The following is a 48,070-nucleotide window of genomic DNA, read 5'->3' on the forward strand; positions in this document are numbered from 1 at the left end:
TGACGAAAGTGACCGCGACTTTACCGGCAATCCTGCTCCTTGAGCAGCACAAGCAGCTTTCTCTGGATGATTCCGTTCAGAAGTATATACCCGATTTTCGGCACGGACTAATAACGATCAGGCAGTTACTGCAGCATAGCTCAGGTCTTCCAGCCGATCTGCCGCGAGTAGACAGGTATGAGCCGAGAGATGTCGTTAAGGACATTTTGCAGCAAGAGCTGGTTTATGAAACGGGCACGAAGGTTGTATACAGCGATCTCGGATTTATTCTGTTGGGAAGCGTTATCGAAGAGCTGACTCGCCAAAGGTTATCCGAATTCGTGACGAAACAAATATTCCAGCCACTGGGCATGAAGGATACGACATTCACACCTGATGAGTCTCTGAGGGAGCGTATCGCGGCCACAGAGGCCGATGGAAATGGCTATATTGTGGGAGAGGTTCACGATGAAAAGTGTTATCAAATGGGGGGCATATCGGGAAGTGCCGGGATGTTCACCACAGCCACCGATCTGCTTCAATATGCAAGGAGCTGGCTGACTTCAGAGGAATCCTTGCTCACTCCAGGTCAGCGCGAGCTATGTGTAACCAACCCTTTTCAAGGCAGAGGTCTTGGTTGGGAAGTATGGCAGGGGCAACCCGTAATTCCGAGCTGTGGGCAAACATGGCCTTTTGGCAGCTTTGGTCATACTGGCTTTACCGGAACAAGTCTATGGATAGAACCACATAGCGAGCTCATCGTCGTTTTTATGACGAATGCGGTTCATTATGGCAGAAGCAATCCGATCCGGGAGCTGCGTCCACTTGTACATGAAGCTATTTATTCCTCGCTTGTCGGGGATTGAATATAGGTAAACCATCACAGCACAGCGAAGGCTCATGATTAATCAGCTTCGCACATTCCAAGGAGGAGTCTACAAGATGAAACGTACGATGAAACTTTCCGTTATTATGGTTGCCGCTTTAACCTTGGTTATTACAGGCTGTAGCAGCACTGCCAGCCAACCAGGTGCGACACCCGCGCCCAAACCGGACACTAAGGTAGACAAAGTTAAGTTGACGATGGGTAGCTGGAGAACAGAAGATAAGGAAGCCTACGAAAAAATCATTAAAGAATTCCAGTCCAAAAATCCGAACATCGAAATTGAGTTCAAGCCTACCAAAAACACAGAGTACAATACATTGCTGAACACTTCACTGCAAACGGGCAGTGCTCCTGACATTATACATTTGCGTCCTTATGCGCCTGGTATTGCACTTGCAGATGGCGGATATCTGGAGCCTCTGGATTCCGTTAAAGGCATGGATGTATTCTCCAAATCAGCGTTATCAGCGGCAACGGGCAAAGACGGCAAGGTATATGGTGTGCCGACGGTATTTAGCTCCACGCAAATCTTCTATAATAAGAAGCTGTTCAAGAAATTCAATATTGAAGAGCCCAAGACTTGGGACGAATTGATCAAAGCGGCGGATACACTGAAGCAGAATAAAGTGACTCCATTTGCTTTTGGCTCCAAGGAAGGCTGGATTCTTTCACTTACACACGGCGCACTTGGACCTGCGATTTATGGCGGAACCGACTACGTGAACAAAGTGACAACAGGTCAAACGAATCTGAAGAGCAAGGAATTTACCGATTCGGTGCAAATGATGCAGGACCTCACCAAATATTTCCCTGAAAATTATGTAGGGCTGTCGATGGATGATATGCGTAACCTTTTCGTGACCGAGCAGGCTGGAATGATGGTTATGGGTGACTGGGAAGTAGCGGTCATGAAAAAAATGAATCCGGATCTCGATATGGATTTATTCGCTGTTCCGAATGCAGCCGCTGGTAAAGCTACGGTTACTACGTGGGTAGATGGATCTTTTGGAGTCAACAAGGAATCCAAAGGCAAGAAAGAAGCAATGAAATTCATTGAATTTATGACCTCCAAAGAATTCGGTACGCTGGTAGCGAACGAATTGAAGAAGCCGAGCACGATTCCGGGTGTTCAATCCAATGATCCGATCGTCACCAAAATTTCTACTTTGGCCAATACAGTTTCAACTCCGTACATGTTCGTTATCCATTTTAACGGCGGCAACCCGACCTCCAAATCGATCTTCGAGCAGCTGTTACAAGGTATGTATCTGGGTAAGGAAACACCGGCTAAGGTTACGGAAGAATTGCAAAAGAGCGTGGACAGCTGGTTCAAACCGGCAGCCAAATAAGTAAACAAATTCAGATTGACAAAGGCGGCGAGGCGTAATGAATGGGATCCATGCACAGGCTCATGAACCAAAGCACAAGCATAAGAAGTTCAACTGGAGTAAAGGGTTCATTCACTTATTCCCGATTCCAGCCCTCGCCGTATATACGTTATTCATCGTATATCCGATTCTCGCAGCGTTCAGTTACAGCTTATTTGACTGGACTGGACTCAAGAAGGGCGCTTTTATAGGAATTGCGAATTTCACAAAGCTATTTACAACAGAACCTTTTAAAGGGCTGTTCTGGAATGCATTCGCACACAATTGGTACTATTTCGCCATGGAAATGATTGTGCAGAATGGAATTGCGTTCGTGCTCGCCTATATCATTTTTACGAAGGTTAAGGGAGCCGAATTGTTCAAGATGGCTTATTTTTTACCCAGATTGCTCTCCGTCATCGTAGTCGGATTTCTGTGGAAGCTGATGCTTAATCCGAACTTCGGAGCGATTAATGTGATGCTTAAACAGGTAGGACTTGGAGAGTGGGCGAAGCCTTGGCTGGGAGATCCAGCATACGCGCTCACCTCGATCATTTTGGTCAACAGCTGGTTCGGAATCGGCTTCTCCATCTTGATTTTATTAGCAGGGTTGCAGTCCATTTCTCTAGAGGCTATTGAAGCGGCACGTTTGGACGGCGCCAAAGGCTTCCGACTCATTAAATCGATCATTTTCCCGATGATGTCGCAGTCGATTGTTATTGTTACGATTTTCACGTTTGTTCAGGCTTTTGAGGCGTTTGAGCTCGTGTATGCGATGCAGGGATCTCAAGGTGAGCCGTACCATTCGACCGATTTGCTGGCTGTATTTTTCTACCGGGTTGCGTTTGGAGGTTCAAGCGGAGATGGAGTGGCTATTGGACTTGGCTCTGCACTGGCAGTTACTTTGTTCTTTATTATTGCAGTGTTGTCAGCCCTTTTCATGGCATATGTGAGAAAACGGGATATGGCTTAAGCGGAATGCAGACTATGCTGTGCTCTCATACATTCATGAAAGGTGAGGAGTCTCGATGAAAGAACACAAAGGATTACGTATTGGACACTATGCGATTGCCATACTGTTCACGGTTGTCAGTCTATACCCGATCTTCCTGATGCTGCTGTCTTCGTTCAAGACCAACATTGAAATTTTTAAAAACCCGATGGCGTTCCCCAAGCTTTGGACCTTTGATGCGTATCGAAAATTACTCGATCAATTGCCTTATTTCGATTACTTTTGGAACAGTGTATTTGTTAGTGTTACTTCTGTGGCACTGATTCTCATATCGGGGGCATTGGTATCGTTTTATATTGCGAGATTTAATTTCAAGTGGAACCCGGCCTTGTTTTTCTTCTTCCTGTTGGGGATGATGATTCCGGTCAAGCTGGGTATTGTTCCCTTGTTTATCCTGATGAAAACTCTTGGTTTGATGAATACAAGCTTTTCCTTGATTTTCGTATATACGGCGATTGGCATTCCGATGTCCGTTCTGATTCTGGTCGGGTTTTTCCGAACCTTACCTAAGGAGCTGGAGGAATCCGGTAAAATTGACGGCTGTTCTGATTTGGGGATTTTGGTAAAAATCATTGCCCCATTGATGCGTCCTGCGCTCGGTACGGTTATGATTATGAATTTTATTACGGTATGGAATGATTTTTTCTTTCCGTTAATATTTATCCAGGATGAAGTCAAAAAGACAATTCCGGTCGGGATGCTTACCCTGTTCAGTGAATATTCGACCGATTGGAGCGTGCTGTTCGCCGGTCTGACCTTATCTTCGCTTCCGATGATCATCTTGTTCGCTGTCGCTTCCAAACAATTTATGGAAGGGATGACTGCCGGTGCCGTCAAGTAAAGATATCAGGTTTATAGGAATTGACGGTGGCGGTACGAAAACGGCCTGTATGATCGGTGATGGCTTGGGTAATGTGTTGGCTGTCTGTTATGGGGCATCCAGCAGTATCAAGTCCAACTCCAGGGAGGTTGTACAGGAAGTATTGCTGTCCTTGATTCAACAAGCTTTGGCGTTGTCCAACAGCACCGAGTCACAGCTAGAGGGAGTTTTTCTCGGCTTGGCAGGTGCAGATCGTCCAGAGGATAAGGTGCAAATTCTGTCTTTATTAGAAGGGAAGCTGCCGGCTTCGGTTGTCATTACGCTGCATAATGATGCGATTACGGCATTATCTGCCGGGACTTGGGGAGAAGCGGGAATTGTACTGATCTCGGGAACGGGATCGATAGCGTACGGCTTTGTGCCTGAGGCCTCCATTAGCGTTCGTGTCGGGGGCTGGGGATATATGTTAGGCGATGAGGGCAGCGGCTTCAATATGAGCCAGCAAGCGTTGATTGCTGTAATGAAGCAGCATGATGGCCGAGGTCCCCACACGAAGCTGACATCCTATATACTGGACCAATTGTCCCTAACCGATCCCAATCAGATCGTCACCTATGTGTATGGACAGGCGAATATACGAACCGCTATCGCGGTGCTCTCCAAGATCGTGCTTCAAGCGGCTAAGGAAGATGATGCAGTGGCTCTGGAGATCGTGGATCAAGCGGTCAAGGAATTGGCCCAGATCGCGATAACCGCCAAAGCACGACTGCAGCAATTACAACCGAACCAGGATATGTCGGACCTGCCGCTGTTACTCAGTGGAGGGCTATTCTCGGACAGCTGGTTTCAAACCTGCTTTGAGTCTCAGCAAGACATCATGAACAGCAAGCTCAAGGTAAGTAAGCTCGAGGTACCGCCTGTGACAGGTTGTTATGTGCTTGCACTCAAGCAGGCCGGTATAGCAATTACAGATGCATTGAAAACACAAATTCGTGCATGGGAGACAAGGAGGGAAACATAGTTGAAACACATCGAAAGTCAACCCATTACGGAACAAAGAAATGAGAAAACGAGCCAGTTGGATGAAATGAATGTGCAGGAAATTATTCAAATCATGAATGCTGAGGATCAGACAGTTGCACTTTCCGTACAGCATGCGCTCCCGCAAATCGGCAAGGCGATTGAAGCCATTGTTGAGGTGATGAGCAAAGGCGGCAGACTGTTTTATATAGGAGCAGGAACAAGCGGACGTCTCGGCATCCTGGATGCATCGGAATGTCCACCAACATTTGGTGTTAACCGTGAGTTGGTTACCGGGATCATCGCTGGCGGGGAAGCCGCGATCATGACAGCTATCGAAAATGCCGAAGACGATGCCGAAGCGGGTGCGAGAGAAATCGAAGCCCGTCTGACAGCAAATGATGCATTGGTAGGCATAGCCGCAAGCGGCAATACGCCTTATGTAATCGGGGCGATTAATCGCGCTCGGGCGATGGGGGCAGTAACGGCCAGTGTGTCCTGCAACGACAATGCACGACTCAGTGCAGCGGCTGAATATGCGATTGAGGTTCCAGTTGGCCCTGAGGTTGTGACCGGATCGACACGGCTTAAGGCAGGTACTGCAACGAAGCTGGTGCTCAACATGATCACGACCACCGTGATGATCAAGCTCGGCAAGGTTTACGGTAATTTGATGGTGAATGTGCAGGCAACGAACGAAAAGCTGCGTGATCGGGTTATCCGGATTGTCGGTGAAGCGACCGGAGCTGATTACGAGAAGGCTGCTTCGTATACCCAGCAGGCAGATGGAGATGCACGGGTAGCTATTTTGATGATCAAATTTGCCGTAGATTCGAATAGGGCTTTGGCTGTATTGGAGCAGTGCCGTGGTCATTTTGGTGACGCGGTCCGTATCCTGGAAAAAGAAGACTTGGCTTAACAGCACCTATACGATATACACAATGAGGGGTACCGGATTAATATTCGGTATCCTTTTTTGTGTCACAGCCTGAATTGGAGAGCAAACGAGACAGACATATATCGTCTTCCATCAGAATAGATTACATCTATGAACGGATGAGAAGACGGAGGTATCTGTGAATGCAATTTGATTACGGAGATAAAATGCCGCTGCGAATTCTCGATGAGGGAGAATTCTGGAAGCTGCAGGAAACTGAGCATACCGATGTAATAAGAGCGTTAGTGCCTGATTTGGAGCAGCCGTTTGTAGAAGCTTTGCAAGCATGGGAACAAGCATTGGCTCGAACACAAGCGATGTTTGTTCGTTATATTGAGTGGGTTGGGCGCATGGAGCATCAGGTGAGCAGTGAGGTTTACAAGCAAATTATGGAGCTGGTTTTGTTTGGTAGAAGGCAAAGTGAGCAATTTATACAATTATTAAACCAACTGGGTACCGAAAGCACAGCGTTGAAAAACAATCCGACCGCGATAACTGTGTTAAACCACATACGCCGCGAATCCGAATATTTTATTGGCATCGCCCAAGCGGTGCTCTCAGAGGTCGTAGTACCAACTCCATAAATGATAGATGAAGAGCCCGCGTTACTGAGGCTCTTTTTTACTGTTACAGGACCATAAGGCGTCATTAGTAAAAAGAGCTCTTCGCCTTGAACGGGAAGAGCTCTTTGCAGTCTACGATATAACGCTCTAACAAATGAACAGCATCATTTTCTACTTAATTTCGGTTATCCTGAAGACCCCTGTTCCTTTGTTTATACGATTTCCTTCGAGCCAGTCCACTTCTACCGATATCGGTGTGTCTATTGGCAAATTTAAATCGGATAACGTTAATTTTTCGTTTGGATCCAGTTTGGAAACCACAGTTTTTGAATCCGGTTTTACAATTGTACCTGAAAGCTTTTCTTTTATATCCACTCTATAATACACAGTCACACTTTGAACTGAAATGTCTCCCGAATTTTGGAATTCAAGATCATAATTCTGTTGTCCTGGAGCAAAGTATTTCGGTATTAAAGCTAATTTCCAATGCTCCAAACCGTTCTGTTTTGTCAATTCGGTATGAACTGAACGAATCTTGGAAGCCGCATCGTCAATAGTTGGTGAACATCCTGATAAAGTTGCTATGACACATGCGATGATAGACCATTTTCTCAATAGATTACCCTCCTAATGATGTTGGTTAAGCTGAGACAAATAAATAAACGTAAACACCTGCAAGGCCAACAAGGGTAAACATGACTCCACCAAACCGGGTTGACCAAAGGTACAAATCAGATGGTTCTGTTGCGTCGTTTGACTTCCAGCTTTCTGTAATTGTCCAAAGGATGGCTGGTTGTATTAACATCAATAGACCACAAAGCAACAGTAATACGGTAACAATAATCATTGGTGCCTCCGGAAGTTATGGATTTATTTTCAACATCCCCCATATTGGGCGCATACCGTGCGAGCTAGCTAATCGTTAATGGAGTGATATAATTTAATCAGAGTGATCTACCCAAGAAATCAAAGGCTGACGGAGGATACTTATGCTCATTTATAATACTTTGACCCATCGAACAACTACAGAAAAAGTAAGAAAGCCAGAGGACCATGAGATGGTCTGGATTCGTCTACGCAACCCGGAGTCATCAGAAACCAAGCATGTGTTATCCGACTTACTTGAGAGTCATCACCTTCTGGTAGAGGATTGTATCCAGCTGCATGGACGCCCAAAAATGGATAGATACAAAAACAATATTTTCATTTCATTTTTTGCTATCAATGAGCAGTATGATCCTATGGAAATTGCCTTGGTAATTGGGAAGAACTATGTCGTATCCGTATATGAAGCTGATATTCCACTGCTAGATAGTTTATATGAGGAATTTAAAGAAATTGAGGGAAGAATGACGTTTCCTGCTCAGATTCTGTACCATATTATGGACAGATGTGTGGATGAATACGTTCAAGTTATAGATCACATTGAAGATAAGGTGGAAACATGGGAAGAGGCTATTCATGATGATCCATACGCCCCAATATCCCGTGAAATTTTCCAATTAAAACGCATCACACATAACCTTCGCAGGGTTTTCGTTGAAGAAAGAACCGTGATAGGAACCATCAGTCATCAAAGCTTTCCGTATTCCCATCCCGATGCCGACGTTTATTTCGCAGATATTTTCGATCACATCTCACGGGTTGTGGATTCCATCGATATGTACCGTGAATCTCTGACGGGCTTGCTGGAAATGCAGGTGAGTATGAAATCCGATCGCATGAATGAAACGATGAAAACACTAACCGTCATCAGCACGATATTCCTTCCGTTAACTTTTGTCGCTGGGGTTTATGGCATGAATTTTAAAGATATCCCGGAATTAGATTGGAGCTTCGGGTATCTCTATGTGTGGATTCTAATGGCCGCGATTATGGTGGGAATGCTGTTTTTTTTCAAAAGTAAAAAGTGGATGTAGCCCTTAACAATTTGTTTATTTGTCTAATTGCTTCAATCTACGCTCTACTTGGATAAACATCATAATGATTAGCAAAAGCATCATACCCATTATTGAAAATATGGCAGCTACTTGATACTTGACTCCAAGCCCCATGCCAACCAAGCAACCAGCCACAATCATAACATAACCGTTATTTATCATTATTTTCGAGCTATATTGATTCGCTTCGTTCCATAAGTCCATATTTTTCATTGAGCGAGAGGTCCGATACCCATAAATGGCATTAATGTCCTTAGGGGGTTTACGCTTTAATAATTGCCCGGATAGAATGAAAATGATGCCGATTAACAAAGCGAAACCAATGCTTACAAATATCATGTTGAACACCTCCTTTGATGAACAACTTCCAGACTCTTAAATTGTCCATAATTTGACTTTCTTTCAACAGATGTATAGTTATTGTAACAAATTATGAGATCGAAAAACATAGATATTTAGGTGTAGCCTTAGATGAAGCGAACTTGTAATCTATGAAGAGGCTGAATACAATAAGAAGAATGAATCTCATACATATGCACACTGACCGAATATGTGCACAAAATGATGACATCAACAGCATACTAATTGCTTAAACGGAGGTAATTAATTATGAACGCAGCCATTAATAAAGATACTCAACTATGCATGTCTCTTGCAGGAAGGCCGGGTAATTTTGGTACCCGTTTTCACAATTTTTTGTACAACGAGTTGAATCTTAATTTCATTTACAAAGCATTTACCACGAATGATTTGCAAGCGACTATCGGTGGCATTCGATCAATGGGAATACGTGGTTGCGCTATCTCCATGCCTTACAAAGAAGCCTGTATCCCGTTTATTGATGAGATGGATGAATCTGCGACTGCGATTCAATCTGTTAACACTATTGTGAATGATCAGGGGCGATTAAAAGCCTATAATACCGATTATATAGCGGTTTCGCAATTGCTGAACCAGCACAACGTGCGGCGTGATAGTGTATTCGCTCTCCGTGGAAGCGGCGGTATGGCCAAAGCTGTCTTATGTGCGCTGCATGATGCAGGCTTTGGTTCAGGTTTTGTTGTTGCCAGGAACGAAGTGGCTGGTCGTGCATTGGCACAAGCTTATGGATATGAGTGGACGGATGATCTGGGAAGGATTCGTCCGGAGTTGTTGGTGAATGTGACACCTGTTGGGATGGCTGGTGGTTTAGAGGCTGACGATTTGTCATTTGAACCCGATTTTATCGAAAAGGCTGAGACCGTATTTGATGTGGTTGCGCTCCCTGCCGAGACTCCGCTGATCCGTCATGCAAGGTTAAAGAGTAAGAAAGTGATTACTGGTGCGGAGGTTTTTGCTATTCAGGCATTGGAGCAATTCATTCTATATACAGGTGTACGCCCAACTGACGAGCAGTTCAAAAGAGCGGCAGCATACGCCCGTGGCTGATATTCAGGCGAGACGCTTTGACCCATGTCTAAATAAAACTGTTCTGGACTTGGGTGCGTTGGAAACTCAAACGGATGGAGCTGCACGTTTGCGGAATGATAGCGACGTTATAGTCAGCTTTTAACGGATATGATATGTTAGGATAGATAAAGTTCAGAAGAAAAAAGGAGCTAAATTTATGGAGCAGAAGCGATTTGTCAAGGAGTCCCGTTCCTACAAAACAGCACGGGTATTTCCAGTTGATGTCAACAACAACAACACCTTGTTTGGTGGAAAACTAATGGCGTATATCGACGATATTGCCTCAATTGCAGCGTCAAAGCATTCACGATGTTCGGTTGTGACGGCTTCAACGGATTCGGTAGACTTCTTGCTGCCGATTAACCCAAGTGATGCCGTTTCATTGGAGTCTTTCGTTACCTGGACGGGAACGAGCTCGATGGAGGTTTTTGTGAAAGTAGTAACCGAGGATTTGAAGACGGGAGAGCGCAATATCGCGGCGACTTCGTTTTTGACCTTCGTTGCTTTTGATGAAAATAGAAAAACGGCTAAGGTTCCATCCGTTATTCCGGAGACCGAGGAAGAGAAGCAGCTGCACGAGACGGCTTTCAAACGGGCGGAGATGAGAAAAGCTCGCAGGGAAGAAAGTAAAAAGTTTGCCCATTACCTGATCACCAAGTTCCCTTGGGAGTAAAAAAGATACATAATACGAATCGTTTCTATTGTATAAAAATTCCAAAAGATGTAGACAAAACAAGACCAGATCGGCATGGCCAGTCTGGTCTTGTTTTGTCATGATCTGTTGTCTAGCTTGTTTGAACTGATTATATTCACTATTGTAAATTTTTCGGCCGTACCCGGCTGGTGGGCATCGCAACGAGCGGATCATCGGGCCAGTAATGCTTCGGATAACGACCCTTAAGATCTTTTTTGACCTCGAAATACGTATGACGCCAAAAGCTTGCCAAATCGCTCGTTACCTGAACTGGGCGTTGGGCAGGTGATAACAGCTGAAGCCGTATAGGGACTCGGTCGCCTCCAATTCGCGGAGTTTGCTCCAATCCGAATAGTTCCTGCAGCCGAACGGATAAGGTAGGGATATCGGGATCGCTGTAATCGACGGAGATCCGTGAACCGCTTGGGACGGTGATATGCGTTGGAGCCGATTCGTCCAATGCGCGGCGCTGCTCCCACGACAGCATGGACTCCAGTATGGAGAACATATTCAGCCGCTGAAGGTCGCTGCGGCTTTTGAACCCATGCAGATGCGGAGCCAGCCAATCGTGAATATTCATGATAAGTGCAGGGTCCGCCACGTCAGGCCAATCGGTATCATAATGATTCATAAACTGGAGACGCTCACGTAATTGAAGGGATGCTTTTGTCCAAGGCAGCAGGGCTAAACCTTCCTTGACAATTCCGCTGACCAAAGCACGGTGCACATCGTCCTGATCAGGTGTGTGGTTTGGGACATCCTTGATAAGAATAGCACCCATACGTATATAATGGCGGGAACGGACGGCCTGTACAGTTGGATCCCATACGGTAATGGTATCCCGTTCAATACTTTCGCTGAAATGCTGCTCCAGCTCTTCCCATTCAACCGGAGCAGCCAAATAAATCCGGCTGTCTGTACCTTGATCATCAAGCTCCACAGTTACAATATAAGGCGAGTTGGCTAGCGGCTGCATATGGGTAAACTGCGCTCCGCGTCCGCTGCTCAACAGAAAGCCGCCCTGTGATCTGCGCTGCCCAATTCGATCGGGAAATGCAAAGGCTAACAGCAGTCCACAGTGATGCACATCCTCTGGTTGGCTTGCATCCTGAATACGCAGCTCTCTTTTCCATTGGCCAGCTTCCATCCATATACGTTTGCAGGCGGCAGCATCTACGGTAAAGCCCTCATAGAATAAGGCTCCAGACGAGTAATCCTTTGACTTCATGGTCCTTCGAAGTGCTTCCACACGCAGCCGCAGGTCTGCATTCGGAGCTGCAGAATCACTTTTTAAGAAATCCCGTTCATTGAGCAGGGCAGCCAGCTCGCAAGCCAGCTCTCCATATCCAAGCGGAATCGCCTTAAGCAGCATATGTGCCAAGCGTGGATGAAGTCCAAGTCCTGCCATACGGCGACCCTCTGATGTAATCGATCCATCCGGGTTCATTGCTCCCAACTGGACAAGCAGCGAACGTGCCTGAACAAATGCAGCCCGTGGTGGAGAGTCAAGCCACGTCAGCTCAGCAGGCTCGGTTACACCCCAAGCCGCCAGCTCCAGAGCCAGGGGAGCCAGATCAGCCTCTGCTATTTCCGGCTTGCTAAGCGGTAGGAGCTGACGATGGTCGGCTTCCATCCAAAGGCGGTAGCAGGTACCTGGACCGAGGCGACCCGCCCGCCCCCTGCGCTGGTCGGCCGATGCCAGAGATACCGGAACGGTTTCCAGACGGGTCATCCCAGTGCGTGGTGAGAAGCGGGGGACACGGCTCAGGCCGCTGTCAATGACAATCCCGATTCCATCAACAGTAAGGCTCGACTCAGCGATGGATGTGGTAAGCACAATTTTACGTTCATTCGCTTGACCTCGGGAGATAGCTCTATCCTGACTTTCTTGTGGCAAGGAACCGTGCAGTGGGGTAATCTGAACCAGCGGATCGAGCTGCAGCTCGCGCAGTCTTGCTTCGATTCGTCTGATTTCTCCTGTTCCTGGCACAAACACAAGCATATTGCCATGCTCATGCTGCTCCAATGCATGGACTATTGCGCGCACAACCGTCTGCTCAATGCGTCCCTCAGGTTTTCGGTCCAAATAATGGGTAGCTACTTCAAAGCTTCGCCCTTCGCTAATCAGGATTGGCGCATTGTTCATCAGCCCGGCAACGGCTTGGGCGTCCAATGTTGCCGACATCACGATGATACGTAAATCGTCACGCAGTAATGCCTGTGCCTGCAAGCACAAGGCAAGTCCAAGATCTGCATGAAGGCTGCGCTCGTGAAATTCGTCGAAGATGACAGCACCTACACCTTCCAGGCTGGGGTCCTGCTGAATCATCCGGGTAAGGACACCTTCCGTAATGACTTCGATTCGTGTAGAGGGTCCTACGCGGGTATCCATCCGAACTCGATATCCAACGGTCTCACCGACCTGCTGATTAAGTGATGCAGCCATGTAGCGGGCTGCAGTGCGGGCAGCGAGTCGGCGCGGCTCGAGCATCAGGATTCGCTGCTTTGCGAATAGGGGCACATCCAGCAGCGCTAGTGGAACTCGCGTTGTTTTGCCTGCTCCGGGTGGGGCCACCAGTACGATGGCCGAGTGAGCCAGCAGGGTTTCTTTCAGTTGAGGAAGAATCGAATCTATGGGCAAAATGGTCATTCTATCACTCCAGCTGTTCTAATGTATGCAAGAATTATAACAGAATCCAATTCAATTCACCTGCGAAGGGAGAAGTGTATGTAATAAACAACAAAGAAGCCGCAGCAGCAGCTTCTTAATTTGTAATATGTATGGTTGGGTAACAGAGAAGGCTTTACCGTAGTTTAATAGAGCGATAAAGCCAGAGAGTCAGTTTCGTTGTAAGAATGAAGAATCGCTTCGCATCCGACAATTTCGATGCTGATTAAGGAGTCGAGACATTTTTTAATTGCTCTTTTTCCCTTTACTACTTTGGATTCAAGAGCAGAAACAAGAAGATTCAGTTTCTTTTTGTTCTTTTCATCGGAGTAAACAGGCACCTTTTTATTCTGTACTGTTATGAACAATTTCATTACGCTCACCCGCCTAATAATTGGATATAATACATAGTATATATGATCATCATTAAAATAACCTTAAAATCATTGTACAATTTTGCGATATTTTCATTAATTTTGTTCACCAAGTTGTTTCGATACAATTAATTACCCATCTTATAGCTTTTGAAACAGCAAAATATCAATTATTTTGTAAAAAGTATGGAACATCTGAAGTCATTGTAAAACCGTTTGGTTCTATTGTAATATAATGGCTAAGAGACTAACAGAACTCTGCAAAAAGAGAGTGAATGAGGGAGGTTACGCAGGTTGAGAGTAGACGCACATCAGCATTATTGGCAATTGGCACGTGGAGATTACGATTGGACCAAAGAGGATGGGGAAATATTGCATCGGGATTATTTTCCTGCCGATCTGTCAGAGCATTTGGCACGCACTCAGATTGACAAGACGATTGTTGTACAGGCAGCACCGACAATGAAGGATACGGAATTTATGCTTGAGCTGGCACAGCACAACGACTCTATTGCAGGTGTTGTCGGTTGGCTGGATCTGGAGCACAAGGATTTCCGCGAGCATTATGAATCGTTACGAAAACAGTCCAAATTGGTTGGAATTCGTATTATGATTCAAATCATGGAGGACGCTGATGCGGTTCTGCGCCCCGCAAGTTTACAAGCGCTGAAGTTTTTGGAGGCTGAGAATTTTCCGGTCGATCTGCTGATGCGTTCACACCAACTGCCAACTGTGCTGAAATTACTGCAGGAGGTACCTGATCTTCGTGGGGTTATTGACCATATCGCCAAGCCAGTTATTGCACAGGGACAATGGGAGCCTTGGGCTTCACAACTGGAGGAAATTTCCTCTTATCCGTCGATAACCTGCAAGCTGTCGGGGATGGTAACAGAAGCCGATCATCATACTTGGTCGACAGAGCATGTGACTCCTTATATCCATCATATAGTAAAAGCTTTTGGCACAGAGCGTGTGATGTTTGGCAGTGATTGGCCCGTCTGCCTGTTGGCAGCAAGCTATGAACGAGTTGTGGAGCTGTTGGAGGAAGCCTTGCCCGAAGGGATAACAGAGTCGGAAAAAACGGCGATATTCGGCCATAACGCCCTGCGTTTTTACAAGCTGGAGCATTGGATTCGTTAGGTTATCAAGTTCTGCCCGATGTATCATCAGATCATCAGAATCAAGAGGAGTGGTTGAGAATGTCCAAAAATGTTAAACTGCCGCGGGACAAAAAAATCAAGCTAAGTCAGTATGATCCCGATGATACGGGTTCTTTTTCCGGAAAGGATGAGGTTGCCGAGCATTACGAGAAGCTGAAAGAGGAATTGACAGAGCTGCAGGACAAGCTGTTTGCCGGGAAAAAGTATTCACTGCTCATTATTTTTCAGGGGATGGATTGCAGCGGCAAGGATGGCGTCATTAAAAAAGTGTTGTCCGGGGTCAATCCGCAGGGCTTCAAGGTGACTTCATTTAAACAACCGACAACCGAAGAATCCTCACATGACTTTCTGTGGAGAGCCCACAAGGAAACGCCGGGCAGAGGGTTCATTACGGCATTTAATCGCTCCTATTATGAGGATGTTTTGATCACGCGTGTACACAATCAGATTGAGGATGAAGAGGCTGAGCGGCGCTTCAAGCACATCAAGCAATTTGAGAAGCTGCTGGCTGATCATGATACAGTCGTATTGAAAATTTTCTTACATATTTCGAAAGACTTTCAAATTAAAAAAATCGAGGAACGGCTTCACGATCCATCAAAAAGATGGAAATTTGATCCGAGCGATCTGCTGGAGCGCAATTATTGGGACGCCTATCAAAAGGCATACGAGGGTGTGTTCACCAATTGCAACTCGAAGGACGCGCCTTGGCATCTGGTGCCCGGTAATAACCGCTGGTACAGAGATTATGTTGTGCTGTCGCTAATTGTGGATACATTGAAAAAGCTGCCGCTGTCCTATCCGCAGCCGGACATTGCGATGAAGGATTTAATCGAATTGCTGCCGCTTGGCGAACAGCCTGAATAGAAGATTCATTACTCACGCTACAATCGGTTCTCACCCTACAAGCATCCCTGACCGCTTATTATCAAGTGGGCTAGGGGTGTTTTTTGTATGGAAGGACTCTCTTTCATGGATGTGACATTTGTCAGGTGCAAGCGATGACATTCGTCGGTAGGGTGTAAAGTCAATCCAGACTATACTAAAAAGCATGAAGTTGAATAAATGAGGTGATTAGAATGAATTCAGTGATAGAGCTGCAGAACGTTACCAAAGATTTCAAGGGCAAGCGGGCGGTAGATGATATCTCGCTAACGATTCATGAAGGCAGTGTGGTTGCGCTGCTGGGGCCTAATGGAGCTGGCAAAACAACTACGGTTGCCATGACGCTTGGTCTAAGAAAACCGACAAGTGGAACGATTCGATTGTTGGGCGGTGACCCGCAGGATCGAGCTGTCAAAGACAGAATCGGAGCCATGCTGCAGGATGTTCATAGCATTGACGGTTTGAAGGTGGGGGAAACGATCGAGCTGTTCCGTCATTATTATTCCAAGCCCTTGCCCTTGGAACGATTGCTTAAAATATCAGGTCTCATGGAGGAGAAGGGGAAGCTCGGGACGGCGCTGTCCGGCGGACAAAAACGCAGATTGGGCTTCGCACTGGCTTTGGTGGGTGATCCATCCGTGCTGTTTCTCGATGAGCCTACAGTGGGTATGGATGTCAGCTCGCGGCAGCTGTTCTGGGAAACGGTCAAAGCCATGGCGGGACACGGACGGACGATTATTTTGACGACACATTATTTGGATGAGGCTGATGCCATCGCGGATCGAGTAGTTGTCATTAACAAGGGCAAGCTTGTTGCTGACGGAACCCCGGAGGAAATCAAAGCATCGACAAATAGCAAAATATTGTCCTTTACAGCGGGACACGGACTGACCGATGAACGGCTGCTCAGCCTTCCAGGCGTTATAGATACGGAGTGGAAGGGACGAAGAGTCAAGCTGTACAGCAGTGATACGGATCAGCTGATCGCTGCGATTGTGCGGCAGGAGCTGGATGCGACCGATATTGAAATCCAGAGTGTTGGTCTGGAGGAAGCTTTTCAGGCTTTGGTCAGGGAATAACGTTATATTCCTGCAGAAACGTTATCAATCGCAAGTGAAAGGAGATATATTATGAAAGCGATGCTGGCACAATGTAAAGCCGAGCTGCTGCGCACCCTGAGGAATCGGAAATTTATAATGTTTGCCTTGTTGATGCCTGCTGTGTTTTATTTTATTTTTACGAGTACGATAGATCCGAATACGGAGGTAGGCGGCATGGACTGGAAGGCCTACTATTTAATATCCATGACGGTATTTGGCGTGATTGGAGGAAGCATCAATACGCTGAGCTTGCGCTTTGCTCAGGAGCGAATGCAGGGCTGGGTGCAGTTGATTAAGCTCACTCCTCTACCTTCAGGTGCCTATGTCTTCTCCAAAATAGCAGCTCAATCCATCGTCAATCTGGGTACGATTGTACTGATGTTTATTATTGGCGCGGTGTTTCGCGATGTGCATTTAGCGGCGGGTCAATGGATTGCCTGCGGACTGTGGATCTGGGTTGGGGTTGTTCCCTTTATGGCGCTGGGTACGCTGCTTGGCACGATCCGCAGCATTGAGGTCGTCCAAGTGCTGGCCCAGCTTTTATTTATAGGGATGTCGGCGCTCGGAGGATTATGGATGCCCATACAGGCTATGCCGCAGCTGATGCAGCATATCGCGTTGTGGCTTCCCACTTACCGATACGGTCAGGGAGCATGGAATATCATTGCCGGGGCCTCACCGGATTGGGCAGGTATTGCGCTTCTTGCAGCCTATGTGATCATTTTTATGGTATTATCATCGTATATCATAAAAAGGCAGGAAGCGGTATGACGAAGCCCAGTTCGGTATTAGACAGGAAGATACGGGGAAGCTTGTTGTTTTCATTCGTTTGGCTAATTTATCTGATCATACCTATTAATGTGCTGCTCCACAAATCGGCTTCCGAGATGTGGATCGGCTTTTCTGTGCTTGCCTTGTTTGTTCTGATCTATCTGCTATCCTATCTGGATTCGTCATGGCGATTGCTATGTGCGATGAGCTTGTTTGTCATTATCGGCTTTTTTTGCTTGCATTATGACCAGAGCTTTATATTTATGGGATTTTATACGGCTGCCATCGTTGGCATGCTGCCCACCAATAAACAGTTTATAGGTGGGATGGCAGCTCAGCTTGTGTTGTTCGCGGTTGTTCTTTTTGCTAGTGGTCTTGAGCTGGATGAATCGAATCTGATCAATTTCATACCTTCGATGCTGGTAATGACTGTGATGCCCATCGTTATGCGTGGGGTATTCCGTTCGAAGGAACTGCGCAGTAAGCTGAATATGGCTAATGATGAAATTGCACGTCTGGTCAAAAATGAGGAAAGACAGCGAATTTCCCGTGATCTACATGATACACTTGGCCACACCCTGTCGCTGATAGCGCTCAAAAGCGAGCTGGCTGAGAAAATGATACGTATAAATCCCGAACGTGCGATTCAGGAGACAAAGGATATACAAACGACCGCACGGACTGCTCTCAAGCAGGTTCGCGAACTCGTGTCGGATATTAATGCTGTGACGATTAGCGAGGAGCTGGCGCATGCCGAACGGATTTTGTCTGCGGCTGGAATCGACCTGCATGTTCATGGGAAAGCCGAAGCAGACGAGGTACCTCCCTTAATCCAAAACATTCTTGGTATGTGTCTGAGAGAGCTGGTGACGAACGTCGTGAAGCACAGCAAAGCCAAGCAATGCTTTATTGAATGTATGGCAGCGATGGACCCCTTTACCTTGACAATTCGTGATGATGGAGTCGGTACCGCTTACTCTGCGTCAGTGAAATCACAGGCTTGTGCAGGACTCCGTGGAATCAGCGAACGTCTGGAGCTGGTGGAGGGCAAGCTTCAATTTCATTCCGCTCCGGGTGAAGGAACAAGGGTGATCCTTATTGTTCCGAAGGTTGTGAAAAATGTGAAGATCAGGGAGAATCAGACATGAGAGTGATTATTGCCGAGGATCAGAACATGCTGCGCGGCGCATTAAGTGCCTTGCTGGGTATGGAAGACGATATCGAAGTTATTGGTCAGGCTGAAAATGGCGAACAGGCACTTCAGATGATTGTTGAGCTGTCACCGGATATTTGTATTATGGATATCGAGATGCCCAAGCTGACCGGATTGGATGTAGCTGAGCGTCTAAAGGAACAGGGGCATTCTTGCCGTGTTGTGATCCTGACAACTTTCGCTCGCGTGGGGTATTTTCAACGGGCGATCAAGTATGGAGTTCAGGGCTATTTATTAAAGGATTCGCCCGTACACGAGCTTGCAGCCGCACTGCGGAGTATATTCAAGGGCGGAAGGGTCATCAGTCCTGCACTTTCTATTTCGTTATGGGAGGCGGAGAATCCACTGACGGAGCGGGAGCAGGAGGTACTGAAGCTGGTAGCCGCGGGTCTATCGGTAAATGAAATAGCCAGAAAGCTTTTCCTGACGGGAGGTACGGTACGGAATTATGTGTCGGAAATTTTGCAGAAGCTTGAGGCCAAAAACCGTATTGATGCGATCAGTATTGCCGAGAAAAATGGTTGGCTGCAATAATAATGGACGCTAGCATAGCAGCTGTAAGCAATTAAGGTTGAGGAGGCAGGCAATGGAAGAGCTATATAACGGGGTGCTGGAGCTGCTTATCAGGCACAATCAGGCACATCTGCTTCAGTTCTATGATGAGTTGTCTGAGGCATCACAGCTGAAGCTGCTGAATCAGATTCTGAGTATCAACTGGGACCAGTGGGCAGCATTAGAAGAAGTGCGTGCAGCACAGACACCTGCAATCTATGAAGACCTGTCGCCGATCGGAGCGCTTGATTGGGAGCTATTCAGTGAGGAGAAGCAGCAGTATTTTACAGATAAGGGTTGGGAGCTGCTTCGTCAAGGGAAGGTTGGAGCGATTGTTGTAGCCGGAGGCCAGGGAAGTAGGTTAGGGCATGAAGGACCGAAGGGGACCTACGATATTGGTCTGCCTTCCCACAAGTCGTTGTTTCAGCTTCAAGCGGAGCGCTTACTCAATCTGTCTCAGCGAGCAGGCAGCCGGATTCCTTGGTATATCATGACAAGCCCGGATAATCATCAGCAAACGGTCGATTATATGATAGCAGCTGATTATTTTGGTTATTGTGCTGAAGATTGCATTATGTTTGAACAGGGGGTCATGCCTGCTGTGGATGAGGATGGCAGCATCTTTTTATCGGAGAAGGATGAGATCAGCCTGGCTCCGAGCGGAAATGGAGAGTGCTTTGCCGCCTTGAACAAGTCAGGAGCGATAGCCGACATGAAGCGCCGCGGTGTCGATTGGTTATTTTATTATAATGTGGATAATGCACTTATTAAGGTGGCGGACCCTGTGTTTGTTGGTGTTGCTGCTCATTATAACAACCCGATTGCGACCAAAGTGATAGATAAGGCGCATCCCGAGGAGAAGGTCGGTATTATATGTATGAAAAACAATCGGCCTATGGTCGTGGAATACTCCGATCTGCCACAGCATTTGATGTTTGAGCACAATAGTGAAGGGAAGCTGACGTATGGGCTTGGCAACATCTCGATTCATTTATTTCGTCGTGACTGGATCGAGCAGCAGGTGAACAGCAGCATTCCCTACCATATCGCCCACAAGAAAATCAGGCATGTAGATGTGAATGGTCATATCATTGAAGCTTCAAAGCCGAATGGGTATAAATTCGAACGGTTTATTTTTGATTTTTTTCCATGGGCTGCGGGGATCACGGTTCTTAAAGGAAAGCGTGAACATGATTTTGCACCTGTAAAAAACAAAGAAGGTGAGGACAGCCCGCAAACAGCCAGAGAGCTTATTTACGAGCTGCATCGGAGCTGGCTGCTGAAAGCGGGTGCTTCGCTTGATGAGGTTCAGGGGCCTGTCGAGATTTCGCCGCTGCTATCGTACGCTGGAGAAGGATTAGCAAGAGAGACTTAATCTAACAGGGCAGCTGCAAACTGCTCTTTTTTTGCGTTTTCTTTTTGGATGAATAGCAAAAAAGATCGTTTGCAGTTCGCGTGATTATGCTACAATGTAACGATAATTCATTAAATGTTGTTCATTTAAAAGCAGAAGAGGGCTGGAGTATGCTAAACCGATTAAACAAAATATTAGAAAAATGTATGCCGTTTCTGACACCGACAGGTGTGCTTGTGGGTCTCTTGGGTGCCGCATGGCTGCACTCGTTCAGTTTTTTGGTGCCGTGGATTTTTGCTGCAATGACGTTTGCGGGCAGCATTGGCTCCAATTTCAAGGATTTGGGCCGGGTGATGATGCTTCCACTGCCGATTGTGGCTAATCTACTTATATTGCATTTGGTCATGCCTATATTAGGCTGGGCCGCCGGGGCCTACTTTTTTCCAGGTGATGATTTGACGCAGACGGGTTTTGTGCTGTTATTCGTCATTCCAACCGGAGTCGTAAGTCTCGTCTGGGTCACTATTTATGGGGGGAATATTGCGTTAACATTGGCACTCATCCTGTTGGATACGCTGCTGTCTCCTATTATCGTTCCATTGAGTCTTTCCTGGATCGTAGGAGCCAAGGTTCATATGGAGCCGCTGGATATTATGGGCGGGCTGCTCTGGATGGTCGTTGTCCCTTCTATTATCGGAATGCTGCTCAATCAATTAACGAAGGGTAAAATCAAACCGATGCTCGGTCCAAAGCTTGCTCCTTTTTCCAAAATAGGGCTGTTTATTGTCGTTTCGATCAATAGCTCGGTGGTAGCTCCCTATTTGAAGCAATTTAATATGAAGCTGCTGGAAATTATCATCGTAGCCTTTGTGCTTGCGGCTTTTGGTTATATCGCGGGTTGGCTTGTGTCTCATTGGATGAAATGGGACCGTGAAGTGACCATTGCGCTTACGATCAATTCAGGGATGCGCAATTTAAGTGCAGGCGCGGTGCTTGCAATCAGCTTCTTCCCGCCTCCTGTCGCCCTGCCGGTTATCGCCGGTATGCTGTTTCAGCAAATCCTCGCTGCTTTGTTTGGACAGCAATTGGGTAAAAAATATGGCATGACATCCTCCATTTCCAGTACAGCCAAATAGCCAATAAGAGTGGCGATTTTCAACGGGAACAGGAGAATGATATAATGTTGCATAAAGTGCGTGTTCAAAAAGTCGGCTTTTCAGCACCGAGAAGTTAAAGTTTTCTCAGAAAACTCGCTTCGTAAGCTGTAAAGAAGGAGGAGCGGGGTTTAGGCAAATCTAAATGAGCACCGCACTTCGAGCCTGAATGCAAGATTCGATGCCGAGTAAGCAACGTGTATGACTTCGTGATCAAAAGATGACTTTTTGAACAACCTCTTAAATAGACAGGTGCTGACATGAAGGAAGGTGACAATAAGGATGGGAAGCAATTCGAGATATACAGCAACAGTGTCGCTTGTTGTTATGGCGGCAGGATTCATTGGAACCTTATTTGTCGAAGGTCCGACATGGGTTCGGTTTTTACAAAGCGGATTTGAAGCGGGGCTTGTAGGGGGACTAGCAGACTGGTTTGCAGTGACAGCGCTGTTCAGGCATCCGCTCGGCATTCCGATTCCACATACGGCCTTGCTCCCCAAAAATCGGGAAAAGGTGTCCAGAGCGTTGGTCAATACCATTCAGGAGGATTTACTGAGCAAGCAAAGCATTACGGACAAGCTGGCTCAAATCCCGTTGGTATCCAAAATTTTGCAGGGCGCAGCAGGGCAGCTCAGTACAAATTCGGCTAAGACTGGTGTGGTGACGCTAAGTGAATATGCCATTCGTCAGCTGCCACTAGAAAAGCTAGCCGGATTAGGCGAACGAGAAGTCAGACATATGATTGATGCATTGGATTTGCAGGATCTGCTCAAACAAGGACTTCAACAGGTGTACACCAGGGGCTACGATGAGAAGGTATTCGATTTTGCGCTGAATACGGCTGAACAGTTAATTATGAAACCGGAAATACGCGATCGAATGGGTGCAATGGCTTCTCAGGCGCTGCAAAATCTGAATGCGGGCGGGATGATGCAGTTTGCGCTTAACGCTTTTGCCGGATTTTTTAATGATGAGAAGCTGGGCGGTTTGATCCAACAGTTCATGCTGAATGGGCTGGATGGATTGAGATCTGTTAATAATCCTAACCGCAAAGCGGTCATGCGTGCTATACACAGCTGGTTGGATAATCCGGGCAACCAGTATAAGCTGGCGATCGAAATGGATCACTGGAAGGCACAGCTGCTGGATGAATGGAAGCTTGAGGAGAAGCTGCTTGAAATGCTGCAGCGTTTGCAGGCTCAAGCATTGGAATTTGTATACCGTGAGGATTATGTAGAAGCCTATGTGATACCGGTGGTGAACAAGCTGGTTAATCAGGTTTGTGACAACGAGGAGCTGCTGGATCGGCTCGAAAGCGGCTTGCGTGAGCAAATTGCCCGTTGGATCGAAGCCAATCATCACAAAATCGGTACGCTGATTCGTGAAAACATTGATCGTTTTGACGATAAAACGCTGATTACGCTGATGGAGGATAAAATTGGCGGTGATTTGCAATGGATTCGAGTTAATGGAGCCATTTGTGGATTTTTGATCGGGATTGTATTGGCTGGTATTAAGATTATTGCTGGATAACCGCTAAACTCCATTTTGATACCCTCATGAATAAGACGAAATGAATCAGATTGTGCAAAAACACGGAGATACGCGAATGTTCGTCTCTCTGTGTTTTTTTATGCGGAAAGATGATTGCAAAGGAACACAGTAATTACTTATGATTATATGGTGTGCATTTCATAGCTCCTTCCTCTATAATAAATCCAACAGATTCAATTTAGGCGGTGGGGGGACCCGATCATGCTGCGCATGCATTTCAAAAATAGTGTCGCGTTCAAATGGAAAATCTCGTATGGTGTGATTTTATTCATTCCTATACTGATCAGCGCTCTTATATATGTACAAACAGGGAGCATTGTGGAGTATGAGATTAAACGGGCTAATAAGGCTTTGCTTAATCAGGTTAAATTTATCGTGGATAGCGGGTTGCTGCAGACAGAACAGCTTGGCAATCAAATGTCCATTAATACGGATATCAGAAAATACCTGGATGTAGATGGACAAAAGGATCCCTTTCAAATTTATAAAACCAAACAAGAAATCCATAAATACTTGCTATACAATGATTTTATTAAAGATATTTTTGTATACTCGAAAAGTATGAATATGGTGCTGACACCGGATACCTTCGTGGAAGAAAGTCATTTTTATCAAATGTATTTTGAAAGCGCTATCTTTACCTTTAAGGATTGGCAGAAATTCGCTAGAAGTAATTATATTAAAGAATACCGGGTTCTTCCTACGCGTGACAACGGCCTTTTGAACGAAACCGCCGCGCTTGTGCAGTCACTACCGATTGATAACAGTAATCAGCCGTTAGGTACACTTGTCATCACATTGAACAACAACAAAATAGAAAAAATTCTAAAAAATATGGATTGGATTCAATATGGTCAAGTGCTAATTCTCGATAAAAATGATCAGATAGTTTTTCATACCAAGGATGCCGGGCTTCCTTTATCTATACATTACAGCGAAATGGAACTGAAGAAGGAGGAGCCCTTTTTCGAGAACGTTCAGGGACACAAGGTAATGATTTCCCACGCTTCGTCGAGTGTGGTGGATTGGAAATATGTGAGTATGATTCCTGCGGAAGTGTTTTGGGAAAGAGCAGAGCATATACGAAATTTGAATCTGCTTGGTTTGTTCATATGTTTTATCATTGGCGGCGTGATGATCCTCGTATTTGCCAGAAAAAACTATAATCCGATTCAGGAGCTTGTCAGATTTGTAACTGGGAAAGCTTTTGCCCCTGTAGAGAAAGAGCAAGACGAATTTGAATTGATCCGTCAGCATTTTATTAAAACCATTCAGGAAAGAGATGATAGTAATCACAAACAGGTTCAGCATATTAAGCTGCTGCGGAATTACTTTTTACACCGATTGATGAAAGGCCATATTGAAACGGAACAATCTCTGGAAGAGGCTTCCAAAGCCTATCACATATTGTGGTCTTCCGATTATTTTCTTGTTATGCTCTTCCATCTTGAAAGTGACAAGGGGGTTTCCAACGAGTTTCAATTGCTGCAGTTTATCATTTCCAATGTGGTTACCGAGCTGATTGGAGCTAAGCATACTCTCCATTTCACAGATATGGACGGAACGCTTGCAGCTGTATTGAATATACATCCAGCGGGCTTTGATGATTGGAAGGATAACTTAGAGGCGGAATTGAAAGAGGCTAGAGAATTTATAGAGAAAAGGTACAATTTTCAATTTGCGACAACGATAAGTGAATTGCAAAGAGGATTGGGAGGTATACATCAGGCCTTTATGCAAGCCTTGGAGGCGCTCGAATATTTAATGCTGCTTGGTGATGAAAAGGTTGTCTGGTATGGTGATTTGAAACACACCAACAAGGATTATTATTACACAGTCAACCAAGAGCTCATACTGATCAATCTGCTCAAAAGCTGTGATTTTACCCAGGCACGTGAGCTGGTAACGGGGGTGATCCAGAGCAGCTTCAACCAAGGAAATACTTCAATCGAAATGCTGAAATGCATTATGATAGATTTGGTGAGCACGATGATGAAGCTGATCCAGGATCAGCATCATGGTTCGGTTTGGGAAGAATTGCGACCGTTCCGCCGACTGCTTAAATGCAATACGAAATTTGAGATTGAGTATCAGATGCTTGAAATATTTAATTATGTTTGTCAACACATAGAAAGTAAAAACAAAAGTATTTCGAATCTTGTAAAGAATGAGCATGTGACTGAATTTGTTCAAGAGAATTATCATGACCCGAATCTTAGTGTGTCTTTGCTCGGCGAGCATTTCTCGATGACTCCTCAATACTTGTCGAGGCTCTTCAAGGAACAGAGAGGCCAGGGATTACATGAATTTATTTGTCAAACGAGGATTGAACATGCCAAGCGGTTGCTCCTTAAGGGTGAGAGTATTGAAGACACTGCACGAAATACAGGTTTCACGAGCAGCAGTACCTTTATCAAGGTGTTTAAAAAATACGAGGGCATCACACCAGGAAAGTATCAATTTAATGGGCAATAAGGTTTGTCCGTATATCTATTTCATGTGCCTCATGGTAAACCATGGGGTTTTTTAACAATTGAACAATCAATTTCAAATCGTCGATTGCCTTTTTTTGGTTTTTGACAACTCCTTTTTTAATGCTGATTGATATATTTGAATGCGCTTACTATATTGTAATTGGGATCCCAAACTCAAGAGTAATCAAGGAGGTCACATGAAAAATAAAAAACAATTTCTTGCCATTATTGCTGCTCTTCTTCTTACTGCAGGGTGTACAGCTGTTAAAGCACCCGACGCTGCTCCTGCTAATCCTACAACTACAAAGCCGGTAGACGTAACCTTAACAAGAATGGGAGAGGACAAGGCAGCTGTTGAATTAACACCCCCCAATCATTTTTTTGAAGAGTTGGAGAAAAGAACAGGAATCAAAACCAAATTTTTAGGTGGGGCCGGTATGAATACCCAGGAGTTTAATCTTGTTCTGGCATCGAATGACTTGCCGGACGTTTGGATGAACAATTGGCTTAATTTTCCGGGTGGGCCCAAGAGGGCAATCGATCAAGGGTACATATTAAGACTGAATGATATTATCGACAAGTATGCGCCTAACTTTAAGAAGGTATTGCAGGAAAATCCGCAAATTGCTAAGGATATAAGGACGGACGAAGGGGATTATTATGCATTTCCTTTTATTCGATCCGAATTTGATAAAACCTATGTAGGTCCGATTATCCGTAAAGACTGGCTGGATGAATTGGGATTGCCTGTCCCAGAGACGATTGATGAATGGTACACCGTTCTGAAGGCATTCAAAGAAAAGAAGAACGCAGCGGCACCGTTAACCTTTTTGGCATCCCGCTTTTTCTCAACAGGAGCATTTTCTGGTGCTTATGGGGTTATGAACGGCTTTTATCTGGAGAATGAAAAAATTGTGTTCGGAAACATGCAGCCTAAGTACAAGGATTTTATGATATTACTTCGCAAATGGTACGTGGAAGGTTTGCTTGATAAGGATTTTGCTTCTATAGACTCGAATACCGTGGATCGGAAGATGATGACAGGGGGGAGCGGAGTTACTATTCAATTAGGAAGCCGTACCGACCAGTACCATAACGCAACTCGGGAAAGTCTGCCCCAAGCCAATTACATCGGCATTACGTACCCGTCTCTTCAAAAAGGAGTGAAATCTAAGTTCGGTCATCTTGAGAATGCCTATCCAGGTGGTAATTCCGGTGCGATTTCGGCCAAGAGCAAGAATGTGGAGTCTGCTGCCAAATGGCTGGATTATTTCTATTCCAAAGAAGGATCAACACTCGTAACCTATGGTACTGAAGGTGTCAGTTATACGATGGAAAATGGAAAAGTGAAATATACGGATCTAATCTTAAAGAATCCGGATAAATTGACTGTGGATCAGGCAAGGCAAGTATACGGTAAAAATACAAATTTCCCGCAGCTTCAAAGGGATACCGAATCGTCAAGGGGTGAAAAGTGGATTGCAGCCATTGCCAAATGGAGAGATACGGACGCTGAAAAATATGCTATTCCGCCAATCACTCATACCACAGAGGAGTCAAATGAAATCGCGCAAATTATGGCTGATATCAACGCTTACGTATTGGAAACGGAAATCAAATATATTCTCGGTACGATATCGATCGATACCTTTGATGATAATGTGAACACACTAAAGAAGATGGGAATTGAAAAAGCCATTAAACTGAAGCAAGCTGCATACGACCGCTACAAAAAGAGATAAGCTGCCAAGGGGGATTTGACCTTAAATCTCCCTGTCCTTGAACGCTTCGCGCGGTATTAATTAGCTTACAAAACGGATACAAGGAGATTACTCTATGAATTCATCTTCCATTCAGGCGGCAACGAGTGCTATCAACAAGAAAACAGCATTCTTAGCCAGAGCACGCAAAGATTTTATCCGTAATAAAGCGGTATATTTTTTGGTGCTGCCTGTGGTTATCTTTTACATTGTGTTTTCTTATGTGCCTATGTACGGTGCGGTTATTGCTTTTAAGGAATATGTTCCGGCCAAGGGCATTTTCGACAGCCCGTGGGTTGGTTTCGCCAAGTTCAGAGATTTTTTTAATAGTATCTATTTCACGAGAGTCGTAAAAAACACGATCATGATCAGTTTCTACAGCTTGATTATCGGTTTTCCTGCTCCGATCATATTGGCCCTTTTATTTAATGAGTTGAAAAGTCAGGTGTTTAAAAGAATTACGCAATCGATCACCTACATGCCACATTTTATTACTATGGTTGTGGTTGCGGGTATTATTCGCGACTTTACTCTTTCCGACGGGTTAATTAACGATGTCATCGCAGCATTTGGAGGAGACCGAACCGCCTTTTTGCAGAAAGCAAGTTATTTCCGGACGATCTATATAACGAGCGAGATCTGGCAAAGTGTAGGTTGGGGTACAATCATCTATCTTGCAGCTATCACCGGTATTGATCAGCAGCAATATGAAGCTGCCAAAATCGATGGAGCCAACAAATGGAGGCAAATTTGGCATATCACCTTACCGGGTATTCGGCCCGTCATCCTTATATTGCTTATTCTGAAATTGGGGCATATGATGGACGTCGGATTTGAAAAAATCATTTTATTGTATAACCCAGCAACGTTCGAAACCGCAGATGTGATTTCCTCCTATGTATATCGCAAGGGGATTATAGAGTTTAACTACAGTCTCAGTACGGCGGTTGGCTTGTTTAATTCAGTAATTAATTTCATCTTGTTGATTCTAGCGAATTATCTTAGCAAAAAAACCAGCGGTAACAGCCTATGGTAGGGAAGGGGATTATTCATGAATAAGACATCGTTGGGAGAGAGAATTTTTGACATCCTCAATGTCGTCATCATGCTGCTATTGATCATGGTAACGCTATACCCTTTTATATACATTGTCGCGGCCTCTTTCAGCAACGGAAACCAGTTTATTGCCCATGACGGCCTGTTATTCTGGCCAGAAGGCTTTACTTTCTCCGCTTATGATGCCGTTTTCAGAAACCCAAATATTATGATGGGCTATAGAAACACACTGTTTATTGTTGTTGTAGGTGTGACCATCAATTTGATACTGACCTCGCTTGGCGCTTATTTCCTATCCAGAGAAAATATCATGTGGAAAAATGGGATCATGTTTTTTATCGTTTTCACGATGTTTTTTAATGGAGGGCTTATCCCGTTCTACTTGACGGTTCGCAGTTTGGAGCTGCACGATACGTTATGGGCATTAATTTTACCTAGTGCGATCAACACCTTTAATCTCATATTAATGAGAACGTACTTTATGAGTATCCCCCGTGATATGGAAGAATCGGCTGTTATGGACGGTGCAGGCCATATCACTATTTTGTTCAGGGTCTATTTGCCGCTCGCGATACCTGTAGTAGCCGTTATGATTCTTTTTTATGGGGTTCAGCATTGGAACAGCTGGTTTCAGGCGAATATATTTTTGCGTAACAAAGAATTGTTTCCGTTGCAATTGGTGTTAAGAAATATTCTGATTGACAATAATATGGAAATGATGATGGGAAATAATGTCGCAATCAATGAAGCCCAGAACGTGGCAGAAACCATCAAATATGCTACCATCATGGTGTCGACGATCCCTATTCTTGCGCTGTATCCCTTCCTTCAGAAATATTTTGTGAAAGGTGTTATGGTCGGGGCTTTAAAAGGATGATTTAAACCAGCAAGCCAGTGTGCAGACCCAAAAGCTGCCCAAGGCTTGCTGGTTTATTTGTGCTTAATTAAAAATTGAAATGGAAATATTTTTGTCAAAAGCAAAATTAGCTGCGCCCAATGCGCCACCGATATCCTTGAACACGGAGGTTTTGACTATGGTGTCAGCAGATAGCGGACGCATTGCCCGTTGGCGCATGACTCTAGTGGCTGTTTCTACAAACAGTGAACTGGCGTTCGGTATCGTACCTCCCAGAATAATAGCCTCGGGATTAAACGTATTCAGCAGGTTGGCCATGGCAATTCCCAGGTATGAAGCTGCATTGCTAATAACCTGAACGGCGAGCTTGTCATCATCCTCAGCAGCTGCGCATACATCATGCATTTTCAGGAATTGAAGGTCCATATTTTGATAAGGATACACAAGCTCCTGCTCGGAAGAACGGACCAGCTTGCGAAATTCCTGTTCAATGGCAGGGCCTGCAGCGAGTACCTGAAGACAGCCATGATTGCCGCATGGACAGAGTGGACCTGACGGTTCTATGGTGGTATGACCGATTTCGCCGGCGCCTCCAAGTGAACCCGATAGCAGCTGACGATTAATATATAATCCAGCTGCGATGCCCATGCCAACCCCGATATAGATCATATTATTGTAGGAAAGCCCTGCACCGTATCGGCATTCCGTTAATCCCCTTGCCCGGTGTCGGTTCACGACGACCGTCGGCCAACCAATTTCTTTTTCCATAATGCCAGCCACATCAACTTGATTCCACTCCAGATCAGCGGCACTGCGGATCATACGGTGATTGGCATCGACAAGACCAGGAACCCCCAAGCCGAGCAAAGGAATAGGACTCTTGTCCAGACTTTTGACGAAGGCTGAGATTTCTATGGCCAAGGCTTTGAAGGTCTCTTCTGGTTCGAAAGTATACAGAGGAATTTTCATTGATTTGATCACATTGCCAAGCAGATCGAAGGCACCAAGCGTCCAGGTCTTGTTATCGAGATCGGCCCCGATAATAACTCTGGAATTGGGAACCAGCTCCAAAGCTGTAGCAGGTCTGCCTTTGGTGGATAAACGATTATCGGTTTCGCACACAAGATCGTTTTCAATTAATTCGGCTATGGAAATGGAAATGGTAGCCCGGCTCAATCCGGTAATTCGGGTAAGCTCAATTCTCGACATGCTGCCTTGTATGCGCAGCGTTTGTAGAATAGTTAGTTTACTGCCCTTTTGATCTCTGATTTCATTGTTGCTCATAACAGCACCCTATCTTATATTCTGTCGGAAAAACTTCAAAAACGGGAATCATTGGTTCTAATTATAGCATAAAAGACTATAATCTCAACGAAAAAGATTAAGATAATTTAAATCTTTACATAAGTTAATCGCAATGTTAGAATAATCTAGAAATCGCTTCCAGAAAGTTAAACAAGTCATGCAATTGGGGGTTACAAGATGCTAAGAGGGATCCCATCCATACTATCACCTGAGCTTTTGAAGACCTTGATGGAAATGGGGCACGGCGACGAAATTATTTTGGCGGATGGAAATTTTCCTGCTGCTTCTCACGCGAAGCGTTTGATACGTAGTGACGGGCATTCGATTCCGGATTTGCTTCAAGCGATCATTCCGTTGTTCCCGTTGGATCATGCGACAGAGCATCCGGCGGTTGTGATGTCCCTGCTGCCAGCTGACCCGACACCGGAGGTGTGGGAAGTATACCGTGGTCTGATCCGTCCTCATGAGAGTCGATTCACGGATTTTGGTTATGTGGAACGCTTCTCCTTTTATGAGCGGGCACTTAAGGCTTTTGCTATTGTCGCAACAGGTGACAAGTCTTTTAAAGGCAATCTGATTTTGAAAAAGGGTGTTGTCAGGGATTGAGGCTGTGTGCAGGTATCATAATGAAGGAGGGGGAATTGTGAAAAAACGGGTTTTAGGCACTTCGGGAATTGAAGTTAGTGTGCTCGGTATGGGCTGCTGGCAGTATGGCGGCGGCACCTATTGGGGGGAACAAAGCCAGAAGGATGTTGATGAGGTCGTACACAAGGCGCTGGATCTGGGCGTGAACTACTTTGACACGGCTGAGGTTTACAACGATGGAGCAAGCGAGCTGGCACTTGGGATTTCACTCAAAGGCAGGCGAGCTCAGGCGATTATCGGCAGTAAAATCAGCACCTCGAATACGCAGCCGTCGGTCCTGAGAGCTCATTGTGAGGCAAGCTTGAAGCGGCTGCAAACCGATTATATTGATCTGTATATGCTTCACTGGCCGATCAGTCCGCTATCCGTTAAGCATTTCACTCAGGATGCAGCTCTGATTGCGAATCCGCCGCAGCTTCAGGAAGTTTTTGAAACACTTCAATCTTTGCAAAAGGAAGGGAAAATTCGTCATATCGGCATCAGCAATCACGGTGTGAAGCAGATGAAGGAGGTGCAGGACGCAGGTGTCAAGGTTGTTGCTAATGAAATGGCCTACAATCTGCTGTCACGGGCTATAGAGGAGAGCGTACTGCCCTACTGCATCCAGAATGAGATTGGCGTTATCGGTTATATGCCGCTGCTGCAGGGCTTGCTGACGGATAAAGTCACAAGTCTGGATGAGCTTAGGCCGCTGCAAGCCAGGTCCCGCCATTTCCACCACAGCAGAGGGGAAGGGACGAGGCATGGTGAGGAGGGGGCAGAAGCAGAGATCAAGCAGGCGCTTCAGGAAATTCGTCTGTTGGCCCATACACTTGGCACTCCTATTATCACGCTTGCATTAGCCTGGGCCATTTCCAATGAAGCGATCTGTACGACAATAGTAGGTTCGCGTAATGTCAAGCAGCTAGAATTGAATATTCAGGGTGCGTCCTATGAACTATCGCAGGCAACGATTCAGCGTCTGAATGAGATTACGGAGCCTGTACTGCAAAGGCTGGGCAGCAATCCGGATTACTACGAGAGTCGTCTCAATAGCAGAATTTATTAAAGTTTAAAAATAGACATAATGATATGAGGTACGCTATAAAATTTCTATTAATACAATAAAATCAGAGTAAAATGTGCTTATTTGACTACATTTTAACAAATATTTACTTCCAAATATCAGATCGATCTAAACATAATTTAATTATTGACGTAACTGAGAAGTTTAATATAAAATGATTATATATCTAATGAAAGCGTTATCAATTTTAGTTCTACTTTTTCATAAAAATAACTTACTAAGTAAAGGGAGTGCCATATATGACAATCGATTCAATTTCATTTTCTGTATTTACGAAGCCTTGGAAAGCTGCAACGGTTTGGGAGCTTGGGAAATTTGTAAGTGATTTGGGTTTTGACGGTATTGAATTTCCTCTGCGTGACGGCTACCAGCTAGAACCTGCTAACGCGGATCAATTGCCTCAATTGGTCAAACAATTCGCTGATCATGGCTTGAAAATATTCAGTGTTGCGAGTGAACCGACTGAAAGTGTGTTTGCCGGTTGTGCAGAGGCTGGTATACCGATGATTCGTACGATGCCTGTCATCAAGCATGAGCTAGGTTATCTGGCTTCGGAGCAGTTGGCGCGTGAGCAAATCGATAAGCTGCTGCCGCTTTGTGAAAAGTATGGGGTGAAGATAGGCTGCCAGCAGCATTATGGAAATAATGTTATCGATTCCATGGGTCTGCTTCACTTGCTGGAAGCTTATAACGCTGATCATGTTGGGGCGATCTGGGATACAGCGCATGATGCGTTAGCTGGACAGCAGCCGGAATTTGGACTCGATATCGTATGGTCGCATCTGTGCATGGTCAATTTTAAAAATGCTTATTATAAGCTGTTGAGCGGACCAGAAGCCGAATCGGCAGAATGGAAAAGATATTTCACCTCAGGTCGTCAAGGACTTGCTTCCTGGCCCCGTGCAGCAGCCTATCTTCAAAAACGCAATTACAGCGGAGTGATCTGCTTAAGTGCCGAATATACGAATGAAGCCGATGTAGATCGTTTAATCAAAGAGGATATCGCCTATGCGAAGTCATTATTTGCCTGAGGGGGAGAAAGCATAGATGAATGACAAGCTAAGAGTTGTGTTTATTGGAGCGGGGAGAATGGCTAATAGTGTTCATTATCCTTCACTCTCTTCTTTCGGTGAAGAGGTCGATATTGTCGGGATTTGTGATGTATATCCGGAATCACTGAAGAAAACTGCCGATATGTATGGAATAGAGAATCGTTATACCGATTACAAAGCGATGATTGAAGAGACCAAGCCGGATGCGGTGTATGCGATCGGGCAGCCGCACATCATGTACGATGTATGGATGTGGTGCCTGAGGCAGGGCTTGAATCTGTATATAGAAAAGCCGCTCGGCATTACGATTCATCAGGCTAGAGCTTTGGTGTATACGGCAGAGCAGCATAACTGCATTACCCAGGTAAGCTTTCAAAGACGCAGTTCACCGATGGTTTCAAAGCTGCGTGACGAGTGCCTTAAGCGTGGGCCGATCACCCATGCGGTATGCAAATTTTATAAATCGGAGATCGAACCGTTTCTTGGGGCTCGTGATCGGATGATGGATGATACGGTTCATTCGATCGACACCATTCGCTGGATGTGTGGAGGCGAAGCGGTCAAGATTGAGAGCACAACCAAACGTATAGGTGTTCCCGATATTAACTTTATTTCAGCGACAATTGAATTTGATACGGGAGCAACCGGATATTTGATTAATAGCTGGTCGAGCGGCCGAAGAATATTTTCGGTAGAAATGCATGCCCCTAATATTTGCGTTGAGGCTGAGCATGAAACCAAAGGCTACTTATATGCAGATGGGGATACTACAGGTATTGAATACGATGCGCGTGAAGAAGCCGGCGGCACGGAGCTGTTTCAATATGGCGGGTTTCAGGCCAAACATCGTGAATTTATTGACTGTTTGAAGGCAGGGACACAGCCCTCATCGAATTTCAAGGATGCCTTGAAAACGATGGAGATCGCCGAAGTTATTCTTGCTCAAGCACTGCTTAACGGTAAATGATAATAAGAGGAGGGCTGGGTGGGACTGTAGAGTTTCGGTTTCACCTCGGCTTCAGGCAGCAGGCAGTGAATTGGAGGAGGTGAGCTAATGGCCGTGGAATCGGTAAGTGTTGAAGAGGTGTCTTCAGTGAAGCACACAAGAAAAAGTCGCAGTGTAATCAGGGATATGGCCAAGGTATGGCAGCTATATGTTTTAATGGCACTGCCTTTTGCCTACATTGTCATATTTAAATATGTCCCGATGTATGGGGCTCAAATTGCCTTTAAAAATTTCGTGGCAACAAAAGGAATCTGGGGAAGTCCCTGGATTGGTTTGGATAATTTTGTTCGCTTTTTTGAATCCTATGAGTTTTGGACCATCATGGGTAATACAATCGGTTTAAGCTTCTATCAGCTTGCTGCCGGGTTTCCTTTTCCAATCATACTGGCTTTAAGTTTGAACTATGTGATGCACGATAAATTCAAAAAAATGGTCCAAATGGTCACCTATGCGCCGCATTTTATTTCAGTGGTTGTTATGGTCGGTATCATTTTCCAGGTGCTGGACCCTCGTATCGGACTTGTGAGCGAGCTGCTTAAAGCTTTGGGCTTTGGCTCTGTTAACTTGCTGGGTCAGGCTGAATACTTCAAAAGTATTTATGTATGGTCAGGCGTCTGGCAAAATGTTGGCTTCAGCTGTATCATTTACCTGGCCGCATTGGCGGGAATCGATCCTGCACTGCATGAGGCAGCCGTTGTTGACGGTGCGACCAAATTACGAAGAGTATGGCATGTTGATCTGCCAGGAATTGTACCGATAGCGATGATTTTGCTAATCCTGGAAGTCGGACGTATGCTGGAAATCGGTTTTGAAAAAGCGTTTTTAATGCAAAATCCACTAAATCTTCAAGCCTCTGAGATTATTGACACCTACGTATACAAAGTTGGTCTTGCCTCCACAGTCGTGAACTTCTCTTATTCTTCAGCAATCGGTTTATTTAAAAATGTGATCAATCTGATTTTACTGCTTACCGTGAACCGCCTTGCCAAAAAAATGGGCCAAAGCAGCCTGTGGTAGAAAGGAGGATGGCGACAAAATGAATACGACAGTGAAAGAAGCCGGTGTTGACAGGTTGTTTAATGTTGTCAATTACACCATACTCAGCCTGTTTTTTCTGGCAGTGCTGTACCCGCTCGTTTATATTGTAAGCGCTTCTTTTAGCTCGACGGATGCAGTTATTTCGGGAAGGGTCTGGCTATGGCCAGTTGAACCCGGAATCAAGGGCTATAAGGCTGTATTCGAATATAAAGCAATCTGGACAGGGTTTGGTAACTCGCTGTTTTATACAGCAATTGGCACGATAATTAACGTTGCTTTAACTATTGCGGCAGCCTATCCTTTATCGCGCAAAGACTTTATCGGGCGTAACGCCATTATGTTTATATTTGTATTTACGATTATGTTCTCGGGAGGGATTATCCCGAATTATTTGCTGGTCAAGGATTTAGGCATACTCGATACGCGTTGGGCGATGCTGCTGCCGGCGGCACTGAGCGTGTTCAATGTGATTATCGCCAGAACGTATTTTCAGACGACGCTGCCAAGTGAAATGCTTGAGGCGGCGCAGGTAGACGGATGCACGGATTGGAAGTTTTTGTGGAAGATCGTGATTCCTTTATCAGGACCGATTATTGCTGTTCTTGCACTTTTTTATGCAGTCAGTCATTGGAATACGTACTTCAGTGCTTTACTGTATTTGAAGGAACGCAGCCTATACCCGATACAGATCGTGCTGCGTACGATCCTGATTCAGAATCAGATTGATCCCAGCATGGTCACGAGCGAAGAGGATTTAATTGCCCGGCAGGGGCTTGCCGATTTGCTGAAATATTCCTTGATTGTCGTCGCCACCGCTCCCATGCTGATTGTTTATCCATTTGTGCAAAGGCATTTTGTCAAAGGGGTGATGATAGGCTCCATTAAGGGCTAAGGCGTAATGATGCTTGAGGTACAATGATGATTGATAAGAAAAGGGAGGTTGACTGTATGAGAAAAAAGCTGTACATGATGCTGGCGGTCCCGATGTGCGCCTCATTGATTTTATCTGCTTGCACGAAAGATCAGGCTGCCCCGGCAGCAGGCACTACGACTGCGCCCAAAGAGAGCGCAACTGCTTCTAATGTAACGCCAGTAGGGCAATTCCCTGTTGTAAAAGACAAAATTACGCTGAAGGTTGCGATTAGAGGCAGCAGTCTGGTTGAAGACATGAAGACAAATGGATATACCAAATGGCTTGAAAATAAAACCAATGTCCATGTCGATTGGACGATTTTGGATGAAAAAAGCTACCAGGAGCAGCTGAATTTATTGCTGGCCGGAGGTAATTTGCCGGATGTCCTGATGAATCTCGATGTTTCTCCTGAACAGCAGATGATTTACGGAGAGCAGGGAACCTTCGTTTCCTTTACGGATTTGATCGAAAAATATGGGGACAACACGAAGAAGATTTTTGCGGAAATGCCTGAAGCCAAGAGTGCGGTCACGGCCCCTGGCAATAAAATTTACACACTGCCCTACATTAATGATTGCTTCCATTGTTCCTTGGATTACAAAATGTACGTTTACAAACCGTGGTTGGATAAGCTGGGCTTGAAGGAGCCGACTACCCTTGATGAATTTTATAACATGCTGAAGGCATTTAAAGAAAAAGATCCGAACGGTAATGGCAAGGCGGATGAAATTGCCCTGATCGGCGGCACAGCCAAAGGGGTTTCCAAATCGGATATTGACGTATTTTTGATGAATTCCTTCATTTATGATGATGGCAACAAACGGATGATTGTCAATAATGGGAAAGTGGATGTGGCTTACAATAAGCCTGAATGGAAGGAAGGGCTCAAGTACCTGAATAAGCTGTATAAAGACGGCTTGCTTGACCGCCAATCATTCACGATCGATAAGGAAGGCTTGAAAAAGATTGCCGAAAATCCGGATATTGCGATCGGCGGAGCTATTCCTGCCCACTCTCCTTCGGATATTACAATTGTTGAAGGCAAAAGCGGAAGATGGCTGGAGTATCAACCGATTGCACCGCTCAAAGGACCCAATGGCGTACAAAAAACGACGTGGCTGGCCTACGACAAAATTGCTAACGGTAAAGGCCAATTTATTATGACGAACGCCAATAAAAATCCGGAAGCGACGATGCGGTGGGCGGACGCGATGTATACGTTTGAAGCCTCCTTGTATTCGAACTTCGGTGTGGAAGGCTCTGCATGGGAAAAAGCGAAACCAGGTGATTTGGGTCGAGATGGCAACCCGGCAAGCTACAGACTGTTAATCCCTTATGGGCGCGTACAAAATGAGAACTGGGCACAATACGGTCTGAACTACCGTACCGACAAAGACTACTATGCAGGTCAAGCGGTGCTGAAGCTTCCGGATAAAGAAAAAATGTATTACGACATTACGAAGAAAAATTACGATCCTTATAAACCGAAAATCGATGAGATCATTCCACCTTTATTTTTCTCTCCTGCCGATTCTCAACAACTCGCTGAGTTGGACAAAACGATCAATGATTATGTAAAAACGAGCATTGCGCGTTTTGTTACCGGAGATCTGGACATTGAGAAAGAGTGGACCAACTATGTAGCCACGCTGGATAAAATGAATCTTAAAAAATATTTGGAAATTTATCAAAAAGCTCTCGACGGGAAAAACGTCAAGAAATAAGTGGCCGGAGGGGGGCGTGGCTTCGATGCGTACCATTTTGGTGCAAATTCCACACGATCAGATCGAACTCTTTTTCACCGATGAAAGCCTTGAAGGTATTCATCAGCTCGGCAATATCATATGGAACCCACACCATCGTCCATTTACCGAGCAGGAGCTATGCGAGCACATCCAGGGAGTGGATACCGTCATCACAACCTGGAGAAGCGCTCCTATCAGTGAAGAGGTACTAAAGCACGCCGATCAGCTCAAGCTGATCGCTCACATGGCTGGCTCCGTGAAACCGATTCTGCCTACCCTTGACGTTTATCGTCGTGGAATTCGGGTGTTGAACAGTAACTACGCGATCGGAGTTTCGGTCAGTGAATCCGTGCTGGCGCTAATTTTGGCATTGGGACATAAAATCATTCCCGTGAACAAAGAGATGGGAACGGGCAGAAATGCCAAAAGCGCGGTATATGAAACCTATGAATTAAGAGGAAGAACCGTTGGTTTGATTGGCTTGGGCATGGTTGCCCGCGAGGTGATTAAGCTGCTTCAACCGTTCGGCGTCAAGCTTCTTGGCTGCGATCCCTTTGTGTCGGCAGAACAGGCCCAGGAATGGAATGTCGAGCTAAAACCTTTGCATGATGTTATAGCTGAATCCCATATTGTGTCGCTGCATGCCCCTAAGGTACCGGAAACGTATCAGATGATCGGGCACAAGGAATTGTCGCTGCTCCGTGACGGAGCTCTGCTCATTAATACAGCGCGTGGGGATTTGATTGATGAGGCTGCATTAATTGAGGAGCTGAGGAAGAAGCGGTTTTATGCCGGACTGGATGTATTTATTGTGGAGCCGCTGTCTGCTGACAGCGAGCTTCGCCACATGGACAACGTTATCGTAAGACCGCACTTGGCCGGAGTTAATCCGGATTCACGCTTGCGAATAGGCACGTTAATGGTACAGGAGCTGCAGCAATTTTATAACAACGGACCGCTGCGCTTTGAAGTGAAGGAGTCGCAGCTTGCCATTATGACTTGAACTTATAGAAAGAAGGAACAGGAGAATGGGAAAACCGAAGGCACTTATACTACCACCGAAGTCCAGACTAGATGAGGTATGCTCGGATACTTGCAAAAGCTTGATCAACGAGCATTTTGATCCGTTATGGAACGAAACGGGTGTTGATTACACCGAAGAAGAACTCGCTGCTTTAATCGGATCGGCTGAGATCATTCTCACCAGCTGGGGTTCTCCAGCAATTACTGAGGCAATGCTGGAGCAGGCGCCTAAGCTGCGAGTGATCGGACACGCTGCAGGTACCGTTAAAGGAAGGATCCCGCCAACGGCTTTTTCCAAGCAGGTACGCGTCTTCTCGGCAGCACCAAGAATTGCTCATAGTGTAGGTGAGTATTGTTTAACTGTGTTGATGTCATCACTTCGCTATATGCCAACCTTTGATAAGCAAGTGAAAGCAGGGCAATGGCGTGTCAGTTCTTTAAAGGGCAGAGAATTAGCGGGACAGACGATTGGAATCGTATCGGCAAGCTCGACGGCAAGGGCATTTCTTAAGCTGCTGGCGCCCTTTCATGTCAACGTACTCGTATATGACCCGTATTTAAAGGATGAAGCAGCAGCTCAGCTGCAGGTTACCAAAGCCAGTCTGGAGGAGGTCATGCGCTGCTCGATTATATCGATTCATGCGCCAAAGCTTCCGGCAACTTATAAAATGGTGACGAAAGAGATGATCGCTTCGATTCCGGATGGCGCCATTCTGATCAATTCTTCCCGAGCTGATGTGCTTGATGAGGAAGCGCTCATAGAAGAGCTGCAAAAGGGCCGGTTTTTCGCTGCGCTTGACGTGTTTACCAAGGAGCCGCTGCCTGAGGACAGTCCTCTCACGAAGCTGGATAATGTGCTGCTTTCTTCTCATGTCGCCGGGGCTACGGTTCAAGGTCATTTGGCGCTGATGGAGGGTGTTGTCGAGGATATATTGAAAGGTTTTAAGCAGGAAAAAACAAGCATGGAAGTGACTCAGGCTATGTGGGAGAATATGGCCTAAGAAGCCAATTGTGAATCCCGCCTGTGGAGCTTGACTTGTTCATCAGAATTACAGAAAAAAGGAGATCTTAGATCTCCTTTTTTGTGCTCATATCGGTATTAAAGAAAATAGAATACAAAAGGTTGTTGACGAATACGATATATCGTTATATTATTACGATATATCGTATTGAGGAGTGAACATATGATGAGAATTAACCATGGACGTCATTATGGTCGAAAAGGTGTTGCTCATGAAGAGAAGTTTTTGAGATACCGTCATGGCGGTTCGCAGGGTGGTTTTGGAGGACGTGGGGAAGGCAAACGTCGTTTCTTTGAGCGCGGGGAGTTCAAATTCGCTTTACTGGAGTTGCTGGCCTTGGAGCCGATGCACGGTTATCAGCTGATCAAGGCTATGGAAGAGAAAACAGGTGGCTTGTACACCCCCAGTGCAGGTTCTATCTACCCTAATTTACAGCTGCTAGAAGACATGAAACTTATTTTAGGCTTCATTGATGAAGCAGATGGTAAGAAGCTTTACCGAATAACGGATGAGGGACTGGCAGCTCTTCGTGAAAGAGAAAGTGAAGAGAACAAACAGCCAGAGGATCACTGGGAACGTCCCGGACGACATAGGCATTCCGGTGGTGGTCATAGAAGGCGTGATTTGCGTGGTTTTATGAAGGAATGGTCTGAAGTCATTTATATAATGGCGAGAGCAGCAGAAGCCGTGCAGGAAAACCCCACCTCCAAGCATGCAGCTCAGTTTCAAGAAATAATGACCAATTTTCAAAACGATTTGAAACAATTTTTGGTTTCTGTCCCGAATCCCAGTATGCATGACAAAGCTGTTCAGCCAACAGAAACGGATTCAATAACGGACGACAATCAAGAGGACAAACTTTAATTTGTAACAACGACATCAAAGTCATATTTAGTAGCTGTTGCTTTTCAAAAATATGGTATAATAATCAAAGCTTTTTTTATACCTATTCGTATTGAACCTTAGGAGGAAGTAGCCGATGGAAGCATGGATTCAGCAGGGCGATGTAGTGTTATTTCAAGGAGATAGTATTACCGATGCAGGTCGGAACCGCGACAAATCGGATGATCTCGGCAAAGGTTATGCGTTAATGGCAGCTGCGCAATTTTCAGCTCTATACCCAGAAAAGCAAGCGACATTTATAAACCGAGGCATTAGTGGCAACCGCGTTGTCGATTTGCAGCAGCGCTGGCAGCAGGATTGTATCGATTTGAAGCCTAATGTGGTATCGATTTATATTGGAATTAATGATACTTGGCGTCGATATGACCGTAATGATCCAACCTCTACAGAGCAATTCGCTGAAGGTTATCGTAAGCTGCTGAGAGAAACGGTGGCTGCGACAGGAGCCAGACTTGTTCTGATCGAACCGTTCCTGCTGCCGGTACCGGAGGATCGTAAGCGCTGGAGAGAAGATTTGGATCCGAAAATTACGGTTGTTCGTGAATTGGCTGTTGAGTTCGGAGCCAGGCTGGTTTGTCTGGACGGTTTATTTGCGCAGGCTTCTACACGTGCGTCTGCTGCTTTCTGGGCACCGGACGGTGTGCATCCATCTCCAGGGGGACACGCACTGATTGCTAAAGCCTGGCTGCAGACGGTAGGAGCTCTGAACAGCTAGAATGAAAAGAAAAGCTTCAGACTGTGGCGATTGGAGGAGAGTAGCTCCATGCAATTTTTACATAGCTATGCAGGTAAGTATTGGAAGCTTTTCAGTGTAGCCTTTGCATTTCTGACTTTAGAAGCCATATGCGATTTACTGCTGCCAAGCGTTATGGCTGAAATTATCGATGTAGGCGTAGCCAAACAGCAATTGGATTTTGTCTTGCGTATGGGCGGTCTTATGCTGCTGATTACGGCAGTCGGTGCGGTATCCGCTTCCATGCGGAACATCCTGGCAACCCATGTATCCCAACGGTTTGCTGCCGAGCTGCGTTCCGATTTATTTCGTAAAATTCAATCGCTTTCATTTGAGAATATCGACAAATTTGATCGAGCTGCGTTGATCACCCGACTGACCAGCGATGTCACCCAGGTACAAAACTTTGCGAACGGACTTATGCGGATTTTTGCCAAGGCGCCCTTGCTCTGTATCGGTGCACTGATTATGGCTGTCCGCCTGAATCCCCATCTATCGTTGGTGCTTGTTGTCGTTGTACCGATTGTTGGCATATTAATCTTTATTAATATGAAGATAGGCTTTCCTTTTTTTATCAAGGTGCAAAAGGCGCTGGATCGTGTTAACAGTGTGATGAGAGAATATTTGTCCGGTGTCAGAGTGGTCAGAGCGTTCAACCGTTTTGATTATGAGGTTAATAAATTCGATCAAGCCAATCAGGAGTATCAGTCTCGTTCCACGATAGCGATGCGGGCTATGGCTGTGTTCAGTCCTGCGATAACCTTGACGGTTAATCTCGGGATCGTAACCGTGATCTGGCTTGGAGGTTTACGAGTCAGCTCTGGCAGTATGCAGGTCGGGCATATCATTGCTTTTGTCAACTATATGACGCAGATATTGTTCGCGTTGATGACGATCACGATGGTATTTAATATGTTTGTCAGAGCCAAGGCTTCGGCTGGGCGTATTAATGAAGTGTTTATTCAGGAGAATGGGATGGCAGGAAATTACGGAGCCATGAACGTTACAGCTATAAAGGGAAGAGTCGATTTTGAGAACGTAAGCTTCTCTTACGCGGAAACGTCCGGACCGCCTGTGATTAAAAATTTGACAATGACCTGTTTGCCTGGTGAAACAGTAGGTATTATCGGGTCTACGGGCTCTGGGAAAAGCAGCCTGGTGTCGCTCATTCCGCGTTTTTACGATGTAAGCGCAGGCGTGATTCGGGTCAATGGACAGGATGTCAGAGACATGGATCCGAAGCAGCTTCGTGAAAAGATTGCCATTGTTCCGCAAAAAACGATGCTGTTTACAGGCACAGTGCTCGAAAATATTCGATTTGGCAAAGAAGATGCCACGATGGAAGAGGTTGAGAGAGCGGCACGAATGGCCGATGCCCATGATTTCGTCAGTTCTTTTGCCGAGGGCTATGAGACCGTTCTGGGACAGCATGGTGTTAACTTCTCCGGTGGGCAAAAGCAGCGTGTCTCCATAGCCCGTGCCTTGGTGCGACAGCCGGAAATTTTGATTTTGGATGACTGTACCAGCGCGGTCGACGTCACGACTGAGGCCAACATCAAGCGTGCTTTGAAGTTGTATGCCAAGGATCTTACCTGTCTCATTATTGCGCAGCGGATTACCTCTGTCATGGATGCTGACACGATTGTTGTGCTCGATCAAGGTCAGATTGTCGGTACAGGCAAGCATGATGAGCTGATGAAAAGCTGCGAGGTTTATCGGGAAATATTCCAATCCCAGATGGGAAAGGAGACGCTCAAAAATGCCGGAGAAAAATGAACAGAAGCCAGCGTCCGTGCAGCCGGATATTCCCATGATGGCAGGTGCGGGAAGGCCGGGAATGATGAATCGCGGGAGAGCCGTAGTCAAGCCCAAAAACTTTAAAGCTACCATGCGGCGGTTGTGGCAATATGTAGGCAGTGAAAGAAAGCTGCTGATGGTTGTGTTTATGTTTGTCGTTATTGATTCAGCGCTTACATTATCCGCACCTTATCTAATTGGTGTCTCTGTAGATACGATGACCAGCGACAGCGCCGGAACCGTCAATTTCAAGCTGCTGGAAATGGTTATTATAGCTTTAATAGCTGCTTATGTGGCTGATGCACTGCTTACCTTTTTGCAGGGCTGGTTGATGGCGGGTATTTCCCAACGGATTGTGATGAAGCTGCGAACTGCCTTATTTGAAAAGCTGCAAAAGCTGCCGCTCGCCTATTTCGATTCCCGCAGGCACGGTGAAATTATGAGCCGATTGTCCAACGATATTGAAAATGTAAGCAGCAGCTTATCACAATCAATCACACAGCTGATGGGCGGTTCGATTGCGATTATCGGTTCCTTGGTGATGATGCTGATCTTAAGTCCATTACTAACCTTGGCCAGTATGATTACAGTGCCACTCGTCTATTTATTGGCCCGTACGATTACCAAGAGAACGAGTGTGCTGTTCAAGGATCAGCAGGTTCAGCTCGGCAAGTTGAATGGTCATGTCGAGGAGACCATATCCGGTATTGAGGTGGTCAAAGCTTTCAATCGTGAAGACAAAGCGATAGAAGAATTTGATGCCGTAAATGCCAAGCTGTGCGAGGTTGGCCTGAAGGCGCAAATATGGTCAGGCTTTTTGATGCCGCTGCTCGCAGTGATTAACAACATTGGTTTTGCTGCGGTTGCTGTAGTCGGTGGTGTGCTTGCTGTCAAAGGTTTGATCACTGTCGGTATTATTGCCAGCTTTCTGAGCTACTCCCGGCAGTTTGTCAGACCGCTCAATGAGATCGCCAACATATTTAACGTGCTGCAATCTGGTGTTGCCGGAGCAGAACGTGTATTTGAGGTACTTGACGAGCTTGAGGAAACGGCCGATGCACCGAACGCCATCCCTTTGGAAAACGCCAAAGGTCATGTCGTATTTGAAAATGTCAGCTTTGGTTATCGTCCTGATGTGCCAATCCTGAAAAATATCAGCTTTGAATCGCAGGAAGGCAGCAGCACCGCATTTGTAGGACCAACAGGAGCTGGAAAAACCACAATCGTCAATCTGGTAACGAGGTTTTATGATGTAACGGGCGGAAGAATCCTGATTGATGGCAGAGATATCAAGGAGTATACGAGGGACAGCTTGAGAAAAGCCTTTGGGATCGTGCTGCAGGATACATATTTATTCTCAGGTACAATCAAGGAAAATATCAAATATGGCAAATCGGATGCGACGGACGAGGAAATCGAAGCTGCGGCGGTGATGGCCAATGCAGATGCTTTTATTAAACGTCTGCCCAATCAGTACGAATCGCTGCTTTCGGAGAATGGTGGTAATCTAAGCCAGGGACAGCGTCAGCTTCTGGCTATTGCCCGGGTAATATTAGCGAAGCCATCCATCTTAATTCTTGACGAAGCTACGAGCAGCATTGACACTCGAACAGAGCTACACATTCAGGATGCTTTGTTAAGTATCATGCAAGGGCGCACGAGCTTTATCATTGCCCATCGTTTGAACACCATTCGCGATGCGGATACGATCACAGTTATTGATCATGGTGAGATTGTGGAGCAAGGCAGCCATGACCGTTTGATCAACGAACAGGGCGCCTATAATCGAATGTTTAACAATCAGTTCAAAAATTTGGAGAGTGCTTTGGATTAAGCAGGGGGATGAAAGTTTGATGATTGATCACTGTTGCTGATGAAGCAGCTTTAATTCATCCTCAATAGCTTGAAGCTGACGTTCAGCATTGGTCATGCTGCCGCCTGTGGACTCCATTTTTTCAATATCCTCTTGAATACGAATGTAATCGTATTTTAATTCGGCAATTCTTGCCTTGATTTGATCTTTTGTCATACTGAGCGGCTCCTTTATTCTATAAGTTAGTCTTGAATTAGATTACGCAAAATGAAGTGGTTTGTAAAGTATGACACAGAGAATGTTAAAGTTTAATAGTAAACAAAAAGCTGCTGATTATCGAATCTGCAGCTTTTTTGGCATGAAATCTATAATAATTTAGAACGGATACCTCAACACAACACTGAACAAATCTATATGAAATCATACGCGAAAACTTCCTAACGACTTGTTCTCCTTCAATTTTGCGAGAGATAATAAGCATATTCCATGGGTCTGCTATAAATTAGTTTGGTGTGTTTAATTGATTTAAGGTCTTTATATATATTTTTCTGGGGTTTTCCGTTTAGCTCCATAATCCGTAGTTTACTGTGTTCGTCTAATACAAAATCCACGCTCAATTCTCCTAATGAACCCATATGTGTTTCTGCCTCATGTGCGGCATTTATACTTAGCTCTTGCAAAGTTTGAAGGATTTCATTCATTTTTAGTGGTGCGAAAAAACGCGGAAGAATTTCTGCAGCATCATACATGGCTTCACATATGCTTGTGTTGAAGTAATGTTTATATGCGACTCTACAGGCGAGGCTGGAAACCGTCCATTCTCCAACAATATCTTTTTGGACAAGGACCCGAATATCAAAATATTTTTGATCAAGCTGACTCATACGAATCCCTTGCTGAACAATATATTTCTTCTTTTGCCCAAGAAGTTTATCCAATTTTTCCTGAAGGTTTTCGTATTTTCTGCAAATGATTCTTGGAGCAAGGCTGTGTAAAGAGATATGAATATCTCCGTGATCTGTTAGCTCAACCCGATATACGGACTTTCCCTTACATCCGTAGTAAGGTTTAATATACAACAGTTTATATTTCTCTAATAGCTCTGATATCTTCACTTCATGATATAAAAATGTGTCAGGGACACAGGATTTAAGATTTGACTGTTTTAACACGTTATAGAGATCCCATTTATTGAAAAAATTGATATTATTGAAACATTTGTTTCTGCCTAATACCATCTCCAAGCGTTGAGTGGTTACAGTTTTTTTGTTGAAGCTCTGGTTGTAGACGACATAAGGAAAAGGAAACGAACTTTGTGTCCATCTACCCTTTTTCAGGCCAAGTCCAATAATACGTTGTTCCTTCCAAATAATATCTGCCGGTGTAAAGGCGATAAGCTTCAGATTTAGACTGTGATAACGATGACAAAGCTGCAAAATTCTTTTTCTACTACTCCTTTTAGTTACCAGAATACCTATTAATGGGCGCTTCTCCATCTCATCACTCCTAAGCTTCAATCTCTTTTATTAGTTAATGCTAGCATAGACATCTGTGCATAGGACAATCGCATAATTGTATAGAAAATCAGCGAATGTACGGCTGCAATCACCTATTTTAAAGATAGATAGGCATTTACTATGCTTATCTTTTTAATCTTTTAAATATGATGCAGTACGTTGGATAATAGGGAGATGAGACTATGGGGAAATTTAATGGCCCTCCAGGACCTCCAGGACCCGAAGGGCCGGAAGGACCGAGAGGGCTTCAGGGACCAGTGGGGCCGGAAGGATCGCAAGGACGGCAGGGACTAGTAGGACCGGCTGGAGAAACAGGCGCGCGAGGGCTCGAAGGAGCAGCCGGAGCAACAGGAGCGACCGGACCAGCGGGAGAGAAAGGTGGGACAGGGCCAACTGGAGCGAAAGGTGCGACAGGGGCAACAGGAATGGCGGGTGCGACGGGTGTAACGGGAGTATCAGGTGCAACTGGAGCAACAGGAGCATCTGGAACGCAAGGGCCAGCAGGAACACCGGGAACCCGAGGACCATCAGGAGCGCAGGGAACGCAAGGGCCAGCAGGAGCATCTGGAACGCAAGGGCCAGCAGGAATACCGGGAACCCGAGGACCGCAAGGGCCAGCGGGAGCATCTGGAACGCAAGGGCCAGCAGGAACACCGGGAACCCGAGGACCAACAGGAGCATCTGGAACGCAAGGACCAACAGGAGCACCTGGAACGCAAGGACCAACAGGAGCACCTGGAACACAAGGACTAACAGGAGCACAGGGAACACAAGGACTAACAGGAGAACAGGGAACGCAAGGACCAACAGGAGCACATGGAACGCAAGGACCAGCAGGAGAAAAGGGAACGCAAGGACTAACAGGAGCACAGGGAACGCAAGGTCCAACAGGAG

Annotated in this window: 44 protein-coding genes and 1 pseudogene (1 of these 45 only partly in view); 37 read left to right on the top strand and 8 right to left on the bottom strand. The window is 45.6% G+C overall.

The window, feature by feature from the left end:
• The 7 genes from OB236_RS39490 to OB236_RS39520 form a co-directional block, all read left to right on the top strand.
• Positions 1–845, top strand: partial view of a serine hydrolase domain-containing protein gene (locus OB236_RS39490; protein WP_262689015.1) — the 3' portion only. Its footprint begins 175 nt before the window's first position; the window shows 845 of its 1,020 coding nt (coding positions 176–1,020); its start codon lies off the left edge, out of view; its stop codon occupies positions 843–845.
• Between the two features lie 76 nt (positions 846–921).
• Complete coding sequence (locus OB236_RS39495) at positions 922–2,214, top strand: ABC transporter substrate-binding protein (protein WP_262689016.1); 1,293 nt, start codon at positions 922–924, stop codon at positions 2,212–2,214.
• A gap of 37 nt (positions 2,215–2,251) precedes the next feature.
• A complete protein-coding gene (locus tag OB236_RS39500; RefSeq protein ID WP_083689836.1) occupies positions 2,252–3,205 on the top strand; it encodes a carbohydrate ABC transporter permease in 954 nt (317 codons plus the stop codon).
• Positions 3,206–3,260: 55 nt separating this feature from the next.
• Positions 3,261–4,085 (top strand): carbohydrate ABC transporter permease, encoded by an 825-nt coding sequence (locus OB236_RS39505; RefSeq protein ID WP_076236992.1) that lies wholly within the window; start codon positions 3,261–3,263, stop codon positions 4,083–4,085.
• Positions 4,072–5,085, top strand: a complete 1,014-nt coding sequence (locus tag OB236_RS39510) for an N-acetylglucosamine kinase (RefSeq protein ID WP_262689020.1) — start codon at positions 4,072–4,074, stop codon at positions 5,083–5,085. Before OB236_RS39505 ends, OB236_RS39510 begins: the two co-directional genes overlap by 14 nt.
• Positions 5,086–6,003: an N-acetylmuramic acid 6-phosphate etherase gene (gene murQ / locus OB236_RS39515; RefSeq protein ID WP_262689021.1), complete on the top strand. Its 918-nt coding sequence runs from the start codon at positions 5,086–5,088 to the stop codon at positions 6,001–6,003. It begins immediately after the preceding gene.
• Positions 6,004–6,164: 161 nt separating this feature from the next.
• Positions 6,165–6,605, top strand: a complete 441-nt coding sequence (locus OB236_RS39520; protein WP_262689023.1) for a DUF2935 domain-containing protein — start codon at positions 6,165–6,167, stop codon at positions 6,603–6,605.
• A 150-nt stretch (positions 6,606–6,755) separates the two neighbouring features.
• Here the strand turns inward: OB236_RS39520 and OB236_RS39525 are convergent, their stop codons facing one another.
• Together OB236_RS39525 and OB236_RS39955 are read right to left on the bottom strand one after the other, a co-directional pair.
• The gene (locus OB236_RS39525) at positions 6,756–7,199 is read right to left on the bottom strand and encodes a hypothetical protein (protein ID WP_262689025.1); all 444 of its coding nucleotides are present in this window, start codon (positions 7,197–7,199) and stop codon (positions 6,756–6,758) included.
• A 25-nt stretch (positions 7,200–7,224) separates the two neighbouring features.
• The gene (locus OB236_RS39955) at positions 7,225–7,431 is read right to left on the bottom strand and encodes a DUF6199 family natural product biosynthesis protein (RefSeq protein WP_332843822.1); all 207 of its coding nucleotides are present in this window, start codon (positions 7,429–7,431) and stop codon (positions 7,225–7,227) included.
• Positions 7,432–7,573: 142 nt separating this feature from the next.
• Between OB236_RS39955 and corA the strand changes: the two genes are divergently transcribed.
• Positions 7,574–8,503, top strand: a complete 930-nt coding sequence (corA, locus tag OB236_RS39530) for a magnesium/cobalt transporter CorA (RefSeq protein ID WP_262689027.1) — start codon at positions 7,574–7,576, stop codon at positions 8,501–8,503.
• 15 nt (positions 8,504–8,518) lie between these two features.
• On the opposite strand, the gene OB236_RS39535 is transcribed toward corA, so the two are convergent.
• The gene (locus OB236_RS39535; RefSeq protein ID WP_262689029.1) at positions 8,519–8,863 is read right to left on the bottom strand and encodes an SdpI family protein; all 345 of its coding nucleotides are present in this window, start codon (positions 8,861–8,863) and stop codon (positions 8,519–8,521) included.
• A 270-nt stretch (positions 8,864–9,133) separates the two neighbouring features.
• Between OB236_RS39535 and OB236_RS39540 the strand changes: the two genes are divergently transcribed.
• Positions 9,134–9,952, top strand: a complete 819-nt coding sequence (locus tag OB236_RS39540) for a shikimate 5-dehydrogenase (protein ID WP_262689031.1) — start codon at positions 9,134–9,136, stop codon at positions 9,950–9,952.
• 178 nt (positions 9,953–10,130) lie between these two features.
• Positions 10,131–10,646 carry an acyl-CoA thioesterase gene (locus tag OB236_RS39545; protein WP_262689032.1) on the top strand — a complete coding sequence of 172 codons (516 nt, stop codon included), beginning with the start codon at positions 10,131–10,133 and terminating at the stop codon, positions 10,644–10,646.
• 139 nt (positions 10,647–10,785) lie between these two features.
• Here the strand turns inward: OB236_RS39545 and hrpB are convergent, their stop codons facing one another.
• Together hrpB and OB236_RS39555 are read right to left on the bottom strand one after the other, a co-directional pair.
• Complete coding sequence (gene hrpB, locus OB236_RS39550; RefSeq protein WP_262689033.1) at positions 10,786–13,317, bottom strand: ATP-dependent helicase HrpB; 2,532 nt, start codon at positions 13,315–13,317, stop codon at positions 10,786–10,788.
• 164 nt (positions 13,318–13,481) lie between these two features.
• Positions 13,482–13,709 carry a 3-dehydroquinate dehydratase gene (locus tag OB236_RS39555; RefSeq protein ID WP_076236971.1) on the bottom strand — a complete coding sequence of 76 codons (228 nt, stop codon included), beginning with the start codon at positions 13,707–13,709 and terminating at the stop codon, positions 13,482–13,484.
• Between the two features lie 294 nt (positions 13,710–14,003).
• On the opposite strand from OB236_RS39555, the gene OB236_RS39560 reads away from it, so the two are divergent.
• The 13 genes from OB236_RS39560 (at position 14,004) to OB236_RS39620 (ending at position 29,619) form a co-directional block, all read left to right on the top strand.
• The gene (locus OB236_RS39560; RefSeq protein ID WP_262689035.1) at positions 14,004–14,849 is read left to right on the top strand and encodes an amidohydrolase family protein; all 846 of its coding nucleotides are present in this window, start codon (positions 14,004–14,006) and stop codon (positions 14,847–14,849) included.
• 59 nt (positions 14,850–14,908) lie between these two features.
• Entirely contained in the window at positions 14,909–15,736 is an 828-nt protein-coding gene (locus OB236_RS39565; protein WP_076236967.1) for a PPK2 family polyphosphate kinase, read from the top strand.
• 212 nt (positions 15,737–15,948) lie between these two features.
• Complete coding sequence (locus OB236_RS39570) at positions 15,949–16,833, top strand: ABC transporter ATP-binding protein (RefSeq protein ID WP_262689038.1); 885 nt, start codon at positions 15,949–15,951, stop codon at positions 16,831–16,833.
• A 51-nt stretch (positions 16,834–16,884) separates the two neighbouring features.
• Complete coding sequence (locus OB236_RS39575; protein ID WP_262689040.1) at positions 16,885–17,625, top strand: ABC transporter permease; 741 nt, start codon at positions 16,885–16,887, stop codon at positions 17,623–17,625.
• Entirely contained in the window at positions 17,622–18,773 is a 1,152-nt protein-coding gene (locus tag OB236_RS39580; RefSeq protein WP_262689042.1) for a sensor histidine kinase, read from the top strand. Before OB236_RS39575 ends, OB236_RS39580 begins: the two co-directional genes overlap by 4 nt.
• A complete protein-coding gene (locus tag OB236_RS39585) occupies positions 18,770–19,372 on the top strand; it encodes a response regulator transcription factor (protein WP_262689044.1) in 603 nt (200 codons plus the stop codon). The genes OB236_RS39580 and OB236_RS39585 overlap by 4 nt, the downstream gene beginning before the upstream one ends.
• Before the next feature lie 52 nt (positions 19,373–19,424).
• Positions 19,425–20,765 (top strand): UDPGP type 1 family protein, encoded by a 1,341-nt coding sequence (locus OB236_RS39590; protein ID WP_262689046.1) that lies wholly within the window; start codon positions 19,425–19,427, stop codon positions 20,763–20,765.
• 149 nt (positions 20,766–20,914) lie between these two features.
• Positions 20,915–21,880 (top strand): bile acid:sodium symporter family protein, encoded by a 966-nt coding sequence (locus OB236_RS39595; protein ID WP_076236962.1) that lies wholly within the window; start codon positions 20,915–20,917, stop codon positions 21,878–21,880.
• A gap of 300 nt (positions 21,881–22,180) precedes the next feature.
• A complete protein-coding gene (locus tag OB236_RS39600; RefSeq protein ID WP_262689048.1) occupies positions 22,181–23,431 on the top strand; it encodes a DUF445 domain-containing protein in 1,251 nt (416 codons plus the stop codon).
• 222 nt (positions 23,432–23,653) lie between these two features.
• On the top strand, positions 23,654–25,927 hold the full coding sequence (locus OB236_RS39605; protein WP_262689050.1) for an AraC family transcriptional regulator: 2,274 nt from the start codon (positions 23,654–23,656) through the stop codon (positions 25,925–25,927).
• 196 nt (positions 25,928–26,123) lie between these two features.
• Positions 26,124–27,668 (top strand): extracellular solute-binding protein, encoded by a 1,545-nt coding sequence (locus tag OB236_RS39610; RefSeq protein ID WP_262689052.1) that lies wholly within the window; start codon positions 26,124–26,126, stop codon positions 27,666–27,668.
• 94 nt (positions 27,669–27,762) lie between these two features.
• Positions 27,763–28,722, top strand: coding sequence for an ABC transporter permease (locus OB236_RS39615; protein WP_262689055.1), 960 nt, complete (start codon positions 27,763–27,765; stop codon positions 28,720–28,722).
• 15 nt (positions 28,723–28,737) lie between these two features.
• Positions 28,738–29,619: a carbohydrate ABC transporter permease gene (locus OB236_RS39620; protein ID WP_262689057.1), complete on the top strand. Its 882-nt coding sequence runs from the start codon at positions 28,738–28,740 to the stop codon at positions 29,617–29,619.
• Between the two features lie 63 nt (positions 29,620–29,682).
• On the opposite strand, the gene OB236_RS39625 is transcribed toward OB236_RS39620, so the two are convergent.
• Complete coding sequence (locus OB236_RS39625; RefSeq protein WP_262689059.1) at positions 29,683–30,882, bottom strand: ROK family protein; 1,200 nt, start codon at positions 30,880–30,882, stop codon at positions 29,683–29,685.
• Between the two features lie 198 nt (positions 30,883–31,080).
• Here OB236_RS39625 and OB236_RS39630 point away from each other — a divergent pair, with 198 nt between their 5' ends.
• The 13 genes from OB236_RS39630 to OB236_RS39690 all read left to right on the top strand — a co-directional run bounded on the left by OB236_RS39630 (position 31,081) and on the right by OB236_RS39690 (position 45,680).
• Entirely contained in the window at positions 31,081–31,509 is a 429-nt protein-coding gene (locus tag OB236_RS39630) for an RbsD/FucU family protein (protein ID WP_262689060.1), read from the top strand.
• A gap of 37 nt (positions 31,510–31,546) precedes the next feature.
• Entirely contained in the window at positions 31,547–32,596 is a 1,050-nt protein-coding gene (locus OB236_RS39635) for an aldo/keto reductase (RefSeq protein ID WP_262689061.1), read from the top strand.
• Between the two features lie 257 nt (positions 32,597–32,853).
• Positions 32,854–33,645: a sugar phosphate isomerase/epimerase family protein gene (locus tag OB236_RS39640; protein ID WP_262689062.1), complete on the top strand. Its 792-nt coding sequence runs from the start codon at positions 32,854–32,856 to the stop codon at positions 33,643–33,645.
• A 16-nt stretch (positions 33,646–33,661) separates the two neighbouring features.
• Positions 33,662–34,633 carry a Gfo/Idh/MocA family protein gene (locus tag OB236_RS39645; protein ID WP_262689063.1) on the top strand — a complete coding sequence of 324 codons (972 nt, stop codon included), beginning with the start codon at positions 33,662–33,664 and terminating at the stop codon, positions 34,631–34,633.
• A gap of 87 nt (positions 34,634–34,720) precedes the next feature.
• The gene (locus tag OB236_RS39650) at positions 34,721–35,689 is read left to right on the top strand and encodes an ABC transporter permease (RefSeq protein ID WP_083689831.1); all 969 of its coding nucleotides are present in this window, start codon (positions 34,721–34,723) and stop codon (positions 35,687–35,689) included.
• A 19-nt stretch (positions 35,690–35,708) separates the two neighbouring features.
• On the top strand, positions 35,709–36,602 hold the full coding sequence (locus OB236_RS39655) for a carbohydrate ABC transporter permease (RefSeq protein ID WP_076236937.1): 894 nt from the start codon (positions 35,709–35,711) through the stop codon (positions 36,600–36,602).
• A 56-nt stretch (positions 36,603–36,658) separates the two neighbouring features.
• Positions 36,659–38,347, top strand: coding sequence for a type 2 periplasmic-binding domain-containing protein (locus OB236_RS39660; RefSeq protein WP_076236934.1), 1,689 nt, complete (start codon positions 36,659–36,661; stop codon positions 38,345–38,347).
• Positions 38,348–38,372: 25 nt separating this feature from the next.
• Positions 38,373–39,371: a hydroxyacid dehydrogenase gene (locus tag OB236_RS39665; RefSeq protein ID WP_262689066.1), complete on the top strand. Its 999-nt coding sequence runs from the start codon at positions 38,373–38,375 to the stop codon at positions 39,369–39,371.
• A gap of 25 nt (positions 39,372–39,396) precedes the next feature.
• The gene (locus tag OB236_RS39670) at positions 39,397–40,392 is read left to right on the top strand and encodes a hydroxyacid dehydrogenase (RefSeq protein WP_262689067.1); all 996 of its coding nucleotides are present in this window, start codon (positions 39,397–39,399) and stop codon (positions 40,390–40,392) included.
• A 183-nt stretch (positions 40,393–40,575) separates the two neighbouring features.
• Positions 40,576–41,277 (top strand): PadR family transcriptional regulator, encoded by a 702-nt coding sequence (locus tag OB236_RS39675; RefSeq protein ID WP_262689068.1) that lies wholly within the window; start codon positions 40,576–40,578, stop codon positions 41,275–41,277.
• A 115-nt stretch (positions 41,278–41,392) separates the two neighbouring features.
• The gene (locus OB236_RS39680) at positions 41,393–42,031 is read left to right on the top strand and encodes an SGNH/GDSL hydrolase family protein (protein WP_262689069.1); all 639 of its coding nucleotides are present in this window, start codon (positions 41,393–41,395) and stop codon (positions 42,029–42,031) included.
• Positions 42,032–42,079: 48 nt separating this feature from the next.
• Positions 42,080–43,825, top strand: coding sequence for an ABC transporter ATP-binding protein (locus OB236_RS39685; protein ID WP_262689070.1), 1,746 nt, complete (start codon positions 42,080–42,082; stop codon positions 43,823–43,825).
• A 34-nt stretch (positions 43,826–43,859) separates the two neighbouring features.
• A complete protein-coding gene (locus OB236_RS39690) occupies positions 43,860–45,680 on the top strand; it encodes an ABC transporter ATP-binding protein (RefSeq protein ID WP_262689084.1) in 1,821 nt (606 codons plus the stop codon).
• Between the two features lie 27 nt (positions 45,681–45,707).
• Here OB236_RS39690 and OB236_RS39695 read toward each other — a convergent pair whose 3' ends face one another.
• Together OB236_RS39695 and OB236_RS39700 are read right to left on the bottom strand one after the other, a co-directional pair.
• Complete coding sequence (locus OB236_RS39695) at positions 45,708–45,875, bottom strand: SE1832 family protein (RefSeq protein WP_240416819.1); 168 nt, start codon at positions 45,873–45,875, stop codon at positions 45,708–45,710.
• Positions 45,876–46,114: 239 nt separating this feature from the next.
• Positions 46,115–47,155 (bottom strand): YheC/YheD family endospore coat-associated protein, encoded by a 1,041-nt coding sequence (locus tag OB236_RS39700; RefSeq protein ID WP_262689073.1) that lies wholly within the window; start codon positions 47,153–47,155, stop codon positions 46,115–46,117.
• Between the two features lie 203 nt (positions 47,156–47,358).
• On the opposite strand from OB236_RS39700, the pseudogene OB236_RS39705 reads away from it, so the two are divergent.
• Positions 47,359–48,070, top strand: a pseudogene (locus OB236_RS39705) (collagen-like protein); the annotation flags it as partial.

The sequence above is a fragment of the Paenibacillus baimaensis genome (assembly GCF_025567575.1).

What these genes read in the sequence shown, in the direction of transcription:
- OB236_RS39630 (WP_262689060.1), top strand. Translation starts at nt 31,081, where the DNA reads ATGCTAAGAGGGATCCCATCCATACTATCACCTGAGCTTTTGAAGACC.
- OB236_RS39520 (WP_262689023.1), top strand. Translation starts at nt 6,165, where the DNA reads ATGCAATTTGATTACGGAGATAAAATGCCGCTGCGAATTCTCGATGAG.
- OB236_RS39690 (WP_262689084.1), top strand. Translation starts at nt 43,860, where the DNA reads ATGATGGCAGGTGCGGGAAGGCCGGGAATGATGAATCGCGGGAGAGCC.
- OB236_RS39545 (WP_262689032.1), top strand. Translation starts at nt 10,131, where the DNA reads ATGGAGCAGAAGCGATTTGTCAAGGAGTCCCGTTCCTACAAAACAGCA.
- OB236_RS39675 (WP_262689068.1), top strand. Translation starts at nt 40,576, where the DNA reads ATGATGAGAATTAACCATGGACGTCATTATGGTCGAAAAGGTGTTGCT.
- OB236_RS39700 (WP_262689073.1), bottom strand. Translation starts at nt 47,155, where the DNA reads ATGGAGAAGCGCCCATTAATAGGTATTCTGGTAACTAAAAGGAGTAGT.
- OB236_RS39650 (WP_083689831.1), top strand. Translation starts at nt 34,721, where the DNA reads ATGGCCGTGGAATCGGTAAGTGTTGAAGAGGTGTCTTCAGTGAAGCAC.
- OB236_RS39535 (WP_262689029.1), bottom strand. Translation starts at nt 8,863, where the DNA reads ATGATATTTGTAAGCATTGGTTTCGCTTTGTTAATCGGCATCATTTTC.
- OB236_RS39565 (WP_076236967.1), top strand. Translation starts at nt 14,909, where the DNA reads ATGTCCAAAAATGTTAAACTGCCGCGGGACAAAAAAATCAAGCTAAGT.
- OB236_RS39590 (WP_262689046.1), top strand. Translation starts at nt 19,425, where the DNA reads ATGGAAGAGCTATATAACGGGGTGCTGGAGCTGCTTATCAGGCACAAT.
- OB236_RS39695 (WP_240416819.1), bottom strand. Translation starts at nt 45,875, where the DNA reads ATGACAAAAGATCAAATCAAGGCAAGAATTGCCGAATTAAAATACGAT.
- OB236_RS39605 (WP_262689050.1), top strand. Translation starts at nt 23,654, where the DNA reads ATGCTGCGCATGCATTTCAAAAATAGTGTCGCGTTCAAATGGAAAATC.
- OB236_RS39555 (WP_076236971.1), bottom strand. Translation starts at nt 13,709, where the DNA reads ATGAAATTGTTCATAACAGTACAGAATAAAAAGGTGCCTGTTTACTCC.
- OB236_RS39685 (WP_262689070.1), top strand. Translation starts at nt 42,080, where the DNA reads ATGCAATTTTTACATAGCTATGCAGGTAAGTATTGGAAGCTTTTCAGT.
- OB236_RS39500 (WP_083689836.1), top strand. Translation starts at nt 2,252, where the DNA reads ATGAATGGGATCCATGCACAGGCTCATGAACCAAAGCACAAGCATAAG.
- OB236_RS39665 (WP_262689066.1), top strand. Translation starts at nt 38,373, where the DNA reads ATGCGTACCATTTTGGTGCAAATTCCACACGATCAGATCGAACTCTTT.
- OB236_RS39495 (WP_262689016.1), top strand. Translation starts at nt 922, where the DNA reads ATGAAACGTACGATGAAACTTTCCGTTATTATGGTTGCCGCTTTAACC.
- OB236_RS39640 (WP_262689062.1), top strand. Translation starts at nt 32,854, where the DNA reads ATGACAATCGATTCAATTTCATTTTCTGTATTTACGAAGCCTTGGAAA.
- OB236_RS39610 (WP_262689052.1), top strand. Translation starts at nt 26,124, where the DNA reads ATGAAAAATAAAAAACAATTTCTTGCCATTATTGCTGCTCTTCTTCTT.
- OB236_RS39575 (WP_262689040.1), top strand. Translation starts at nt 16,885, where the DNA reads ATGAAAGCGATGCTGGCACAATGTAAAGCCGAGCTGCTGCGCACCCTG.
- OB236_RS39680 (WP_262689069.1), top strand. Translation starts at nt 41,393, where the DNA reads ATGGAAGCATGGATTCAGCAGGGCGATGTAGTGTTATTTCAAGGAGAT.
- OB236_RS39670 (WP_262689067.1), top strand. Translation starts at nt 39,397, where the DNA reads ATGGGAAAACCGAAGGCACTTATACTACCACCGAAGTCCAGACTAGAT.
- OB236_RS39615 (WP_262689055.1), top strand. Translation starts at nt 27,763, where the DNA reads ATGAATTCATCTTCCATTCAGGCGGCAACGAGTGCTATCAACAAGAAA.
- OB236_RS39655 (WP_076236937.1), top strand. Translation starts at nt 35,709, where the DNA reads ATGAATACGACAGTGAAAGAAGCCGGTGTTGACAGGTTGTTTAATGTT.
- OB236_RS39955 (WP_332843822.1), bottom strand. Translation starts at nt 7,431, where the DNA reads ATGATTATTGTTACCGTATTACTGTTGCTTTGTGGTCTATTGATGTTA.
- OB236_RS39570 (WP_262689038.1), top strand. Translation starts at nt 15,949, where the DNA reads ATGAATTCAGTGATAGAGCTGCAGAACGTTACCAAAGATTTCAAGGGC.
- OB236_RS39505 (WP_076236992.1), top strand. Translation starts at nt 3,261, where the DNA reads ATGAAAGAACACAAAGGATTACGTATTGGACACTATGCGATTGCCATA.
- OB236_RS39620 (WP_262689057.1), top strand. Translation starts at nt 28,738, where the DNA reads ATGAATAAGACATCGTTGGGAGAGAGAATTTTTGACATCCTCAATGTC.
- OB236_RS39585 (WP_262689044.1), top strand. Translation starts at nt 18,770, where the DNA reads ATGAGAGTGATTATTGCCGAGGATCAGAACATGCTGCGCGGCGCATTA.
- corA (WP_262689027.1), top strand. Translation starts at nt 7,574, where the DNA reads ATGCTCATTTATAATACTTTGACCCATCGAACAACTACAGAAAAAGTA.
- OB236_RS39595 (WP_076236962.1), top strand. Translation starts at nt 20,915, where the DNA reads ATGCTAAACCGATTAAACAAAATATTAGAAAAATGTATGCCGTTTCTG.
- hrpB (WP_262689033.1), bottom strand. Translation starts at nt 13,317, where the DNA reads ATGACCATTTTGCCCATAGATTCGATTCTTCCTCAACTGAAAGAAACC.
- OB236_RS39645 (WP_262689063.1), top strand. Translation starts at nt 33,662, where the DNA reads ATGAATGACAAGCTAAGAGTTGTGTTTATTGGAGCGGGGAGAATGGCT.
- OB236_RS39540 (WP_262689031.1), top strand. Translation starts at nt 9,134, where the DNA reads ATGAACGCAGCCATTAATAAAGATACTCAACTATGCATGTCTCTTGCA.
- OB236_RS39600 (WP_262689048.1), top strand. Translation starts at nt 22,181, where the DNA reads ATGGGAAGCAATTCGAGATATACAGCAACAGTGTCGCTTGTTGTTATG.
- OB236_RS39660 (WP_076236934.1), top strand. Translation starts at nt 36,659, where the DNA reads ATGAGAAAAAAGCTGTACATGATGCTGGCGGTCCCGATGTGCGCCTCA.
- OB236_RS39580 (WP_262689042.1), top strand. Translation starts at nt 17,622, where the DNA reads ATGACGAAGCCCAGTTCGGTATTAGACAGGAAGATACGGGGAAGCTTG.
- OB236_RS39625 (WP_262689059.1), bottom strand. Translation starts at nt 30,882, where the DNA reads ATGAGCAACAATGAAATCAGAGATCAAAAGGGCAGTAAACTAACTATT.